The organism is Weissella sp. ESL1177, assembly GCF_058107185.1.
Genome location: NZ_CM176591.1, coordinates 1,152,560 through 1,209,505, shown reverse-complemented (window position 1 = coordinate 1,209,505; position 56,946 = coordinate 1,152,560). Strand labels below are relative to the sequence as shown.

Below are 56,946 nucleotides of genomic sequence, written 5' to 3'. Positions count from 1 at the left end.
AGATTGGATAAACGATTGGAGGACGCATGTTACAAGAACTATCTATTCAAAATTTTGCGATTATTCCAAAATTAAATATTAGTTTTGAGCCAGGAATGACAGTACTGACAGGTGAAACTGGTGCTGGAAAATCTATCATTATCGATGCGGTAGGCTTGCTAACAGGTGGCCGTGGTTCACAAGATTATATTCGTGAAGGTGCCGATACGGCAATTTTACAAGGGCTGATTGATATCGAACCAAATGCAGCGCTTCGTGAAGTTTTACAAGATTTAGGTATTGCTTTGGAAGATAATCAACTACTTATTCATCGTGAACTACACCGTAATGGCCGAAATGTCATTCGAGTCAATAATACCTTGGTGAATGCGACTGCTTTAAAAGCATTAGGACGCCATTTAGTGGATATTCATGGGCAAAATGAACATCAAGCACTGATGCAACCAGAACAGCATTTGGGACTGTTAGATGAGTTTGCAAGTCAACAATTACAACCGATTCTAAAAGAATATCAGAAAACTTATCACAAATATCGACAATTAGAAGCGGCATATCACAAACGACAAGATGATGAGCAAGCTTGGGCGCAACGTTTAGATATGTTAAGTTTTCAAAGTAAAGAACTTAACGAGGCAAATTTGGTTGTTGGTGAAGAAGAACGCCTTGAAACGGAATATCAGGAATTAACGAACTTTCAAGATGTTCTTTCGGCATTGTCAAAAGCATACGAAGCATTGGATGGCGAATGGGAACACAGTGGTTTAGAAACAGTTGCAACAGCTATGAGCGAACTTGAAGATATTGAAGAACTATCACCAAGATATACAAAGTTAACGGAAGCTGTTCGAGGCGCTTATTATGAATTGCAAGAAGCAACTTCAGATATCTTAAATGTTCGAGACAGTTTATCATTTGATGAAGAGCGCTTACAATATGTAGACGAACGATTAAATCTTATTCGTTCATTAGAGAAAAAATATGGTGCTAGTGTAACAGATGTTCTTGCACATCAACAAGAAGTTGATGAAGAATTAGCCCAAATGGGTGGCCATGAACAAAGCGCAGCGACATTAGCTAATGAAGTACAAATAGCCAAAAAAGCAGCCCAAAAATTGGCTGATAAGTTGCATCATATCCGCCTGCAATCAGCAAAGTTATTAACTAGTCAAATTCATGAGCAATTAAAAGATTTGTATATGGATAAAGCGGTTTTTTCAGTAAAATTTACAAATCAAAAAATGAATTTAACAGGTTCAGATGGTGTTGAATTTTATATACAAACTAATTTGGGAGAAGGTGCGAAACCGCTCGCAAAAATTGCTTCGGGTGGTGAACTATCTCGTATGATGTTAGCTATGAAAACAATTTTTTCCCGGGAACAAGGAGTCACATCCATTATATTTGATGAGGTAGATACGGGTGTTTCTGGTCGAGTGGCGCAAGCAATTGCCGAAAAAATTGCTTTTATTGGTCAATACTCACAAGTCTTAACAATTACGCATTTACCACAAGTGGCAGCAGTCGCAGATCACCACTTCTTTATTGAAAAGAAAATTGTTGGTAAACGAACGGAAACAATGGTGCGACCATTAACAGAGGACCAACGAATTGATGAGTTAGCACGTATGTTATCAGGAAATGAACTCACCAGTGCTGCTAAAGAAAATGCGCGAGATTTATTGAAAAGGGCGCATGTTCATAAGAAATCCAGCGAATAAAGTGAATATAGTTGTCTCAAATGGGAAAAACGAGTAAAATATCTACTTAAATAGCGAAACAAAAAGTTAGGAGCATGTGTACCATGAAACGTGGCGTATTAATCGTACTTTCTGGACCATCTGGTGTTGGTAAAGGGACAGTGCGAAAAGCCTTATTTGAGGAACCAGATATTGATTTTCAATATTCTATTTCAATGACCACTAGACAGCCTAGAAATGGTGAAGTAAACGGAGAAGATTATTTTTTTGTGACTCGTGATGAATTTGAAACAGAAATTGCAAATGGTGATATGTTGGAATATGCTGAATATGTAGGCAATTATTATGGTACGCCGAAAAAATTTATCGACCAAACACTTGCTGCAGGCCGCGATGTGCTGTTAGAAATTGATGTCCAAGGTGCTTTACAAGTGAAGGGAAAGATGCCAGAAGGCGCCTATATTTTCCTAACACCACCTGATTTAGCAGCTTTAAAAGAACGGTTAATTGGGCGTGGTACTGAAGCCATGGATGTTATTGATCGTCGTGTCTCGGCAGCAACTGCTGAGATTCGAATGATGGCCAATTATGACTATGCTGTTGTTAATGATGAAGTATCATTGGCAGTTAACCGTATAAAGGACATTATTAAAGTGGAACGATTACGTGTTAATCGTGTATTGCCCGAATATATTAAAATGATTGAGGAGTTAGAAGCATGATTTTATATCCATCTGTTGATAAGTTACTAGAAAAAGTTGATTCACGTTATAAGTTAATTGCTTTGGGAGCAAAACGTGCTCATGAATTAGAAGAAGGTGAATTACCAACTTTAGCAAAGTTTGATTCAGTAAAGCCAATCGGACAAGCTTTTGAAGAGATTGAAGCGGGTAATGTTGTTATTGATGATTCGACAAAATAACAAAATAAATAGAAAAGGGACGATAGCTTAATGGCTATCGTCCCTTTTCTATTTATTTATTCATTTGATTTTGTTTTTTTGATACAATCATTTGACGCAAGGCACTGATAATTGCGGGTAATGCAGAAACAAGCAGAATACCAATCAAAACGATTGAAAAGTGTTCGCTGACAAATTGATTACCGCCAAAATAAAAACCAGCTTCGACTGCTATAAATACCCAAAGCGTTACGGCTAACATTTCTAACATAATAAAGTTTCGGTAACGGAACCCTGATACTGCAGCTGTAAAAGGTACTAATGTTCGAATAATTGGTAAAAAACGACCTAAGATGATAGCCATTTTGCCATGCTTAACAAAAAAATCATTTGCTTCCTGTAAATGTTTTTCCTTGATAAAGCGACCAAGTATCGGATGATGAACTAATTTCAATCCAACAGTTCGACCAAGGTAAAAATTAAGGGAATCACCACTTGTTGCAGCAATCCAGAACAATAAAATTAGTACCCAATGGTTGAGTGAATTACCTGATAAGGCAGCAATTGAACCTGCTGCAAATAACAATGAATCACCAGGTAAAAATGGTAACACAACAGCACCTGTTTCAATAAAAATAACAGCAAATAGCGCGGCGTAAGACCAACCACCCCAAGCATTTACAAGATTATTTAAATGAACATCAAGATGGAGGAATATGTCAATAATTTGAACCATTTTGTGTTTAAACTCCTATATTTTGTCAATTGACTTAAAATTACTTAGCTATTAGTTTATCACTTTTTTAAGCCCCTGTAAGTTATATGTTATAATAACGTCAATGTATTTAACATAACTTAAGAGGTGAATAACAATGGCATTGCCACAATTAGATATGGATGAAGTTACTGGACCAGTTGCAACGTTAGCAACAACGTTAGGTGATATTAAAGTGCAACTATTTCCTGAACAAGCGCCAAAGACGGTTGAAAATTTTGTTGGCTTAATTAAGAAAGGCTATTATGATGGTATTATTTTTCATCGTGTGATTAATGAATTTATGATCCAAGGTGGCGATCCAACTGGTACCGGTATGGGTGGTGAGTCGATTTGGGGAAAGCCATTTTCAGATGAGTTTTCAGATGAAGTCTTTAATCTTCGTGGTGCGCTGTCAATGGCTAATGCTGGTCCTAATACGAATGGTTCACAATTCTTTATTGTACAAGCTCATAAAGTGCCTGAACGGATGTTACAATCACTTGCTGGTACAGTACCAAATGAGATTTTAGAAGCGTATACTAATCATGGTGGGACGCCATGGTTAGACAAGCATCATACTGTGTTTGGCCAAGTTGTTGACGGGATGGATGTCATTGATAACATGGCAACACAAAAGGTTGATTTTGCAGATAAGCCCAAAACTGATATTCAAATTTTAAAAGCAACGGTTACAGATTAACGGCTGCACCGAGAGTTATTCTCGGATACATATGACAAAATTTATAAGGAGGGATAGTAATGACATTTCATATTGGGGATGTTGTTGAAGGAACAGTAACTGGTTTGCAACCTTATGGTGCGTTTGTTCAATTGGATGAACAGCATCAAGGTTTGATTCATATATCAGAATGTCGATCAGCTTACATACGAGAAATTGAAGATGAAATTAAAGTTGGTCAATCAATTCGGGTGATGATTTTAGATATTGACATTTATAGTCAAAAGATATCACTGTCACGACGTACAGTATTAGATGGTTATGATAAGTTGCCTCTTAGCAAGGATAAAGCAATGCATGACCATAAATATGCACAACATCACTATTGGACAAATCAGCATCTACAGATTGGTTTTGAAACAATTTCTGAATCTGGATCAGCAATGATTCATGAAGCCTTAGACAGATTACATCAGTAAAGAACATAGGGAGATTAAGATGTCACTTATTGCAGGTACCATTATTTTTACTCGAAATGAACAATCATATTTTTTAGTAACAGATGAAGTACCATTGCCGAAATTTTACACTGTCAAAATGCACAAGCATGCGGGTGATACAGCTTTAGGATCAATTGTGAGTGGTATGCAGGATGAATTAGGTATTGATATAAACAATTTACGTTTTGGTGAGCTTGCAGCGTGGCATACACAAGGTCTAGATTCTACAGAAGATCTAGTATCGTTATATACATTTGAGCCAGTTGATGCTAATGCTTTGAATCTAGAGAGATTAAATCTTTTAGGATTACAATTTGTGAATGCAAAAGATGTTGTTGATTTTCTGAAGAATGTTGATATGACTGGAGTGGCACAATTAGACTAATCTTTTAAAAAAACACTTGCAATTCAATTCTAAATTAGGTATTATTAAAAAGTTGAGTTTTGAAGAAAGATTACATTCTTTATTTAAACGCAATAATAATTAATTGAAATTAAATGTTGACAATCATCATTTAATCAGATATGATTATTAAGTCTTGTTGGAAAAGCAACATTTTTAATAAACTTGATAGGTAATTATTCTTCTTGACATTATTTATTAAAGTTGCTATTCTAATATAGCTGGCGTTGAGGAAACGCTTTCTTGAGATAGTTCTTTGAAAACTGAATATCGTTTCGATGAAACAAATGTGTAGGGTCATCAAGCAATTTGCTTGATACAAAAACATTTGCGAAGTCAATTCGCTAATAAATTCGTTTAACTTCTGTTAAACAAATAACAACAATTGAGTGATACTCAAACTTTTAAAATGAGAGTTTGATCCTGGCTCAGGATGAACGCTGGCGGCGTGCCTAATACATGCAAGTCGAACGCTTTGTCTTTAAATGAAATGACGAGCTTGCTCAGATTTGATTTTATCTGACAAAGAGTGGCGAACGGGTGAGTAACACGTGGGTAACCTACCTCTTAGCAGGGAATAACATTTGGAAACAAGTACTAATACCGTATAATACCAACAACCGCATGGTTGTTGGTTGAAAGATGGTTCTGCTATCACTAAGAGATGGACCCGCGGTGCATTAGCTAGTTGGTAAGGTAAAGGCTTACCAAGGCCATGATGCATAGCCGAGTTGAGAGACTGATCGGCCACAATGGGACTGAGACACGGCCCATACTCCTACGGGAGGCAGCAGTAGGGAATCTTCCACAATGGGCGCAAGCCTGATGGAGCAACGCCGCGTGTGTGATGAAGGGTTTCGGCTCGTAAAACACTGTTATAAGAGAAGAACGGCACTGAGAGTAACTGTTCAGTGTGTGACGGTATCTTACCAGAAAGGAACGGCTAAATACGTGCCAGCAGCCGCGGTAATACGTATGTTCCAAGCGTTATCCGGATTTATTGGGCGTAAAGCGAGCGCAGACGGTTATTTAAGTCTGAAGTGAAAGCCCTCAGCTCAACTGAGGAATGGCTTTGGAAACTGGATGACTTGAGTGCAGTAGAGGAAAGTGGAACTCCATGTGTAGCGGTGAAATGCGTAGATATATGGAAGAACACCAGTGGCGAAGGCGGCTTTCTGGACTGTAACTGACGTTGAGGCTCGAAAGTGTGGGTAGCAAACAGGATTAGATACCCTGGTAGTCCACACCGTAAACGATGAGTGCTAGATGTTCGAGGGTTTCCGCCCTTGAGTGTCGCAGCTAACGCATTAAGCACTCCGCCTGGGGAGTACGACCGCAAGGTTGAAACTCAAAGGAATTGACGGGGACCCGCACAAGCGGTGGAGCATGTGGTTTAATTCGAAGCAACGCGAAGAACCTTACCAGGTCTTGACATCCCTTGCTAATCCTAGAAATAGGACGTTCCCTTCGGGGACAAGGTGACAGGTGGTGCATGGTTGTCGTCAGCTCGTGTCGTGAGATGTTGGGTTAAGTCCCGCAACGAGCGCAACCCTTATTATTAGTTGCCAGCATTCAGTTGGGCACTCTAGTGAGACTGCCGGTGACAAACCGGAGGAAGGTGGGGATGACGTCAAATCATCATGCCCCTTATGACCTGGGCTACACACGTGCTACAATGGCATATACAACGAGTCGCCAACCCGCGAGGGTGCGCTAATCTCTTAAAGTATGTCTCAGTTCGGATTGTAGGCTGCAACTCGCCTACATGAAGTCGGAATCGCTAGTAATCGCGGATCAGCACGCCGCGGTGAATACGTTCCCGGGTCTTGTACACACCGCCCGTCACACCATGAGAGTTTGTAACACCCAAAGCCGGTGGGGTAACCTTTTAGGAGCCAGCCGTCTAAGGTGGGACAGATGATTAGGGTGAAGTCGTAACAAGGTAGCCGTAGGAGAACCTGCGGCTGGATCACCTCCTTTCTAAGGAAAATCGGAAACCTACACAGTCAACGAAACGGTATTTAGTTTTGAGAGATTTATCTCTCTGATTTATTAGTTCTTTGAAAACTGAATCATAATTGTAAATTTTTAAATTCATTTCAATTGATATTAATCAATTAAATTGAGCCGAAAAAATACACCGCGTAATTTTTTGAGTTTTTTAAATTAGTTTAAAATCGCTTGTGACCATTGAGTCACAATACTCAAACGAAATCATCAACGAGAGTTGATCGGTTAAGTTATTAAGGGCGCATGGTGAATGCCTTGACACTAGGAGCCGATGAAGGACGGGACTAACACCGATATGCCTCGGGGAGCTGTAAGTAAGCTATGATCCGGGGATTTCCGAATGGGGGAACCCAACTTGTGATGCAAGTTATCGTTCAATGAATTACATAGTTGAACGAAGGTAGACGTTGTGAACTGAAACATCTCATTAGCAACAGGAGAAGAAAGAAAAATCGATTCCGTCAGTAGCGGCGAGCGAACGCGGAGGAGCCCAAACCAGTGTGCTTGCACACTGGGGTTGTAGGACTACCGTTGTGGAGTTACAAATTTGTTTATTAGCAGAAGCAGCTGGGAAGCTGAGCGAAACAGGGTGATAGCCCCGTATGCGAAAGTAAGCAAACTCCCGTGTAGGATCCTGAGTACGGCCGGACACGTGAAATCCGGTCGGAAACTGCGAGGACCATCTCGTAAGGCTAAATACTCCCTAGTGACCGATAGTGAACCAGTACCGTGAGGGAAAGGTGAAAAGCACCCCGGAAGGGGAGTGAAAAAGTTCCTGAAACCATGTGCCTACAACAAGTTAGAGCCCGTTAATGGGTGATAGCGTGCCTTTTGTAGAATGAACCGGCGAGTTACGATAACATGCAAGGTTAAGGTGGAAAGACCGGAGCCGTAGCGAAAGCGAGTCTGAAATGGGCGTTCGAGTATGTTGTTGTAGACCCGAAACCAGGTGACCTACCCATGTCCAGGGTGAAGGTGCGGTAAAACGCACTGGAGGCCCGAACCCGTACATGTTGAAAAATGTTGGGATGAGGTGTGGGTAGCGGTGAAATTCCAATCGAACTTGGAGATAGCTGGTTCTCTCCGAAATAGCTTTAGGGCTAGCCTCGGAAGATAGCGTGTTGGAGGTAGAGCACTGTTTTGGTGCGGGGCCCATCTCGGGTTACTAAATTAAGATAAACTCCGAATGCCAATCACGTATGTCCGGGAGTCAGACAGTGAGTGATAAGATCCATTGTCGAAAGGGGAACAGCCCAGATCGTCAGTTAAGGTCCCTAAGTGTGTGTTAAGTGGAAAAGGATGTGAAGTTGCATAGACAACTAGGATGTTGGCTCAGAAGCAGCCACCATTTAAAGAGTGCGTAATAGCTCACTAGTCGAGTGATTCTGCGCCGAAAATGTACCGGGGCTAAACACACCACCGAAACTACGGGTGCCACATTAGTGGCGCGATAGGAGAGCGTTCTAAGGGCGATGAAGTCAGACCGTGAGGACTGGTGGAGCGCTTAGAAGTGAGAATGCCGGTATGAGTAGCGAAAGACAGGTGAGAATCCTGTCCACCGTATGACTAAGGTTTCCTGGGGAAGGCTCGTCCTCCCAGGGTTAGTCGGGACCTAAGGCGAGGCCGAAAGGCGTAGTCGATGGCTAACAGGTTGAGATTCCTGTACCAGGTGAACATGTTTGAACAATGGAGGGACGCAGAAGGCTAACAGAACCCAGCAGTTGGAAAAGCTGGGTCAAGCAATGAGTCTGAGAGTGAGTCAAATGCTTGCTGTCATAAGGACAAGTTGTGATGAGGTCCGAAATCAAGTAGGGAAGTCTGTGATGTCACGCTGCCGAGAAAAGCTTCTAGTTAGTGTTTACCTGCCCGTACCGCAAACCGACACAGGTAGTCGAGGAGAGCATCCTAAGGTGAGCGAGTGAACTCTCGTTAAGGAACTCGGCAAAATGACCCCGTAACTTCGGGAGAAGGGGTGCTCAGCGCAAGCTGAGCCGCAGTGAATAGGCCCAGGCGACTGTTTATCAAAAACACAGGTTTCTGCAAAATCGTAAGATGACGTATAGGGGCTGACGCCTGCCCGGTGCTGGAAGGTTAAAAGGAGTGCTTAGCTTCGGCGAAGGTACGAATTGAAGCCCCAGTAAACGGCGGCCGTAACTATAACGGTCCTAAGGTAGCGAAATTCCTTGTCGGGTAAGTTCCGACCCGCACGAAAGGCGTAACGATCTGGGCGCTGTCTCAACGAGAGACTCGGTGAAATTTAAAGACCCGTGAAGATGCGGGTTACCCGCGACAGGACGGAAAGACCCCATGGAGCTTTACTGTAGCTTGATATTGAGTGTTTGTGCAGCTTGTACAGCATAGGTAGGAGCCGTAGAAATCGGGACGCTAGTTTCGATGGAGGCAAACGTGGGATACTACCCTCGTTGTATGAACACTCTAACTCACACCACTAAGCGTGGTGGAAGACAGTGTCTGGCAGGCAGTTTGACTGGGGCGGTCGCCTCCTAAAAGGTAACGGAGGCGCCCAAAGGTTCCCTCAGAATGGTTGGAAATCATTCGTAGAGTGTAAAGGCACAAGGGAGCTTGACTGTGAGACTTACCAGTCGAGCAGGTACGAAAGTAGGGCTTAGTGATCCGGTGGTTCCGCATGGAAGGGCCATCGCTCAACGGACAAAAGCTACCCTGGGGATAACAGGCTTATCTCCCCCAAGAGTCCACATCGACGGGGAGGTTTGGCACCTCGATGTCGGCTCATCGCATCCTGGGGCTGTAGTCGGTCCCAAGGGTTGGGCTGTTCGCCCATTAAAGCGGTACGCGAGCTGGGTTCAGAACGTCGTGAGACAGTTCGGTCCCTATCCGTCGCGGGCGTAGGAAATTTGAGAGGAGCTGCCCTTAGTACGAGAGGACCGGGGTGGACGTACCACTGGTGTATCAGTTGTTCCGCCAGGAGCATCGCTGAGTAGCTATGTACGGATGAGATAAACGCTGAAAGCATCTAAGTGTGAAACTCGCCTCGAGATGAGATTTCCCATTCAGTAATGAAGTAAGACCCCTCAAAGATGATGAGGTAGATAGGCTAGAAGTGGACGTGCGGTGACGCATGGAGCGGACTAGTACTAATGGTTCGAGGACTTAACCAAGTAGCGAGTGGTGTAAGGCAAAAAAAGTATTGACATTATGATTCAGTTTTGAGATAATTAATCTCGTGGTTGCTTTTAATAGTAATCGTGTCGTGACGATAGCACTGAGGTCACACCTGTTCCCATACCGAACACAGCAGTTAAGCTCAGTTACGCCGAAAGTAGTTGGAGGATCGCCTCCTGCGAGGATAGGAAGTTGCGATGCATCAATGGACGTTTAGCTCAGCTGGGAGAGCACCTGCCTTACAAGCAGGGGGTCACAGGTTCGAACCCTGTAACGTCCATTGGGTCGTTAGCTCAGTTGGCAGAGCAGTGGACTTTTAATCCATGGGTCCTGGGTTCGAGCCCCAGACGACCCACTTTAATAATATGTATCTATTTCGTCAAACTGGCAACTGTATGATTGTTGCCGACTTAGCTCAGTTGGTAGAGCATCGCTCTTGTAAAGCGGAGGTCGAAGGTTCGAACCCTTTAGTCGGCATCATGCGAATATAGTTCAGTTGGTAGAACGCTACCTTGCCATGGTAGAGGTCGCGGGTTCGAATCCCGTTGTTCGCTTTGCCGGCTTGGCGGAATAGGCAGACGCACAGGACTTAAAATCCTGCGATGGAGACATCGTACCGGTTCGATCCCGGTAGCCGGCATATTATTTGCACCTATAGCGCAACTGGATAGAGTGTCTGACTACGAATCAGAAGGTTGAAGGTTCGAATCCTTCTAGGTGCATTACAAACGTAAGTTTGTTTTTTTTGTTGCTAGTTGTTAGCATGTTCGGGACGTAGCTCAGTTTGGTAGAGCACCTGGTTTGGGACCAGGGGGTCGCAGGTTCGAATCCTGTCGTCCCGATTATGACACTAAGTGTTATGATTCGCGGTGTAGCTCAGCTGGCTAGAGCGTCCGGTTCATACCCGGGAGGTCGAGGGTTCGATTCCCCCCGCCGCGATTGGCTAAAATAACTTGGACCTTTAGCTCAGTTGGTTAGAGCAGACGGCTCATAACCGTCCGGTCGTTGGTTCGAGTCCAACAAGGTCCATTTAGGCCTTAGGTATTTATGGAGAATTACCCAAGTCTGGCTGAAGGGAACGGTCTTGAAAACCGTCAGGTCGGGAAACCGGCGCGTGGGTTCGAATCCCACATTCTCCTTCGTTATTATTATTGATAACCATTATTTATTATCGCGGGTTGGAGCAGTCTGGTAGCTCGTCGGGCCCATAACCCGAAGGTCGTAGGTTCAAATCCTACACCCGCAATTAAATCAGATTAAGTATATTTTGTCTGTTGGTCGCATGGTCTAGTTGGTTATGACGTTCGCCTGTCACGCGAAAGATCACGGGTTCGAATCCCGTTGTGACCGTTTTATTTTTTGGCGCGGTAGCTCAGTTGGTAGAGCATACGATTGAAGCTCGTAGTGTCGACGGTTCGATTCCGCCCCGCGCCATTGCATCATGAATAAATGTTGTTATGCGGATGTAGTACAATGGCTAGTGCTCCAGCCTTCCAAGCTGGGAATGCGGGTTCGATTCCCGTCGTCCGCTTTTGTTGTATGGGACTGTAGCTCAGCTGGTTAGAGCGCACCCCTGATAAGGGTGAGGTCGGAGGTTCGAGTCCTCTCAGTCCCATTTTGTTAAAAGTTCGCTTTTGACATGGGGACATACTCAAGAGGCTGAAGAGGCGCCCCTGCTAAGGGTGTAGGTCGGGAAACCGGCGCGAGGGTTCGAATCCCTCTGTCTCCGTACTTAATACATTTAATTAGTAATTAAAGCAATTCTTCTTTGGAGGGTTGCTTTTTTGTTATAGAATAAATTTTTAAATTAATAATGCATTATTAGTTGTTATAGTCACAATTAATTATACCTAGTATTTATTATGATAATTTTTGTAAATTTTAAATACTTTCAGTGTGTAACTATGCCATTGATAGACACTTTGGACTATCTTTCATTATCTGGTAAGAGAATTTATATAGAAAGACAAAAATGATTTCGACGGGATGTGTATTCTGTGATGACTATGTATTATGTCCCCCTGTTCTCTACCATATATTTAAGATATATAAAATGATTAGCTGTATTTCATAAACTTTTTTATTTTTAAAACAATAAAAATAAGCGATTCATTAATAGTTATTGTTACTACGACATTTGTCGTTGGCATACTTTTTTACAATGCTAATCATGAATAAAGCACTGTAATTAATAAGGGGAAATCGATCACGAGATAAATGGCATATTTTGTTTGTGTTATAACCATTAAGTCAATGCTGTCATGTGCCAAGTGAATTTAATCCTAGATTGTTAACTATTAAATTTAGTCACCATGCACATCAGAAAAAAGATTGCAAAATCTGCATAATGAAAAATGTAAAAATTAATTATTTTGGGGAACTACGTGAAACTTGATAAAATAAAAAGTTATACGAATGCTGGTATTGTATTGATTGCTTTATGAAAAATATCATAAAACATGTATTTAAACTATAATTGACAACAAAATAACATATAAAATAGCTTGTTTATTATTTAATTTACATTTATGCTATTATTATATTTTTTGTTCTGGAGATCACATAAATGAAATTATTAAAAGGTAGTTTAAAACGACGTCGTGAACAATTGGGAATTTCTCAGGCTGATGTAGCAGAAGGCATATGCCATCAATCACTACTATCTCGAATAGAGCGTACTGACGAAATTTCAAATATCACTGTTTTACAGCAACTTTGTGCTCGGTTACAATTACGGGTATCAAACGTGGCTAAAATAAACGAATTAACAGTCACACCGTTGACTGTTATTCGTTATTTTATTGATATTGGTCAGATTGAGCAAGCAGCAAATCGTTTGGATAGTTCAACATTATTACGACGCTTGCCTATATTTGCATTGCCGGAATATAATCTGTTACGGGCAAAAATTGCGTTATCGCATAATCAAGTCACCGTTGCGATGCAATTATTGCAGATTGCTTTGGGTGATGATGAAAAACATCAAATGGAGCTAATGATTGAGATATATACAGAAATGGGAGCAGCTTGGGCTAAACAAGGGGAATATGTTTATGCCTCTGAATATTATGAGCGAGCCTGTGGACTTATCAAAGGTTATCGACCGTCAATGCAAGCCGAGTTAGGTAAAGTTATTGCCCACACGTATTACCATCAAAGTGAGTTATATCTTGCGGTTAATAATCCAGAAAAGGCAAAAGAACGGATTACAAAAGCGCTAGACATGTTACCAATAAATGAACATTTCCATCAAATTATCAAATTCCAAAAATTACGTGTCCAGTGTTGTGAAAAATTATCATTGTTAAAAGAAAAGCAAGAAGCTCAAATGCTAATTTATGCCGCGGCTGAATTTTCCAAGGATATTCATTTACAAGATGATGTGAAACAATATTTGGAAAAGCATTAAGAAAGCACCTAGCGATATCGCTAGGTGCTTTTATATAGGTTAATAGCCACGTGTATAGTCAACAAGGTTATTAGTTAATGATTTATGATTAATAAAATCAGGTAGATTTTTCATAAATACCTCAAACAAATCAACTGATTTACCAGCCCAAGAAGTATGTTGTGTTAACAACAAATTGTCTTGATGCCATAAATTAGAATCTTCCGGAATTGGCTCCGGTGTGGTAACGTCTAACGCAGCGTGTAAGATGTGACCATCATTTAACTTACTTAGTAGTGATGATTGATCAACCGTTGTGCCACGACCAATATTGACAAACAAAAATAAATGTTCAAATAGTGATAAATGTTCATCATTAAAGAAAAAATTCGTTTCTGGTGTACCTGGTAAAGCATCTATAACAATTTCAATGTCTGTGGGCAGTTTTTCCAAATGATTCAGTGCAAAAGTTTTATCAAAATTTGGCACTGACCGACCACTTGTATTGACACCGTAAACTGTTGTACCAAAAGCATGTAAATATGTCGCAATTTGTTGACCAATATGACCAGTACCAAAGATGACAACAGGTAATTCTTTCAGAGTAAACTGATTTTCAAATGGTTGCCAAGTATGTCTTGTTTGATAGACATTAAGACCACGTGCAAAGTGGAAGATATAGCTCAAAACAGTTTCAGCAATAGGAGTAGCCCTTTGTCCACTAGCATTTGTTAAAATGATACTATTTTTGGATAATTTTTCTAAAGGCATGTAATCAACACCGGCAGAATAGGCTTGAACCCATTTTAGTTGATGATTAGGAGTATCCATAATTTGATTAACGATATCTTCTTTCCAACCGTAAACAATTTGTATTTTTGCATAATCTGAATCAAGCAGCTCTTCTCGTTTGATGACAGCGACATCATATTGTTTTAGTATGTCAATTTGGTCGTTACTTAACGGAAATAAGGCTAGTAATTTTGTTGACATGATAATTCCTCCAAATAAGTTGATTTAACCTAATTCTAAGCGAAATAAAAGCAAACGTCTATATAAATGTAAGCGATTTCATCACGACTTATGTTAAAGGCAAATGACGTTTGTAATAATAATGAAAATATTCACAAATAATCAATAATTTTGCAAAAAAATATACAAAAAAACGACGAATTAAGTGGTAAATCACAAAAAAAATATGTACAATAAAGTTTATATGGGCACTTAGAGCGCTTAGAAAATTATTTGTTGAGTAGGAGGTTAGTTTTATGAACTTGGTAGCAGGTCTTTCTATTTTGAACCTTGCAAGATTCCAATTCGCTATGACAACGATTTTTCATTTTTTCTTCGTACCGTTATCAATTGGATTAGGTATTATTGTTGCATTAATGGAAACGATGTACGTTATTAAGAAAGATGACCAATATAAACGAATGGCAAAATTCTGGGGTAAGATATTTATGCTCAGCTTTGCCGTTGGTGTTGTTACAGGAATTATTCAAGAATTCCAATTCGGTATGAATTGGTCAAGATATTCACGATATGTTGGTGATATCTTTGGACCGGCTTTAGCGGTTGAAGCTTTAGTTGCATTCTTTTTAGAGTCAACTTTCTTAGGTCTATGGTCTTTTGGATGGGATCGATTTAATAAGAAATTACATTTGTTGTTTATTTGGTTAACAACTCTAGGTTCTGCTTTTTCAGCTCTTTGGATTCTAGCTGCTAACTCATTTATGCAAAATCCAGTTGGATTTCAGGTTGATCATAAATTCAACCGTGCAGTGTTAGTTGATTTTCCAGCTTTGTTGAAAAATCATCAATTATGGTTGGAATTCCCACACGTTCTTTTCGCAACGTTCCTAGCAGGGTCGTTTGCGGTCATTGGCGTTTCTGCTTGGTCATTGTTACGTCGACCTCATCATGAGCTAGATTTCTTTAAAAAATCTGTCAAGATTGCGGCTATTGTTGCACTGATTGGAACTGCTGGTATGGCATATACTGGTGATCGTCACTCGTTGTACTTACAAGATGATCAACCAATGAAATTCGCAGCGTCAGAAGGTATTGCTGAGAATGTTGGTAGTGATACAAAGCAGGCACCTTGGTCTGTGATTGCTTACACTGATCCAAAGACTCACGATGTCAAGTGGTCATTGGATGTGCCTTACATGTTATCGATTTTGGCTCATCACTCATTAACTGGTGGTAGCAAAGGTTGGAATGAACTAAATAAAGAAATGCATGAGAAGTATGATCTGAAATTTGGGCATGATATGAATTATTACTTGCCAAATAATACGATTTACTATAGTTTCCGTATTATGGCAGTTTCAGCAGGTGCATTTGGTTTGCTAGCATTGATTGTTTTGTGGGCCGTGCGTAAGAAGTCAAAGATTGATATATCAAAGTACAAGTGGGTTCTTTGGATATTTGGACTTTCAACATACTTGCCATATGTTGCCATCACTTCAGGTTGGTTAGTAACTGAACTAGGTCGTGCGCCGTGGGTTGTTTATGGTGTCTTGACTATGGCTGATGCCGTATCACCTAATGTTTCGGTTGCATCATTATTGACGTCTAATATTCTGTACTTCTTAACATTTGCAATATTAGGCTTGATTATGATTATGTTGTCTCGTCGTGTCATGATTGCAGGACCAGAATCAGTTGATGAGGTGGCTACTGAAGAAAATGTTGACCCATTCTCAGCAGAAGCGTTTGAAGCTGGAAAGGAGGCCTAAACAATGACGGGATATCAAATTTTATGGTTTGTTCTGATTGCGATTTTGTTTGCTGGTTTCTTCTTTTTAGAAGGATTTGACTTTGGTATTGGTATGTCATTAAAGACATTGGCTAAAAATGAAGCAGAAGAAGATGCACTCATTCAATCAATCGGTCCTCATTGGGATGGTAACGAAGTATGGCTGATTACGGCTGGTGGTGCGATGTTTGCAGCCATGCCGTTCTGGTATGCCTCACTATTTTCTGGTTTCTACCTGATCTTGTTTGCAATCTTAATTGGTTTAATTTACCGTGGTGTGTCATTCGAGTTCCGTGGCCAGATGCAAACTGCTAAGTATCGTAATTTATGGACGACGATTTCAGCAATTACATCAATGGTAGTGCCTTTCTTGTTTGGTTTATTATTTACAGATGTTGTACAAGGCATGCCATTAAATGCCCATGGAGACATGTCAGCAAATTTCTGGGATTATTTCAATATTTTCTCAATTGTTGGTGGTGTTGCAATGGCGTTGTTGTCTTATGTTCATGGTTTGAATTATGCTCGTCTAAAGATTACGGATGGTTCACTACATGTGCGTATACAAAACCAACTAAAGGTACTATATCCAGTATTATTAGTTGGTGAGGTGGCCTTTGCGATTACATTATTTATCTTCACTGATTTCTTTACTAATAAGCCAATCATAACAGTTGCTATGTTAGCTGCAATCGTGGTTTTAACGTTGATTGCATGGGCAGTCACTTTAAAACAACAGAATACCTTGGCATTTATTGCTTTAGGACTTGTTATCGTACTTGTTGTCGTACTATTATTCACAGGATTATTCCCACGTGTGATAGTTGGTAATGAAGCTGGCATGTCACTTCTATTGAAGAACGCAACTTCAACGCCATATACGTTGAAGTGGATGACGATTATTTCATTTACAGCATTACCAATTGTATTGGCTTATCAAATTTGGAGCTTTTACGTTTTCCGCGACCGCATTCATGTTAAGAAGATTTCATATTAATCATAAATTAACTGTAAGAGGTTAACGGGTTCGAAAAGGTTGGAACAATATTTGTCCCAACCTTTTTATACATATCAATTTATTTTTAAGGTGAAGGGAATATTTTATGTTAGATAAACGATTATTTAAATTTGCCGGAGCAAGGACGGCGTTAGGATTACTTTGTGTTTTAACATTTATTCAATCATTGGCAATTATTGGTCAAGGACGGGCGCTTAGTGTTGCCTTAACAAAGTTATGGCAACATCAGCCATTACAATCTGTTTTTTGGATTGTTTGCATTTTTATTGGTGCGTACGTCTTGCGTCAATTAATGGGTGTTTTTAAGGAGTACGTCTTAGCACCGTTTGCTGATAAGACAACGGCGATGTTACAAAGAAAATTAACGCAACAATATGCGAAATTAGGGCCCAAGACAATTACACAACTTGGAACCGGAAAGTCAGTTACTTTAGCAGTTGAAGGAATTGATCAGGTACATGATTATTTCACATTAGTATTAGTCAAATTATTTGACATGATGATCATTCCTTGGGTTATTTTGGCATATATATTGACAATAGATTGGAAGCAAGCCATCTTTCTTTTTATGATTTATCCAGTGATTGTCTTGTTTATGATAATTTTAGGATATGCTGCACAAGCAAAGGCTGATCGAGAGTACGATACATTCAATCGGTTATCTAACCATTTTGTAGATTCTTTAAGAGGATTGACCACTTTGAAACAACTTGGTTTAGCAAAACAATATGCAAATAATATTTATGAAGTATCAGAAGAACATCGTAAAGCAACTATGAGTACTTTGAAAATTGCGATTTTATCAACTTTTGCATTAGATTTTTTTACAACATTATCAATTGCGATTGTTGCGCTCTTTTTAGGATTAGGATTATTAAATGGGACAATGCCATTACTACCAGCTTTGACAATCTTGGTATTGGCGCCAGAATATTTCTTACCAATTCGTAATTTTGCTAATGATTATCATGCAACGTTAAATGGTAAAAATGCTTTTGCTGATATTATGGAAATGTTAGATAAGCAACCAGCTGGTGATACAAATGATTATCATAGTAAGCAACAACAATGGCAACCTTCTGATACGTTAAAATTAAAGCATGTTGACTATCAATATCCTGAAGCAAAAACAAAGGCTTTGAAGGATATCAACTTAACATTTAAAGGGCATCAAAGAATTGCCATCGTTGGGACTTCTGGTTCAGGTAAATCTACACTTTTGAATTTATTAGGTGGTTTTTTGGTCGGTAATGGTGATATTGAAATAAATAACCAGTCAGTAGCTCACTTGCAACAAAATGATTGGCAAAATCAATTACAAGTCTTACCACAACGTCCTTATATTTTTCATGATACTTTACGTAATAACTTGGCTTTCTATGCACCAAATAAAACAGATGCTGTATTAATTCAGGCATTACAAACAGTCGGCCTCAATGATTGGTACGCTAATCTGCCAAAGGGCTTAGATACTTTAATTGGTGAAGGTGCTATGCAAACATCGGGTGGGCAGGCACAAAGAATTGGTATTGCGAGAGTCTTACTGGATCAAAATCGTCGGGTGCTATTGTTAGATGAACCAACAGCACATTTAGATATTGAAACTGAAGTTCGCTTAAAAGAAACGATGATTCCGTTATTTAAAGATCGTTTAGTGATTTTTGCAACACATCGTTTACATTGGTTAACTGAAATGGATTGGATTTTAGTCATGCGTGAAGGTGAAATCGTTGAACAAGGAACGCTATCGGATTTGATGGCTAATAATGGCTACTTTGTAGCTTTGCAGGCAGCAATGCGAGGTGACAAAAATGCATAAATTATTTGAGTTAATAAAAAAAGATACATGGGTATTTCCATATTTAAAATCATATAAAAAATTATTAGTATTAATTATATTTTTAGGATTTATGACAAATTTTTCTGGGGCAGCGTTGATGTTTACTTCGGGATTTTTAATTTCTAGATCTGCACAGTTACCTGAGAATATTTTAATGGTGTATGTTCCGATTGTTTTAACAAGAGCTTTCGGAATTGGACGACCAACATTTCGTTATGCTGAACGCTTGGTGTCGCATAATTGGGTGTTGAAAATTGTTTCAACATTTCGCAAGCGCTTATATGAATTAGTTGAAGTTGGTACGAAATCTGTTTATGCGAAATCACAAACAGGTGAAGTATTAGGTGTGTTAGACAATGATTTATTTAAGATAGAAAATTTTTATTTACGTACATTATTTCCAACTGTTATCGGTTTGGTTATCTATGTTTTGATTGCAATTGGTGTTGGTGTGTTTGATTGGGGTTTTGCTTTAGCTATCTTAATTGTCTTGGGGATGACGACAATTTTGGCACCGATGATTACTTTGGCGGTGAATGGTGCACGTGATTTTAAGCAACAACAATTAGAAGGAAAGTTATACACGGACTTAACTGATTCTGTAATGGGATTGCAAGATTGGATTTTAGCAGGACGGACAAATGAGTTATTTGAACGTCAACAAAATGATTTTGATGCGATTAATCAGATAAAATCGAAGCAATCACATTTTAATTGGTGGCGCGATATGTTTGGGGCTGTCATTATTGGACTGACGGCTATTCTCTTATTGATATTTGCAACTAAACAATTTGGACATGATAGTTTTGGTGTTAATTGGATTGCAGCCTTTGTGTTAGCTATTTTTCCAGCAGAAGATGCACTAACTTCTATTAGTACAGGTATTGGTGAGTGGCCACGTTATCAAGATTCAATTCAGCGCTTAAATCGAATGGATATAGAATCTAAACATGAGAAACAACAGGTTATCGAACAAAATGATCAACGAATTGAACAACCAGAAATTAAGTTTAATCAAGTAAACTTTGGGTATAATGATACTGTTGTGTTGGCAAATTTGAATTTAACAATCGGTTATGGTAAAAAGTTGGCCATTTTAGGACAATCTGGTGCTGGCAAAACCACTTTTTTAAAGTTACTATTAGGTGATGAACAACCAAATAGTGGATCGATTACAATTAATGATATCTCAATCGATCAATTGCAGCAGCAACGTTCGTCTATCATTGCTGTGTTAGATCAACAACCTTATATCTTTGCAAGTTCTGTTGCTAATAATTTGAGATTGGGTAATTTACATGCGACAGACGAAGCATTGTGGCAAGTTTTGAAACAAGTTGACTTAGCAGATTTAGTGGGAAGTTTACCTGAAGGATTAGATACGCCTATGACTGAAATGGGTAGTCGTTTTTCTGGTGGTGAACAACAACGTTTTGCTTTAGCCCGTGTGTTACTGCAAGATACACCAATTGTTATTCTTGATGAACCAACAGTTGCATTGGATCCAATTACTGAATTGCATGTCTTGCAAATGATTTTTGATACATTAGCAGATCGAACGATTATATGGGTGACTCATCATTTAACGGGTATTGAATTTGTTGATGAAGTTATTTTTATTGAAGATAAAGAAATTACAATGCAGGGCATGCCGCAATATTTGATGGCAACAGAACCAAGGTTTAGAAAGTTATTGCTAATGGATCATGGTCAACTAACAGATATTTAAGAAGGTGATTTTCTGGCTAGACCAAAGAAACGACGGACAAAAAAGAAGAGAAAAAATATTATACAATCTTTTTTTGTTGAAAAGGGGCAACTAAACAGAGGCCGTTTGTTAGTTTGTGTGATCATTGTGTTGGGATTTGGCTTTTGGCAAACAGATTTACATTTTCAACAAGAAAAAAAGGAAAAACCAACTAGTGAGGTGTCGAAAGTGCCGGTATCACATGAATTATTTATAAAAAAAATTGCTCCTGAAGCGCAACAACTTCAAAAGCAATACGGTGTTTTACCATCCATTAGTATTGCTCAAGCTGCTTTAGAATCTAATTGGGGTCAATCAGAATTATCTGCTAAATATAATAATTTTTTTGGAGTCAAAGCCACAGCTGATCAACCAAGTGTCACATTAGCTACAAAAGAATTTGAAAATAATCAATGGGTAACTGTTAATACGTCATTTCGAGTATATGATAGTTGGCAAGAATCAATGGCGGCACATGCAAAATTATTAGCAAGTGGAACGAGTGATAATCCACAACGGTATGCAGCAGTTATTCAAGCAACCGATTATAAAACCGCGGCTAATGCGTTAGTAACGGGTGGTTATGCAACGGATCCAGTTTATGCTGAAAAAATAATTCAGATGATTGAAACTTATCATTTGAATCAGTATGATAATAAATAGAGACGGATTAAAAAGGGTGAGATAAAATGAATAATGAAATTTTACCAGGTGCAACAATTGGTATTATTGGTGAAGGTATTACCAGTCGCTATTTAGCACAAGCGGCACATAATATGGGGTATCAGGTTGCTGCCTTTAGCAGCCATGCTGACGCAGTTGTTTTTAAGGATGCGGATTATCGCTTTATTGGTAAAGCAGATAATAATGATGAAATAGAAAGCTTTGCGGCATTGTCGGATATGATTACCTATACTTCGGCTTGGTTGCCAACGCAGATTACAGATGAACTGGCTAATCAAATTATTCCGCAAGGCACGTCGATATTAGATATAACAGACGATCATGCTGTTGCAAAGGCATTTTATGAAAATGAATCTTTGAATATTTTGCCATATGTGACTGGCAGTTCGTTAGATGAAATTGCTCAAGCAGGGACAGAATTAGGTTACCCCATCATTGTTAAACCAGTTTTTAAACACAAACATATCGATGATCAAGTCATTTTGCGAGGTGACTGGGACTTAGGCTTAGTCGCACCTTTGATTGATGGCAGTACGTTATTAGTTGAACCTTGGCTTGAAAATACGCAATCATTTGTGATGACTGCTGTAAGAGGGATGCATGATGAAACGATGCTATATCCTTTAAGAAAAGTGGCACCGTTAAAAACAGGACTAACAAGTGCTTGGATTACTGGTAATGTGTCAGATGAGATCGTCCAAGAAATTACTAAGGTTACAAGGAAGTTAGGAGAAGCCTTAAATTATGTTGGTGCTTATGACGTTACCTTTCTATTGACTGGGAATGGCACGTTGTACCTAAGAAACGTTATCCCTGGTTTATCTAAGACAACGGTATTATATGACGCTGTGGCCAATATTAGTGTCACAGGACAACATTTACGGGCAATTACTGGTCAAAAGTTACCTGAAGTTGTTTTTGAACAGTCAGCTGTTTACTTACCTGTTACGAAACAAGAGGAGGCTCGGTTATACAGGCACTGGCAAATTCAACCTTATTGGCAAATTGCAGCATATCAAGCACCAACGCTGCTACCACAGACAGGGCATGTATTGGCTGTTGGTGCAAGTTCTGAGCAGTTATTAAATCAATTACATGTTGCTGGTGTTTGGCAGCTTAACGAATAGTAACATTGATTGTATAATCTTTTGCATATTAAAAAGGACATTAGTCATGAGACGTTCTCCGAAAGTTAAATTTTCACTTTAACTTTTAGGGAACACCTCGCATGACACTGATGTCCTTTTTATGGTTCTTGGCGATTAAAAAGAGATTTGCAATAAAGTAATAAAAACACTGGCAAATGATAGAATGAGCATAAAGATCACAAATCCTTGAATTACTTTTTGCATGGTTGACTTTTTTTTATTTTTTTGCATTCTAATACCTCTGATTTTCCATTTAGTCTATTGTATCAAAAAAATTGGATAACGTACCACAGAGTGATTAAATAAAGGTATAATAAATAGATTGATGAATTAAAGGAGGCAGGCATGCTGACATTATTTAATTGGCCAGTAACCGTGTTTATCGCGTTGATTGTACTTATTATACTCTGGATCATTAAACAAGTTTTCTTAAAAGATCGTTGGCCTAAAAGCTTAAAAGTAACGGACATTGCAGTTTTTGTTGCTTGGTGGAGTATTGCTGCAACAACATTTGAAATATGGCATGTCACCATGCTAACACCATTATTATTAATGTTTGTTGTTTGGGGTATTGCCCTAGCCTTGTATCAAGGGTTTGTGCGAGAAAACTTTGTGACTCGCCGTTTTTGGTTAATTTGGTGGCGAATTAGTACACTCGCTAGTTATGTGTTTTTAGTTGGCATTGTCATCTATGCCTATTTTATGACTCGTGCTTGATAATAAGGAGTAAATTCATGGAAAAAATTAGTGGTTATGTTAAAACTTGGCAAGCTGATAAGGGATTTGGTTTTATTGAATTAAAAGATGAAGACGATGTTTTTGTTCATTTTTCGGCTATTCAAACACCACGTGTTCGCGATTTAATTGTTGGTCAAGAAGTAAAACTGGTGGTCGTACAGGGTGTTCGCGGACCACAGGCTGCAGCAGTTGAGGTATTAGATTAAAAATTGGAGGGACGTCATGATAGATTTATCAACAGATACCGAAAAATTTAAAGAAACAGTTTTAAGTGAGACCGAACAATATCATGGGCATATTATTCGAGCAACTGAGCAAATTGTTGCACTACCAGATGGTCGGCAATCAAAACGAGATATTGTCTATCATGCAGATGCGATTGCAATTCTTGCATTGACGACTGATCATAAAATGATTTTAGAACAGCAATGGCGTGCCCCTGTTAAAAAAATAACTTTGGAGGTGCCAGCTGGTAAAATAGATGATCGTGATCAACAACCAATAGATGCAGTTAATCGTGAATTAAATGAAGAAACAAGATTGCAAGCTGGCACAGTTAGTAAGATTACGAGTTTTTACTCATCTGTGGGCTTTTCAAATGAATATATGACTTTGTATTTAGCAACTGATTTAGCGCCAGTTGATAACAAATTACCACAAGATGATGACGAACAAATTCGGCTAATATATGTTAGTTATCAAGAAGCAACGGCACTATTTGAGAGTGGTCAATTAGAAGATGCTAAAACAAATATGGCATATCTTTACTGGCGTACTCTACAGTGATAGGTAAAAAAATGGTATTTAAAAGAAAATCACGGCAAAGCAATCGACAACGGCGATCAAAACAAGTTATTGATCCAACTGAGGAGCAGAGTAGCCAAGTAGTTACGCCAACCAATAGTGAACCAGAATTGCTCACACGTGAAGAACATCGGCTAACACGACATGGTCGATATGAATTAGATCCTCAAACACGGAAATTAACTCAGAATGGTAAGACAACGCGACTAGAACATCGGTTAAATTTATTCATTTTTGGGTTAGTTATGCTAATCGTGTTGACTTATCTCGTGCTATTCTTTTTATAGTAAATTTTTAATTAAGGAGTATATATAAAATGAGATATGGCGTTATAAATGCAATGGCAGAAGAAAAAGCAGCTTTAGTAGCTGCAATGGTCGATGAAAAGAAAACAACGATTGCGGGTAAGTTATTTCATCATGGCAAAATTGGACAGGTAGATGTTGTCGTTGTTGAGTCGGGAATCGGCAAAGTTGCCTCAGCTTTAACAACGACCTTATTGATTACAAATTTTGGTGTTGATGCGGTTATTAATTCAGGCTCTGCTGGTGCATTAGGCAAAGATTTACGAATCGGTGATGTTGTCATCGCAAATGAACTAGCTTATGCAGATGCAGATGCACGTGCGTTTGGTTACGAATATGGTCAGGTACCACAACAACCAGCTCGTTTTAAAACGAGTGTTGAACTATCCAGAGAACTAGCAAAAGCTTATGAAACAGTGACAGCGGCGCATTTGGTAACTGGCCTAATCGTCACGAGTGACTCATTTATTGCTAGTGATGAGCAAAAGCAAGTTATTTTGAGCCACTTTAAAGAGGCTCAGTCTGCTGAAATGGAAGGTGCTGCCATTGCGCAAGTTGCAAGTTATTTTGATATTCCTTTTGCAGTTGTTAGAGCAATATCGGATAACGCCAATGGTGAAGCGGGTGTGACTTTTGATGAATTTATTATTGAAGCAGGTAAACAATCTGCGCAAGTGCTAATTAATTTCTTTAATGCACAAGTTTAATGGTTAGGTAGAAAGGAGAAAAATAGTGGCATTTGAAACGACTGTAAAAGTAGTTGGCGATAATGTTGTTTATCAGTTTAATTCAGAATTAAAACAATATGCTTTAGGTGATACCGGTTTTGTTAAAAATAATGCTGGGGCATATGTCATGAAACGTTCATTGGAACCAGACAAAGGACTTGATGACGCTATTAAACTGAAAGTTGTTGTTAATAAGCAATTGTCAGGTATCAAGATAAAGACTATTAATCCGAGTGGCAATGCGACGATTAATATTTTTAAGCATGATAACAATGACGAACTTGTGACCTTATATCGTTTTTATTTAGACGAATTAGTCAATCGAGAAATCATTAGTAAATTGAAATAAATTAAATAGAAACAGGTTGATACAGATGAAAATACCCCATAATTGTTAGATTGTTTGACTAACAACTATGGGGTACTTCAGTGTAACAAGCTGTTTTTTATTGTTAAAAGTAAAAATGTTTAAATAAAGTTAACTTTACTACTGTCATATTATCGTAAATAATAAAGAAATTTTTAATAAAAAAGGCGAATTTTAAAAAAAAGTTGCCTTTTAAAGAAAAAGTTATTATTCATTAACCAGTTAATTATTATTTTAAGAAAGGTAACAGAACAGGCATCAATCAGGGGAAATAAGAAGATGTTACAATTAAATTTCTGATAAAAAGTGAGTTTGTGATACAGATGTAACGCAGTGTCGCAGCATTGTAACGAATTAAATGCTGAACTTGGTAAACTAATATTTGTCGTTAAGAGTTCGATTCCCAACACAGAGATATGCCTGTGTTGCAGAGGATTGAATGAGAGTATATGCCAATAAGGCAAACATCAAGGAGATTTATTTACATGAATAAGAAAGTACTTACTGCATTAACTGTTGCTGGTATTGCAACTGCTGCAATGGCCACTGATGTATCAGCTGATACATACACTGTTAAATCAGGAGACACTCTATCATCAATCGCCGCAGATCATAACACCACAGTTGATCGCATTTTAAATGCTAACAAAATTTCAAATGCTAATTTGATTTTTGTCGGCGAACAATTTGAATTGGATGATCAAGCAACTTCAGCCCAAAACACACCAGCATCAAGTGCTGCAACAACACAAACAACAACGGCCTATGTTGCACCAGTTGCAAGTCAAGCAACGACGGTAACACCAGTGTCAAGTGCTGCAACAACGCAAACTACTGCAGCTGTATCAAGCGCTGCAACAACACAAACAACAACGACGTCAACTAGTTCAGCTTCTGGTTCGACATATGACCAATTTATTGCTGCTGGTGGTACTGCTGCCTTGTGGAACTCAGTGGTTATGCCTGAGTCAGGTGGAAATGCTAATGCTTCAAACGGTCAATATCATGGATTAGGCCAAACTAATCAATCATGGGGTTACGGATCAGTGGCAACACAAACACAAGGTATGTTAAGTTATGCAGTTTCACGTTATGGTTCTGTTGAAAATGCCATTTCTTTCCGTGCTGCTAACGGTTGGTGGTAAAATACGTTGTCGTAGATAATTTTTACGTGACGCATTATTAAAAGCTATACTAACAAACGTTGATATCAGCGTTAGGTCAGTATAGCTTTTTTGTATGCTGTATTAAATTTTCTGGTGCTGCTTTGCCATTGGTGGAAATTGATTTGTATTTTCATCAATGGGCCATAACCAGTAATTTTCGTTTGCGAGCAGTTGTGTTTGTTTTGTATGCAAATCAAGCATATTTGAAAATTTTATTTGTGATATTTCAGTAGATAAAATGGGCGCTTGTATAAGATATACTTGAGAAACAAGGCCACGCTCATCATCAATTAATAAGGCATATTTCGGTTTGCTTGTTGGTGCAGTATAGATTTTAATCATTGGGCTCTCCTTAACTAACGATTGTTTTTAAATATCTCGAAAAATTTCCTGCCAGGCTTGTTTATTAAGTTTGGGCTTTTTTCGCTGGATACGAGGTTGTTTGACGTAAGTGGCTTTTTTGTATGCACGAATGATTGTTTGTTGGATATCTTTTTCTGGTGGTAAATGATGAGTAATAAATGCCACAGTTTGTGGTGGCAAATCCTGAAATTCGTTTTGGTGATCAATGAACCATCGACGCATATCATCATTTAAGCCAGCATGACGACGAATTCTTTGTAGCAATTCATCTAAGCCAAAGTCTAATTGATGGATTGCTGATTGTAGTTGACGAGCAACACTTTCCGAAATACCAAGGTGATCGGCAAAGTGAGTAATGCCCAACTTAATTGTTTCACCTAAATCATTCATTAAAATATATTGATATTTTAAGCGACGACCACAATCACAGTATAATTGAGGTGCATTTTTCATATGATAATTTAGATTTTCCTGGTAACCAGATAATGACCAGTGACGCCCGTGTCCAATTAATTCATAATTCATAAATAATGACGTTTGTTGGTAACGGATATGTTGTTTGATAACCGCCTGTTGTGCGGGTGTTAATTGTTGCCAAGTTTCTTGACGTCGTTCTTTAGTCAGTGAAGTTTTATGTGATTTTGGATGAGCTATTACCATGATATGTTATCTCTTGACTATATTGTTTTTGCTTTCTGAAATTCTGTTAGACGTTGTTGCAAGGTGTTATAAATGCGTTTTATATCAGATGCTGTGCCACGTAGTTCATAATTGGCAATCAATGGGGCATGAAATTGGATAGCATAACGACGAGCAGTTAAAATATATTGTGCATTAAAATTTTTATTACCTGAACCAATAATACCTAATAAATGGTGCTGATTTTCTGGTAATTCAAGTTGTTCACGTAAAGCATCAGTTAAAATTTCAAAAACGCCATTATCAATACCATTGCCACCATCTAAATAAGTTGGCACAAATGCAAAGAAGGGTTCTGTTGCAATAATATCAGGTGTCGCATCAGAGACTTCAACTGGGACAAAGGACGAATTACCTTGTTTTTCAGCATATGTGACTAATTTTTCTATGAATGAACGTGTATTTCCTGAAATTGAAATGTATAACAGATGAATCGGCATAGGGTTTTCCTCCAAACTTTTTATCATAATACTAAGTCTAAAAAACATTTCAATAATTAGCAATGAACGATGTAACGGAAAGTTATTATTTAATCTTTTTGTAATAATTCCGTCAAAGGCTTATGTGGAGCTACAAACCCCGTGTCAAGCCTTTTTTTTAGTAATTTAATGACTTGCAAATTGTTAGTTGAGTAGTTTATACTCAGTTCATATTAACAAAGCGTTAGGTTTTAAAAAAGAAAGTTTAGGTGAGATTATGCAGAACGTTACAGTATATACGAAAAATAATTGTATCCAATGTTTGATGACTAAGAAAACATTGACACAATATGGTATTAGTTATTCAGAAAAAAATGTTGAAAACGATGAGGAAGCATTGCACTTTTTGAAAGAAAGGGGTTATCAATCGGTACCCGTTGTCTTTTCAGAAGATATGGAGCCGGTTAAGGGATTCCGACCAGATTTACTTGCTAAGCTAAGCAAGGCAATGTAAATTTTACACTTAAAATATTAAGATACCTATGTGTCGGTGCAACCAAAGGGATTCCGCTTTACACTAGGTACATGGGGGAGTTATATGTCATTAGCAACGCTGGACTTGGATAAGGTTACTTATTTTGATTTAAATAACCAATTAAACATTCCAAAAGATAACAGTATTCAATTACAAAAAGACGCAGAAGCATTGCAAGCATTTATTAAAGAAAATGTTGAACCGAATACATTAAAATTTGATAGTCTTGAAGATCGTTTTGATTATTTAATCAAGCATGATTACGTTGATCAAAAAATGATCAATAAATATTCGATGTCCTTTATTAAAAAATTGTATGATTATTTGGCATCTCAGCACTTTCATTTTAAATCATTTATGGCTGCTTATAAATTTTATGCACAATATGCATTAAAAACAAACGAAGGTGATTATTATATTGAAAATTATAATGATCGTATTGTGATGAATGTTTTGTTTTATGCTAATGGCAATCAAACGTTAGCTATGGATTTAGCGGACGAAATGATTCATCAACGCTATCAACCAGCAACACCTTCATTTCTAAATGCTGGCCGTGCTCGTCGTGGAGAACTTGTGTCATGTTTTATTTTACAAGCCACGGATGATATGAATGCCATTGGTCGTGTGATTAATTCAGCACTGCAATTGTCAAAAATTGGTGGTGGTGTCGGCATTGTTTTATCAAATCTACGTGAAGCAGGAGCGCCAATCAAAGGTATTGCTAACGCTGCTTCCGGTGTTGTGCCAGTTATGAAATTATTGGAAGATTCATTTTCATATTCAAATCAGATGGGACAACGAAATGGTGCGGGTGTTGCTTACTTGTCCGTTTTCCATCCAGATGTTATGAACTTTTTGGCAACAAAGAAAGAAAACGCTGATGAGAAGATTCGTGTTAAAACGTTATCACTTGGATTGACAGTACCTGATAAGTTTTATGAGTTAATCAGAAATAATTCAGATATGTTCTTATTTTCGCCATATGATGTTGAACGCGTATATGGTAAACCTTTTAATTATGTTGACATAACTGCCGAATATGATGCGATGGTTGCAAATAAGCAGATTAGAAAAAAGAAAATCCGTGCACGTGAATTAGAAACTGAAATTTCTAAACTACAACAAGAGTCTGGTTATCCTTATATTATTAATATTGATACGGTTAATGCAGCGAATCCGGTAGCCGGTAAGATTATTTCATCTAATTTGTGTTCTGAAATTCTACAGGTGCAAAAGGCATCTGTTATCAACAATGAACAAACATACGATCAACTAGGAACAGATGTTTCTTGTAATTTGGGGTCAACGAACATTGTTAATATGATGGCAACCAAAGATTTTGGTAAATCCATTGAGGCAATGGTTCGTGCCTTAACGTTTGTTTCTGATCAAACGGATTTGGACATTGTTCCTTCTGTTCGCCAGGGTAATCGTCAAACCCATGCAATTGGTTTAGGAGCGATGGGGTTACACGCTTTTTTTGCTAAAAATCATATGTATTATGGAGATGAAGAAGCACTTGATTTTACAAATGCCTATTTCTTGATGTTGAATTATTACAGTTTAGTAGCTTCTAATAAAATTGCGAAAGAACGACAGACACCATTTTATGAATTTGAAAAATCTGATTATGCAAATGGTTCTTATTTTGAGAAATATATTCAATCAGATTGGTCACCAAAAACAGAAAAAGTCCAAGAGATTTTCTCACAACATCATTTTCCATCACAGGCAGATTGGCGAGCTTTGGCAGCATCTGTTAAGAAATACGGTTTGTACAACGCTTATCGCTTAGCAATTGCACCTACTGGATCAATTTCTTACGTTAATGATGCAACAGCCTCACTGCACCCAATTATTAATCGCGTTGAAGAACGACAAGAGAAGAAGATTGGTAAAATTTATTACCCAGCACCATACTTAGGAACGGATACGTTACCGTATTATGAATCTGCTTATAATATGGATATGCGGCGAGTAATTGATGTGTATGCAACCGCACAACAGCATATTGACCAGGGAATGGCGCTGACTTTGTTCATGCGTTCAACGATTCCAGCAGGATTATATGATTGGAAAGACAATCATACTGAAAAAATGACGACTCGTGATTTAAATATTCTGAGATTATATGCGCATCGTAAAGGCATCAAATCAATCTATTACATACGTACATATACGGATGATATGGAAGAATTTGGTGTCAACGAATGTGAGAGTTGTTCAATTTAAATAATTGCATACATGAGGAATAGGTGAATAAATGAATACATCATACGAAGCAATTAATTGGAATGCAATTGAAGATAATGTTGATAAAGCAACTTGGGAAAAGTTGACTGAACAATTCTGGCTAGATACGAGAATTCCGTTGTCAAATGATTTGGATGATTGGCGTAAAATGTCAGAACAGGAACATTATTTAGTTGGGCACGTTTTTGGCGGACTAACGTTGTTAGATACTTTACAGTCACAGGATGGTATGGCATCGTTGAAACAATCAACGAGGACGCAACACGAATTGGCAGTATTGAATAATATTGAATTCATGGAATCTGTGCATGCCAAATCTTATTCATCTATTTTTGAAACGTTACATACACCAGCAGAAATAGATGAGATCTTTGATTGGACGAATAGCAACGAATTCTTACAATATAAAGCAAACAGGATTAATCAAATTTATCAAACAGGTAGTCAGTTACAACGTAAAGTCGCTTCAGTATTTTTAGAGACGTTTTTGTTTTATTCTGGCTTTTACACACCATTGTGGTATTTAGGACATAACAAACTTAATAATGTCGCTGAAATTATTAAACTCATTTTACGTGATGAATCTGTTCATGGTACTTATATTGGTTATAAATTTCAATTAGGTTTCAATGAATTAAGTGAAGACGAACAGAATGAATTAAAAACATGGTTATACGATTTGTTATTAGATTTATATAGTAATGAAGAAAATTATACGAAGTTATTGTATGACGAAATCGGTTGGACTGAATCTGTTCTAACATTTTTACGTTACAATGCAAATAAAGCGTTAATGAACTTAGGTCAAGACCCATTATTCCCTGATGGTGCTGAAGATGTTAATCCAATTGTTATGAATGGTATTTCGACAACAACTTCAAATCATGACTTCTTTTCACAAGTTGGTAATGGTTATCGACTGGGGCAGGTTGAAGCAATGGCAGATACTGATTATTATATTGACTAAGTATATTGCATAATGAATTTTAAAGTGCTATCATTATGCTATTAATAAACAAGGTGGAAGTTAGTTATGATAAATTTTGATTCAAAATTTAATGGTTGGTGGCGCAGATAACGCGTACGACTATGATTTTTCATAGATTCGGTACGTGGTTCCTTAGGGAGCAGATGTATTGAGTCTGTGCTGACTAAATTTCCAGAAAATGGAGAGGGTTACACGGCTTATCGTGCAGGCCTTTTCATGAGAAACACGAGAAGGTACTGTCGTATCTGCTCGTGTTTTTTATTAGCGTTATGTCTTATTCAAATTGGGAGAACAAATGAACAAAAAAATATTAAGTACCATTGGTGTCTTAGCCGCATTTACATTGTTTGCAGGAATCTATGACTCTATTCAAACGAATAATAAAAAAGCGATACCGACAGTAGCTGTTTTGCAATTTATGAAACATCCTGCATTAGATGCAATTAATAAAGGTATTTATGAAGGATTAGCGAGTGAGGGTTTTCATAAAGGTAAAAATGTCAAAATTTTATTCGAAAATGCACAAGGAGATCAGTCCAATTTAAAGACGATGGCTTCAAAATTTCAGAATGCACATGCAGACGTCTCAGTTGGCATTGCCACACCAGCGGCTGTATCATTAGCAAATACGATTACTGATAAGCCTGTTGTATTTGCTGCGTCAACAACGCCAATTCAATCAAAATTAGTAAAAAGCTATCAACATCCCGGCAGTAATGTGACAGGTGTATCAGATCAAGCACCTTTAAAATCACAATTAAAGATGATGCAAACTTTTGTACCATCTTTGAAAAATTTAGGTGTTATTTATACGTCGTCTGATGATTCTGCGTCTATTCAAGCAAAGCAAATGATGGTACTAGCACAAAAAGCCGGGTTAACGGTTAAAGCATATACGATTTCATCGTCAAATGATTTAAATCAAACAGCAAAGCAAATGGTTGCCAACCATCAAGTTGATGCAGTGTTTGTACCAACGGATAATACGATTGCTGGGGCGATGCCAACTTTGATAGATAGTACCAACGCTGCCCATGTACCAGTATTTCCAACGGTCGATACCATGGTTCAAGACGGTGGCTTGGCTGCAGAATCGATTAATCAAAAAAAGTTGGGTATTCAAACGGGAAAGCAAGTTGCTCAAATCTTAAAGGGAAAATCACCGAAAGATATACCCGTTGGATTTATCAAAAAAGGTGATTTAGTGATTAATCGTACGCAATTGCAGAAATTGGGGATAGCCTTACCTAAGGTCTATCAACATGCAAAATTTGTAAAGTGAGGCAATTATGGATATTTTTGTATCAGCCATTGGTCAAGGCTTAATTTGGGCAACGCTAGGATTTGGGCTATTTTTATCATTTCGAATTTTAGACTTTCCTGACATGACCGTTGAAGGAACCTTCCCATTAGGCGCTGCAACAGCAGTAACCTTAATTTCAAATGGTCTATCACCAATTCTTGCAACACTAGTAGCGACATTGGTCGGTAGTCTGGCGGGCTTGGTAACAGGTTTGTTATATACAAAGGGTAAAATTCCCATTCTATTAGCTGGTATTTTGACAATGACGGCAGCCTATTCGATTAATTTACGTATTATGGGACAAGCTAATCGTTCATTATTAGGCAAGCATAATTTATTTTCATATGATTTCTTAAATGGTTTGCCTCGTAATTTCCCCGTTATTATTGTTGGATTGATTGTCATCATTCTTTTAACGATTTGTTTAGCAATTTTTCTGAAAACCGAACTTGGTCAAGCGTTTATTGTGACAGGAGACAATCCAATGATGGCCCGTTCATTAGGCATTAATACGGACAACATGACTATTTTAGGATTAATGATTGCTAACGGTTTGATTGGATTGGGCGGCGCATTAGTGGCACAAAACAACGGATTTGCCGATGTGAACATGGGTGTTGGAACGATTGTTGTTGCATTGGCCTCAATTATTATTGGTGAAGTTGTATTTACTGATAACTTAACGCTGACCGAACGTTTAATCACAATTATTATTGGTTCAATCTTTTATCGGTTCGTATTAGTCATTGTACTTTATGTTGGTTTCAATGCTGATGACTTGAAGTTAGTTAGTGCTGTTATTCTTGGCCTTGCATTGATGTTACCAGGTATGAGATCGAAATTACATTTGCATACATTTTTTAAAAGAGGATAATATATGACAGTGGCAAAAAAATTACGATTAGACCATGCGACAGTAATTGTTAATCAAGGTCAACCAGATGAAAAGCAAATATTAAATGATGTATCATTAACACTGAATGATGGTGATTTTGTGACAGTCCTTGGGTCAAATGGTGCTGGTAAATCAACATTATTTAATGTTATCGCCGGTTCTTTAAAGCTAACAAGTGGTCATGTTTACTTAGGAGAACATGATGTGACGAAGTTGAATGAAGCACAACGGACACATTTTTTAGCACGTGTGTTTCAAGATCCAAAACTTGGGACAGCACCACGAATGACTGTAGCAGAAAATCTTTTATTGGCAGAAAGGCGGGGATTACGGCGGCGCTTACGTCATCGTGGTTTGACTGAGGCCAAAAAAGCGACTTATGAAACCATTACGGCAACGATGGGCAATGGACTGTCTGATAGATTAGACATGGCCGCTGGTGATTTATCTGGAGGTCAACGACAAGCATTATCTTTTTTGATGGCGACGCAACTTCGACCAGATGTTTTACTACTTGATGAGCATACGGCGGCTTTGGACCCTAAAACGAGTGCACAATTGATGCGAGTGACTAATCAAAGAATCCATGATGAAAAATTAACGGCATTGATGATAACACACCATCTTGAAGATGCATTAGAATATGGTAATCGATTAATCATTATGTCAGAAGGTAAAATTTCATTGGATGTTTGTGATGAAGAGAAGGAGAGGTTGACAGTAACAGATTTATTAGATTATTTTAATCGTTACTAGATAAACAAAGTAAAATGAGTAAAAGTGTGTTGAAAGAATGTTTAGCGGTTGCTAGTGGTGGATTTATTGGTGGTATATTACGAGCTATGATGATGATAATATGTCATACAAATCATTTCCCATGGGCAACAATTATCGTGAATATAAGTGGTACGTTTATATCGGCCTTTTTGGTAATTATATTTAGTCAGATGGTTCGTTTGAGCCAAACAACGTCAAGTTTTATTATGATCGGCATATTAGGAGCTTATACAACATATTCCACAGCTTTAGTAGATATGATTGATCAAACTTTTTGGTCTGCATTTTTGTATTTAGTGATTAGTATTGTTGGCGGTGTTATTGCAGTTATTATTAGTCGATATTTGGGTCATAAGGTGGTGCTCATATGGCAGAAATAATACTAACTGGCTTAGGTGCGATGTTGGGTTCATTGATTCGCTTTGGCTTACTTTCAGTGGCACCACGTTTATTCAGTCAATTAGCTGACTTAATGGTGGTTTGTATTAATTTACTAGCAGCGTTCTTTATGGGTATTGTTTTGACATTGCTTGTGCCAGAATGGCTGCATACGTTTCTAGCACCTGGTATTTTAGGTGGATTATCTACATTTTCGGCACCAATCGTTGATATTGCAGATGCTTTACAGAAACATTCTGGACAGCATCGATTGTTGATCCTTAAAACATTGCTGACTTTTGGTGGTGGCTTAATTGTGCTATTCTTGGGAATGAAATGTGGTCAATTATTCTAAATGGTAATCATTTCATTAAAAATCAACAATTATTTCTCATCTGTGATTAATCTTTGTTGAATGGATGTTGCACAGGTGGTACACTCAATAGTATGAGATATGTTAGATAGTATAATAGGGGATAGCCACATGAGTTTAATTGATCGCAATCGAATTAATGCCATTCGTCAAGCTAATGATATTCCTGTTCGTGAGTTAGCAAATATTGGAATCAGTCGTAATCGGTATTACCGGTATTTAAATAATGAGAATGATTTACCAGCTGAAGGGTTTATTTCATTGATGAGTCACTTGTTATTAACTGGAACAGAAGTCAATACGGAGTTGGTCAATGGGTTTGATACTGTTGAGGGATTAATACTTGCCCTACAAAAAGCTGATCAAAAACATGACGTTGATGAAATTAAAGCGATCAGTCGTCGCGGGTACCACCTTTTTCGAAATACAATGGCGCGAGGTTATTTACGCGTTGCTAGTTTAGCTGACGTTTTGCATTCGCAAATTATCCCAGACGAACATGCACAAATTGCTAAGAAAATTTTGATTGACTCGTTTGAAGCAGTGACGATATGGCGAGAAATGGATATTGCTTTATTGGCACCAGTTATCACAGATATACCAGTTGAAAAAATTGCTGATTATTTAACCATTATCTGGTCCAAATCGTGGTCACATCATACAATGGAAATTCTAAATACAATGACTGCAAAATTTTTGGTCATGTTATTAGGCGCTGAAACTTTGCATGATGAAATTTTTCATGAAGTGGCAGCATGGATGGTTGAACAAACACGTGATGCGATGAGTTTTGCTTGGTGGTCAGATTTAATGGATCAAATGGTGAAACATCATTGGCATGAAGCAGAGATGATCATTCATATGTCTGAACAATTACAAATGCATGAAATGTCTGAAAATGGTCGAGCACTGTTAAATGCTTGGCAAAGACATCTTGAACAACACTAATTAAATGATATGTTGGTGCGTTAGATAACTCATATAAATAAAATAACGGCGAATAATTGCGCGTATTGAGGTGTCCCAAAAAGTTAATTTTGGGGTACATCTGATATGTGACAATTGTTCGCCGTTATTTTTTATGGTAAATTGTAAATCTATTTGTTAGCAATCACTTCAATATGGTTACCGTCAATATCATCTAAATAAAAGATGATATGGCGACCATCTTCACTTTCGAAGGGAGGCCTAGTTTCTTTTACTTCATAATTAATAAAATGATTTTCGACTGCTTCCCGATGATCACGAACAACAACTTGAACAGTGATTGGTTCGGCTTCTGGTTCTTCATTAAAGATAATGGCATGCTGATCAAAATATAGATGACGTGATTCGTTGATACCGAATTCAGTTGGTAAGTCAAACACTTCACGGTAAAAGCGAACAGTGTTAGGAACATTATTTGCTGGAATTTCTAAAGGGCGAAATTTTCTAACTCGCATTTTTTAACCTCATTAATTTCATAAATTTTCTCAACTATTTATTATACGCTAATAAATAAAACAATGACGACAAAAAGTGATTGTTCTTTGTCTTTATTGTGGGAGGAAGATTATGACTGTTAAAATTACATCTGTACGGCAATTAGGTGATTTATTGATACAACGTTATTCACATTTGCCTCAGGAAGGTTGTTGGGTGATAGCAGTAACAACGCAAATGACGATTATAGAAATTTGGCAGGTTGCGTTAGGAACGCTGGATAGTGTAACGGTACATCCACGAGATGTTTTTCGGCATCTAGTTGCGACCAATGCTTATGGCTTTATTTTATGTCATAATCATCCAAGTGGTAATTTGAGAGCATCGTCAGCTGATCAAGCAGTAATGACACAAATGTCTATTTGTAGTCGTGTGATGCAGTTTCATTTTTTGGATTTTATGATTATTTCTAAGAGGGGTTATTTGAGTCACAGAATTGAAGATTTATTACCAAAAGTTGAACTAGAAACACTAATTGATTTATGGACTAAGGTCGACAACATGTGATAAACTTAGTAAGAAATTGTATGGTACTTTTTGATAAAAAAGTACATGGTTAGAATTATCAAAAATAAAAAAAGAAAAGGGAAAGTGCTGTGTTTTCATTTGGAACTCGAAATGTCGGAATAGACTTAGGAACAGCTAATACACTAGTGTATATTGAAGGTAAGGGAATCGTCCTACGCGAACCTTCAGTTGTTGCACGTAATACAAAAACCAATGAGGTCGTTGCAGTTGGTTCTGCTGCTAAAGAGATGTTGGGACGTACACCGGGATCTATCACAGCTATTCGTCCAATGCGTGATGGCGTGATTGCGGATTACGAAACAACCGTGGCCATGTTGAAATATTATTTAGGCAAAGCCTTAGGAACGCGTGGGGCAAAACCATATGTTACCATTGGTGTTCCTTCAGGTGTTACAGCTGTTGAAAGACGAGCAGTGATTGATGCTGCTCGTGTTGCTGGTGCACGCGATGCCTATGTGATTGAAGAACCTTTTGCGGCCGCAGTTGGTGCAGGTTTACCAGTGATGGAACCTACTGGATCGATGGTTGTTGATTTAGGTGGTGGTACAACTGATGTGGCCACTATTTCATTAGGCGGGATTGTTTCATCACGTTCAATTCGAATGGCAGGCGATAAAATTGATGAAGCAATTATGGCCTATGTTCGTCAAAAATATTCAGTTTTAATTGGTGAACAAACTGCTGAACGTTTAAAGATGGCTATTGGTTCAGCAGATATTGCAGCTGCTGAAAATATGGCTGGAACATCTGCACGTGGTCGCGATTTGGTAACAGGACTACCGAAGACGATTGAAATTAAAGCCAGTGATGTTGCTGATGCAATTAAAGATGTGATTGCAGAAGTGATTGTTGCAATCAAAGAAACACTAGAAGAAACATCGCCAGAGATTGCAGCAGATGTTATTGATCGTGGTATTGTTCTGACTGGTGGAGGTGCTCAATTAGCCCATCTAGACGAAGTAATTGCTGAAGAAACAAAAGTGCCAGTCTTTGTAGCGCCAGAACCATTAGATGCTGTTGTTATTGGTACAGGTGAAGCTCTAAAGTCTATAGATGTTTTGAAAAATAATTAGACTTAAACTGATCATATGAGGACTACCCCGTTATTTTCAGGGTAGTCTCTTCATATCCATGGTAGTAAAAAGCAATAAATCTTATTTAATACAATAAGGTAAGATAAACGAGAGGCAGTTTAAGATGAAGAATATCTTTACATCACGTCGATTAGTCATTGGTGTAATTATTGTCATTGTGGCAATTGGTACGATTACTTTAGGTGCTCGTGCGCATAATTCACAAAAAGAACCATCTTTGCCAGTTCGGGTTATTTCGGATGTATCAGGTTGGACTGCAAATATTGTGAATGCACCAATACGAGCCGTACAAGGTGGTTACAATTCAGTTGAAAAGTTGATGAATACGTATCAAGAAAATGAACGGTTAACTGACAAGGTTGATGATTTAGCACAAACTAAAGTGCAGTTACAAGTGTTACAACAAGAAAATAGAGCATTGAAAAATCAATTGAAGATTAGCAATACATTGACAGATTATAAAGTTGTTAATGCAGTAGTTACTTCGAGATCACCAAGTAATTGGCAAACACAATTGATTATCGATAAAGGAACCAATGCTGGTTTGAAAAAGGGACTATCAGTCATGGGATCTGGTGGACTGATTGGACGTATTACACAAGTAAATACAACTAATGCCAAGGTTGAATTATTATCAGATAATGATCAAGTTGCTGATCGTTTTGCTATTCGAGTTCAAAATAGTGCAGATGAAACGGTAGACGGCATTATTACGAGTTTTAACCAAGCAAAAAACTTGATTGTGATGGGACAAATTACATCTGATGTAACAGTAAAGAAGGGTGATTTAGTTACAACAAGTGGCTTAGGTGGTGTGACACCATCCGGCTTGTACGTTGGTAAGGTCGAAAAGGTCGGTAGTGATAATTACGGACTGTCAAAGAAGATTTATATTAAACCAGCAACGGACTTCAATAATATTCCAGTTGTTAGTGTCGCTATTCCATAATGTAGATGACAATTAAAAAGGGCCAACAATTTAACCATTTTATATGGTGAATTGTTGGCCTTTAATATTAGAGTCTTAGCTTAGTGAATAATATCATGTTAAGTTAATTAGAAGTGATGATTGTACGATCATTTCTATCTTGCAAATCACGATTATTTTTTTTGTAGAAAACTTTCAGCTGTGATAGTTGTTCTTCAGATAGAGTGACAGCATTCTTGAGAACATACCATTCAACGTTTTCTGTTAATGGCGGCGTAGTTAGCGAACCAATATAATGATAATAAGCAGTATCTTTAGGCATAATATCATCAAGCGGCAATTGACAAGCAATTGATTCATTCATATGTTGTAAGACAATTTGATATGAGTCAGAGGCTTGCCCAATTATCACTGGAACAGCAACAACTGCTAATCGTCCATCAAGCGCTTCGTGCACAAAATGGATTTCTGCACTGAATGATTGCGCATTGATCGTATGTTCACTGGGGGTGTGAATGTGAAACTGTTTTAATGTAAATGGTCGATTGCCTAAGAGGGCATGTCCTGTTAAACCGACTTCAATGCCAGCACCTGTATCACGTACATAACTTGCTGTATGATCATAATCGAATGATAATTCAGTTTGAAAATCATTTACTACAGCGAGATCATCTGATAATGCAATTGGTGACTGCATATTACCTGATGTGCGTGGCCACTTATCTTGTGATGTGTAATCTAACTTTTTCATGATACTTCTCCTTTTAAACCTTACTAGGTTAAGTGTAGCAGTCTATAAACAATTATGATAGAGATTTTTATGGTAAATTAGTTGACGAGTTGACTAAAATCAGGCTACTATAATGTAGTTACCAAATTTGTAACACCTTATGGAGAAAATAATTATGTTGAAATATATTAGTACGACATGGATTCATTTTATTTTAGTGATCATTGCCGTTATGCTTGATGGTGGCATTTCATTGTATTTTGCACCAGTATTATTTAAACAACCAATGTCAGCAAGTCCAATGCTAGCACTCATTGCTGTGATGATGCCAGTAATGACTGGACATGCACAACAAATTAAGCGTAAGTGGCTTTATAGTATTGCTTTTTTTGCCGGTTTATTAGTGGATATTTTTTATACAGGTATTATCGGACCAGCTACGATTGGATTTGCTTTGATTTTGAAATTGGCTGAAGTTATTCAGGAATATTTGTCATACAGTTTTTCATCATCATTGGCAGTATGGTTTGTTTCGTTAACTGCCTACATGGTTTATGATTATGCTGCTTTTGGCATTATTGGTCTTGTTAACTTGAATATTCCCAATTTTATTATGTTTCATTTATTTCCAACAATTATTATTAATCTAATTTTATTAATTTTAGTATACGGAATTATGTCATTTTTATATAATGCGACTAAAAAACCGGATATTTCATCTTATGATGTGACCCAAAGAGATTTAAATGGTCGTTTGACATTAACATCTCGGTCACAAAAAAATATGCAAAAATAAGATTGACTTATGATTGTTTTTAATCTATATTATGGTAAACAGTAATTAAAGATTTGATTGGAAGAGTAGTTTAGTTGTTTTGTTAAGAGAGTTACGCTGAAGCTGGAAAGTAACCAAAACGCTAGGTGAACCACACCCAAGATTATCGGATCCTAATCGGTCCCGTGTCATGACGTTATCCATGCGTACCATTATTTTTTAATGGTATTAGAGTATTAGTCAGTAATGGCTAATTAAACTGAGGTGGAACCACGAGTCATCGTCCTCAAGCAGTCTATTTGGCTGCTTGAGGGCTTTTTTATTTTTAAGGAGATTGTGTTTATGGACTATATTTTGCAGATTTTACCCAGTTTGTTAAGTGGTTTAAAAATGACGATTGGTGTTTTTGCACTAACTTTAGTCGGTTCGGTGCCATTAGGAATTTTAGTTTCACTCGCATTACGTTCTGATATTTATTTACTGAAATGGGTAATGAACGCCTATGTCTGGATAATGCGTGGGACACCATTGTTACTACAAATTGTGTTTGTTTACTACGGTTTAAGTCTTGCAAACATTATGACATTACCAAGATTTGAAGCAGCTGTCGTGACGTTCATTTTAAATTATGCCGCTTATTTTGCTGAAATTTTTCGTGGTGGTATTCAAAGTATACCTGAAGGCCAATATGACGGCGCACAAGTCCTTGGATTAACAAAGTTTCAAACCATGCGTAAGATTGTTTTACCACAAGTATTTAAGATTGTTATGCCATCAGTTGGTAATGAAGTTGTGAATTTGGTAAAGGATTCATCGTTGGTTTATGTTATTGGGTTAGGAGATCTTATGCGTGCTGGAAATATTGCAGCATCACGTGATGTCACATTAGTACCTTATCTAATAGTTGGTCTAGTTTATTTAATTTTGATTGCTTTAGCAACCATTATTCAACGTCGTATGGAAAATAAAATGAACTTTTATCGTTAAGGGGTAGGCATATGCTAGAAATTAAAAATTTGGCAAAAACGTTTGATAATCGTGTGATTTTTAAGGGAATGGATCTAACAATCAAAGATGGTGAAGTCTTAACGATCGTTGGACCATCTGGAATTGGGAAAACAACATTATTACGTATTTTAGCAGGCTTATTACCTGCAGATCGTGGCGAACTCGTTTTAAATGATGAGTTGTTGGATATTTCTGGAAACCGTCAAGGCGCTCAAGTCGGTGTTATTTTTCAAGATTTTAATTTATTTCCTCAGTATACGGTCAAGCAAAATGTGACATTAGCACCACAATTAGTTAAGAAAATGTCTAAGCAAGATGCTGAATTAGCCGCAGAAGAGTTATTACAAAATCTTGGTTTAGAGGAACAAATGAATCAGTATCCATTTCAACTATCGGGTGGTCAAAAACAACGTGTTGCGATTGCCAGAGCATTGGCAATGAAACCAGGTATTTTAGCTTATGATGAGCCAACATCTGGACTAGATGCTGAATCAACAGCACGGGTTATTAAAGTGATTCAACAGTTAAAAACACAGGGGGTCACACAGTTAATTGTGACGCACGACTTGCCGTTCGCACAAGCCGTAGCAGATCAAACATTTGATTTTGGAACAGACGTTGCTAGAGGGGGGAGTTTATGATTAAATCAAAAATTAATTGGCGCCGACAGATTATCGGTAATGGGCTTGTTCTTCTTATTTTACTTTTAATTGGTGGCTTTTTTTGGTATCGAACAACTCATAGCCAAGATACCTGGCGTCAAGTAACAGCTGATAAAACGGTTGTTATTGGTGTTGATGATACCTTTGTTCCAATGGGTTTTCGTAATAAGTCTGGTAAATTAGTGGGTTTTGATGTTGATTTGGCTCGCGCGAGTTTGAAAAAAATTGGCTTGAAAGCTAAATTTCAAACGATTGATTGGTCAATGAAAGAAACAGAATTGAAAACAGGACATATTGATATGATTTGGAACGGATATACAATCAATCCAGATCGTCAGAAAAAAGTTGCCTTTTCAAACCCCTATCATCATGATCAACAAGTTATTGTCACGACGAAAAATCAACAAATAAACAAGCTCGCTGACTTAAAAGGTAAGCGTTTGGGTGCACAAACAGGTTCGTCAGGTCTGTTGACTTATAATCAGAAAAATAATACCTTACATAAAATTGTTGGTGCTGATGCACAACAGTATGATACTTTTGATAAAGCCTTAAACGATCTCCAAGTTGGTCGCCTGAATGCCGTGTTGATTGATGCTGACTATGCAGGCTATTATATTGCTCATGAAAAAGATCCTGATGCATTTAAAGTTATTCCGACGAAATTTGGTATTGATTCTTACGGTGTTGGTATGCGTAAAGGTGATGTGACATTACGGCACAAAATTAACCAAGCACTGGCAGAAATGAAAAAAGATGGGACAATTGATAAAATTTCACAACGCTATTTTGGTACTAATAACAAATAATGAAATATAGGTACGTCCTCATTTAAATAATTTATAAAATCGAAGTTTTACCAAATTGTTGGCACTTCGGTTTTTTTTAAACAATTTCATACGATGTTTTTTTAATCTTGGATAAACTTATTGAGATTATTGACTTTTAAAGTTAGACTAAGTTGTATAAATAGTTGCGTAGGCAGGATAGAGGGAGCTAGGGATGAAAACAGATATTGAAATTGCACAGTCGGCAAATATTTGGCCAATTGAAAAAATTGCTGATCAAATAGGACTATCGTTAGATGAATGGGAACCTTATGGACGAGACAAGGCAAAAGTTACCCTGAATCAAACACATCAGCAAAACAAGTTGGGTAAATTGATCCTAGTAACAGCAATCAATCCCACACCAGCTGGTGAAGGGAAATCAACAGTTACCGTTGGATTAGCAGATGCATTAATGCAACAACATCATCGCACTATTGTGGCATTACGTGAACCATCTTTAGGTCCGGTTATGGGGATGAAAGGTGGCGCCACAGGAGGCGGTTATTCGCAGGTTGTTCCAATGGCTGATATTAATATGCATTTTACTGGTGATTTTCATGCGTTAACCAGTGCGCATAACACATTGGCAGCATTGATCGACAATAGTCTCTATCAAGGAAATCCATTGCATTTAGACCCACGTCGTATTTTGTGGAAACGTGCCCTGGACGTCAACGATCGTGCATTGCGTCATATCACCATCGGTTTAGGGGGAGCAACATCAGGGATACCAAGAGAAGATGGCTTTGATATCACGGTGGCCTCGGAATTAATGGCTATTTTAACTCTGTCACATGATTTAAAAGATATGAAACAGCGTATTGCGAAAATTGTGATTGGCTATACTTATGATAAAGAGCCTGTAACTGTTGCTGATTTAGGTGTTGCTGGAGCAATCACAACATTATTAAAAGATGCAATCAAGCCAAATCTGGTACAAACACTAGCACATACACCAGCTTTTATCCATGGTGGTCCCTTTGCGAACATTGCTCAAGGGACAAATTCAATCTTAGCAACGAAATCTGCTTTAAAGTTAGCCGATTATGTTGTGACCGAAGCTGGATTTGGTGCAGATTTAGGTGGCGAAAAATTTCTTGACTTTAAGGTTCCTTTACTTGGGAAAACACCAGATACAATTGTTATTGTGGCAACTGTTAGAGCATTAAAAATGCATGGTGGTGAAGATAAGAAATCATTGACTGTTCCTAACTTAGCAGCACTGAAAGCGGGATTAGCGAACTTAGGACAGCATCTAAAAAGTATGGGTCGTTATGGTGTTCCTGTTGTCGTCGCAATTAATCAATTTACTGATGATACAGCAGAAGAGTTGTCATTGATTAAGGATTATGTCGCTAGTTTTGATGTACCAGCATATGTTGCGGATGTTTGGTCTCAAGGTGGAACAGGGGCACAAGATTTAGCTGCTGGGGTAGTTCAGGCAACAGAACAAGTTAAAAATTTCAAACCATTGTATAGTGCAACTGATGATGCAATGGTAAAAATAAATCATATCGTGACAGAAATTTATGGTGGTCAAAAGGTAATTCTTTCTAATAAAGCAACGAAACAATTAGCAACATTTAAAAAATATGGTTGGGATAAGCTACCGATAATAATGGCTAAAACACAATATTCATTATCGGATGATGCTAAGCAAATCGGCGTAGCTAAGAATTTTGATATCCATATTCGAGAATTTATTCCGAAATTAGGTGCGGGATTTTTGGTGGCATTAACGGGTTCTATTTTAACAATGCCAGGATTGCCAAAACATCCGGCAGCATTTGATATTGATATAGACGAAAATGGTGAAATTGTCGGCCTTAATTAAGGATAAAAAATAGCATGTAGCAGGCTGCAATGTTTTGTTACATTTTAAAGGGACGTGGATCAATTGTGAGATTCACGTCCCTGATTGTATATAACAGGACTAATGCATTAATGATATAGTTTGTTAGTACCATGAATTGCGGAAAACGCGCTGATGATAAAGTGGTACAGCATACATACGATAAACATTTTCAGAAAATTGTAGCCAAGCCAGTGCTAATAGCCAACCTGCAATGGCTGCCGCAAGATTATAATGAGGTGATAGCAGGGTCATTATAAATGTTGCAAGCCAAATTAACAATAAGCCTGTTTGACAGACAAACTGTAAGGTATTACTAGCAATCTCAGGCACAATTATTGTTAATATAAAAGATATTAGTAGCGTCATAAAAAAAGTTGTGTGGGCAGGGTAAACGATTTTCGTACCATTAGTCGCTGAATTAAAAAACAATGATAGGATGTTAATGATTAGCCAACCACTTAAACTAGTCAGTAAAATCCACATAGCGGGTATTTTAAATTTAAACCCCCATAAAAGAAAGGCCATTAAAAAAATAATGACGCCTACAGGTATGCCATGGCTAAAAAAATAAGCAGGTTTAATTATGTATTCAAGCCATTCAGGAATAATGCCTCTTGCAATGGCATGATTTATCTGCATGAACGTATTTAAGAATCCTTGATGTCCAAAAGTTAGCACTGAAATGACAATAAACAATAATAAGCTAATAATTAACGTTATGAAACGTCGGTGGGATTTTGCGATTATCATATGCCCATACTCCTTTACCCAGTTAAATTTCATGAAATACTTCCTCAACTAAGTTTAACATGTGTGTAACAAATAACACGTAAACGACTTAAAGCTTTAAATAGTTTTTACTTTGCTTAAAATACAGCTTGACAAAGCAAAATAAATTAATGTATATTTGAAGTACAAATTTAATAATATAGAGGTTGCAATCAACAAGAGTAATTTAGCTGAGTCGACGGACAGTAAGGTTAAATAAAAGGGGCGGTTGCCGAAATGATGAATATGGTGGTATTCATTGTTGGTGTGTACATTAATAGTGGGCAGACTGTCGCGGCAAAATAGTCGGCTGCGGAGAGCTATCGACAATACTAAAAACTAATCAGTTCCTAGTTTATACGATAGAAGTATAAACTAGGATTTTTTTGTTTTTTAAATGCGTTAGGCCTTTGTTTAGGAGGAATTATGGCTGATAGTCAACAACAGACGGGATACCTGAAAAGGACTATGAAAACCCGTCATCTTTCAATGATTGCACTTGGTGGAACAATCGGAACTGGTTTGTTCGTTGCCTCAGGTGCAACAGTTTCACAGGCTGGACCAATGGGTGCCTTGACGGCATATGCTGTGATTGGTGTGATGGTTTATTTCTTAATGACCAGTTTGGGTGAAATGGCGACATATATGCCAATTTCTGGATCGTTTTCAGTTTATGCAGATCGCTTTGTTGATCCAGCATTTGGTTTTGCGATGGGATGGAATTATTGGTTTAACTGGGCAATCACAGTTGCCTTAGAATCAGCTACGGTTGGTGTTGTGATGGGCTTTTGGTTGCCAAATGTACCAAGTTGGATTTGGTCAACGGCAGTTTTGGTACTAATTACGGTGATTAATTTGTTATCAGCTAAGGCCTATGCAGAAACAGAATTTTGGATGGCAATGATTAAAGTTATCGCAGTTTTGGCATTTTTAGTCGTTGGTTTGTTAATGATCTTAGGGATTATGTTTAAACAACCAGATGTTGCTCGTAATCTTTCGGCTGGTGGTCATCATGGTTTTGTTGGTGGTTTTGGTGGTATCTTATCTGTCTTCATGGTTGCAGGTTTTTCTTTCCAAGGAACAGAAATGGTTGGTATCACTGCTGGTGAGTCAGCAACTCCAGAAAAATCAGTACCAGCAGCAATAAAGCAAATTTTCTGGCGAATTTTGTTATTCTATATTCTTGCCATTTTTGTGATTGGGGCAGTTATTTACTATAAGGATCCTAACCTACTACGTTCAAGTGAATCGAATATTGCAGTGTCGCCATTTACGCTGGTGTTTAAGTCAGCAGGATTAGCCGCTGCAGCATCAATTATGAATGCCGTTATTTTAACGGCCGTTGTTTCATCAGCAAATTCAGGTCTATACGCATCTACTCGTATGCTTTATTCTATGGCTTTGGATGGTATGGCACCAAAAATATTTAAGCGTGTTAATGTTCGAACAGGTATTCCAGTGCCAGCTGTTATTGCCACAGTAGCTGTAGGGCTATTAACGTTCTTAACATCAATTTTCGGTCGCGAGATCTACTATTATCTAGTCGCTGCATCTGGTTTAACTGGTTTTATAGCATGGATTGGTATTGCCATTTCCCATTACCGTTTTCGACGTGCCTTTGTTGCACAAGGTCGTGATGTCAATAAGTTGCGTTATAAAGCAAAGTGGTTCCCTGTTGGACCAATTATTGCTTTAGTATTATCAATTATTGTTGTTGTTGGTCAAGATATGACGGCATTTAAGGGTGGCATTGCAAATTGGAATTGGCCCGGGATTATTACAACATACATGTCAGTACCGCTATTTATTGTATTGTACTTTGGTTATAAGTTTAAGAATCATACCAAGGTACGTAAATTAACAGAAGTTGATTTAGATACTGATGCCCGTCCATTAGATTAATTTAGAAGTTTGTTAGAATTAGAGCATTTTGTTCTAATTCTTTTTTTATAGCAATTATTTACGATTTATAGCTAAATTAATGGTAGCGCTTTATTCCTTAATATAAATAGGTTTTTATTTTAACAAGAAAAAAATTGTTCTAACAGTGCAACAAATGACGAGTTGAATTTGTATACAAAGAAAGTGATAAATAGTACAATGAATTTCAGATAGATAGAAATACCAATTATCTTTTACTAAGGAGAAGTTTTAAATCATGAAAAAAACCAAGATTGTTTCAACGCTTGGACCAGCCAGCTCTGATGTGGAGACGATTACAAAGATAATCGAATCTGGCGCAAATGTTGTCCGTTTTAATTTTTCACATGGGGATCATGAGGAACATTTAGGACGAATGAATGCAGTTCATGAGGCTGAAAAAGCTGCAGGCAAGAAGGTTGGTTTCTTGTTGGACACGAAGGGTGCAGAAATCCGTACAACTGTTCAAGAGCCGGGTAAGATCGAATTTAATATTGGTGATGTTGTCCGTATATCAATGGATGCTTCTATTGAAGGAACAAAAGAAAAGATTGCTGTTACATATCCTGGACTATTTGATGATGTTCATGTTGGCGGACATGTTTTGTTTGATGATGGTAAGCTTGACATGGTTATCACTGAAAAAGATGCTGCAAACCGCGAATTAGTAACTGAAGTACAAAACCATGGTATTTTGGGATCACGTAAAGGTGTTAATGCACCAGGTGTTTCAATTAACTTACCTGGTATTACTGAAAAAGATGCTGATGATATTCGTTTTGGATTAAAGAATGGTATTCAATATATCGCTGCTTCATTTGTTCGTAAAGCTGCTGATGTTCTTGAAATCCGTGAATTACTAACTGAAGCACATCATGAAGAAGTCATGATTTTCCCAAAGATTGAATCACAAGAAGGAATCGATAATTTTGATGAAATTTTGGAAGTTTCTGATGGATTGATGATTGCTCGTGGTGATATGGGTGTTGAAATTCCAGCAGAGAATGTGCCATTGGTACAAAAGAATTTGATTCGTCAATTGAATGCTGCTGGTAAGCCAGTCATTACGGCAACTGATATGCTAGATTCAATGCAAGAAAATCCACGTCCAACGCGTGCCGAGGCATCTGACGTTGCTAACGCTGTGTTTGATGGTACTGATGCTACGATGTTGTCAGGTGAATCAGCAAATGGTGCCTATCCAGTTGAAGCAGTTGCAACGATGGCACGTATTGATGAAAAGGCAGAAACATCATTGGTTATGAATGGCCGTCATGATGATCACTTTGATGCAACTGACGTCACTGAATCAGTTGCGGCAGCAGTCGCAACAGCCGCTGGTAATTTGAACGTTAAGGCCATTGTTGCAGCAACGACTTCGGGATACACTGCAAAGATGATTTCAAAGTACCGTCCAAATGCTGATATTTTGGCATTGACATTTACTGAAGATGTTCAACGTATGTTGAGTATTTACTGGGGTGTGCAACCAATCGTTTCTGAACCAGTTGAAAATACTGATGCGATGATTGATTTGGCAAAGACAGAAGCGGTTAAGGCCGGTCTTGCAAGTAAAGGTGATACAATTATTGTGACAGCAGGTATTCCTGTAACCACTTCAGGTACAACTAACTTGATGACAATTGTGACGATTGACTAAGACGTTGTTTTTAGTCATTAAAAATTTTGAAGCGCCTTGTGACTAGATGCTAGCACAAAGCGCTTTTTACATATTTAGATAATGCGCGATGACGCTATTTTGTGGTATTCTTAATTCAGTTAGAACAAAGTAAATGAGGGCTAGTCATGAGTTGGCAAAAAATTATTGTAGAGACACAGACTGAATCGATTGAAGCAATTAGTAATATTTTGGTTACCTCTGGTGCAGAAGGTGTTGAAATTGATGATGCTGCCGAATTAGATCATTATCAACCATCAGATGAAACAGTTATGGTTAAGAAGGAAGATATCATTCATCGTGCGAGTGGTGCTGCGGTTAGCGGCTATTTTGCAAATACATCAAATAGCCAATCATTAATTGAAAAAATAACGACAGCGGTTGCGCAACTTGCTGAATTTGGATTGGACGCACATCCTGGAACTGTGACTGTTCAACCGGTGACTGATACAGATTGGGCAACTGAATGGGAGAAATATTATCATCCTGTACGTGTCACACGACATTTGACGATTGTACCGAAATGGGAAAATTATGCATTGGCGCAGTCTGATGAGCAAGTGATTGTCTTAGATCCTGGGATGGCATTTGGCACAGGTACTCATCCAACAACACAATTAATGATGCAAGCACTAGAAGTGGTTGTTCGTGGTGGTGAAACAGTGCTTGATATTGGGACTGGGTCAGGTGTCTTAAGCATCGCTGCACAATTGTTAGGGACACAAGAAGTACTGGGAACAGATATTGATGAGGTTGCCGTCCAATCTGCTCAGGGAAATTTGGACCTGAATCCACAAGTAGGCCATATTACACTCATTGTTAGTGATTTGCTCCAAGCAGTGCCAGAAAAAAAATATGATATTGTCATTGCAAATATGTTAGCAGAAGTTTTGGCATTACTAATTCCGAAAGTGGGGCATGTACTACAACCTAAAGGACATCTTTTATTGTCTGGGATTTACTATGATAAACGTGACAAAATGATTTCAGATTTGGAAAACAATGGTTTTGTTGTTGAACAATCAATGAAATTAGGTGATTGGTATGGTATCATTGCTAAGTTTAAAAATGAGGATAATTAATGCAAAGATATTTTTTAACCAAGACACCACAAACAGCAGAGTTTGAACTGCCTGAAGCAGTGGTACATCATTTTTTAACTGTCTTACGAGCTCGTGAGGGCTTACAAGCGGAATTTGTGTTACCAAATCACCAAGAAATTATTATTGCGAAGGTTAGTCGAATTGAGGGCAAACACGTGGTCATGACGACTATTTCTCGCCAAGCAATAACGGTTGAGTTACCAGTTGATACAACAATTATCATTGGCTTATCTAAAGGTGATAAGCCAGAAACAGTTGTACAAAAAGCGACTGAATTAGGCGTACATCATATTATTGTTGTTGAAACAGCCTGGTCAGTTGTTCATTGGGGTGAAAGGGCTATTAAGAAAATTGCTCGTCTTAATAAAATAGCCACAGCTGCTGCGGAACAATCCCACCGTTTGCAAGTACCCGATGTATCATATGTGGCAGACATAGATAGTATTATTTTACCTGAGCGTAGTTTAAAATTAGTCGCATGGGAAGAAAGTGCCAAACAAGGTGAAACAAGTCAATTAGTGCAACAATTACAGACATTATGCCCCAATGATGCAGTATGTTTTTTGTTTGGACCTGAAGGTGGATTGGCCCCACAAGAAATTGATCAATTAAAAGCACAGGGATTTATCCCTGTTGGGTTAGGGCCACGTATTTTGAGAGCTGAAACAGCACCAATGTATGCGCTAAGCGTGCTTAGTTACGTTGTAGAATTAGATAAATAATCATTGAGCATAGGAGATTTGATATGAATAAGTTCAGTAAAACTTTTGATTGGCGTTTTTGGATTTTAATGCCAATCTTCGGTATATTGGTACCCTATTTAATTAATTTAACAGCTTTAACAGTAAATTTTAAAATTATCGTGTCGCTGTTTATCATTAATATGTTGTTTAGTGTTGTTATTGGCCGTTTTTTACGTCATACTGGTGCATTTTGGGTACTGTTGTTTGTGTGGCCAATCATTTTCCTAATATCTGTTTGGCTACAAATTAATTCATCATTTTATGGGTATTACCTTGCTGCATTATATTTGATTATTGAAATATTTGCCTTTACCAGTGGCCAAGAAGAGGAAATTGACATTGATAAGCAAATTCCAGTTGATGGTGGATTTAGTAAAATTTAATCGTGAAAATATGTCGTTAACGTGTCATCGAAGCAATTCGATGACGCGTTTTTTTTTGACAATAAATCAAAGATAGAAACTGACATGGTAAAACGGTTATGCCGTGAGATATGAGCACATTTTTGGCGCGTCACTTTTGTTTTTTAAAATACGCATAATTGTAAACTTTATGTTAAAAAAGTCCCTACAAGCCGTTAGGTCAAGCATTATGAAAATAAAAGTTGAAAAAAACAGGTGGGAAGTGGTGGGGAAAGGTGGTTGAAAGTGGGATATTGTGGTAAATTAAATGTATTGAATAGTTGAATAAATTGGCGAATTATATTTATCGCTACTTTAAATTTAGTTAGGAGGAATTAGCCGATGTTTATGGGCACTTATCAACACTCATTAGATACAAAAAATCGGTTAATTATTCCGGCTAAATTCCGAAATCAATTGGGTGAGTCATTCGTGATTACACGGTGGATGGATCATTCATTGCGTGCATACACAATCGGTGGCTGGGAAGACTTTTCAAAAAAGATTAATGCGTTACCAGAAACAAATGCAAAAGCTCGTCAATTCAAGCGTTTTGTATTTGGTGGTGCGATTGAAGTTGAATTTGATAAACAGGGGCGTATTAATCTTTCACAAACATTACGTACATATGCAAAGATTGAAAAAAATGTCACAGTGTTCGGTCTCGGAGAAAATACCTTTGAGTTATGGAGCACTGAAAAGTGGCAAGCTTATGAAGATGAAACTGCCGAAAACTTCGATGATATTGCCGATGGTTTGGAAGAACTAGGCTTTTAAAGGCTTTAGGGTCAATTTGAAAGGAATTTGAAAGCTAATGACAGAATTTAAACATGTGACGGTCTTATTGAATGAGGCGATTGCAGCATTAAATGTTAAACCTGACGGGATATATGTTGATGCAACACTTGGAGGTGGTGGTCATTCTCAATTATTAGCTAGTCATTTAATTACTGGTAAATTATGGTCTTTTGATCAGGATGTGACAGCCATTAATTATAATCAGAAACATCTTGCAAATGAATTAGCAGCAGGAAAGGTTTCTTTTATTCAAACCAACTTTCGCAATTTACAAGAGGCCTTGGTTGCAGAGGGTGTGTCATCATTTGATGGCATTGTCTATGATTTAGGCGTTTCATCACCACAATTTGATGATGGTCAGCGTGGCTTCTCATATAACTACGACGCACCATTAGATATGCGTATGGATCAATCGCAACGATTGAATGCGCGTACAGTCGTTAATGAGTGGTCATTTCACGAATTATTACGTATTTTTTCACGGTATGGTGAAGAAAAGTTTGCCAAACAAATTGCAAGAAAAATTGAACAGCAACGTGAAATCAAACCAATTGAAACAACATTTGAATTAGTAGACATTATTAAAGCTGCCATTCCGGCAGCTGCTAGACGAAAAGGTGGCCATCCAGCAAAGCGAACCTTCCAAGCTATTCGAATCGCTGTTAATGATGAGTTAGGTGCAGTTGAGGAATCATTAGCTCAGGCATTGGACATGTTAAATGTTCATGGTCGCATTGCTGTCATTACTTTTCATTCGTTAGAGGATCGTTTAGTCAAAACAATGTTTAAAGAAAAAGTGTCAATACCCGACTTACCAGCTGGATTGCCAGTTATTCCGGAAGAAATGCAACCAGATTTTAAATTAGTCGTACGCAAACCTATTTTGCCATCTGCTGAGGAATTAGAAACTAATCGTCGAGCTCATTCCGCAAAGTTACGCGTTATTGAACGTATCAAATAAAAAATAAGGAGGCTGCATTATGGATGGATTGCCCAAGTACAACAATAGCAATGTCGTGACGGAACAAATTGATCAACCAAAAATGACCAGTAAAACGAAGATGGTCAAAATGAGAATGGTTAAGCCAAAATGGGACACAATGGATTTTATGATGGTGGGTGCAGCTATCATCACGGTTGTTGTGATGTCTTTTTTGGTTATCTATATGGCTAATAAAAGTGCGGCAGCGAACACACAATTATCCGCAACCTCAGCACAATTAGAAAAAGTACGTGATAAAAATAATGACCTAAAGCAAGAAGTCAGCAACTTGTCTAGCCCAGATCGATTGAATAAAGTTGCCGAGAAAAAGGGATTAACACTAAAAAATCAAAATATAAGGAACGTAAAGTAGCATGGTAAAAAAACAACGGATGCCAAAACGTGACCAATCGGATAAAAATAGTCGCAATACAGGTAGAATTTTGCTTATATTGATGATGCTAGTACTGGTTGTGTTGGGGGTCCGTTTTTCTTATGTCGCTATCACAAAAGATGTGAGAGGTCATAAGTTAGACAAGGCAGCCCAGCTAATCTATCGTAGTCAAAATGAAATTCCGGCAAAACGTGGTGAAATATTTGATTCGGTTGGTAATCCGCTAGCTGAATCTTCAACGACTTATACATTGGCAGCCGTATTAGACAAAAGTCAAAAATCGGCAAAAGGAAAGCCGATGTATGTTAAAAAGAGCCAAGATGCAACTGTTGCGAAAGCCATTGCAAAAGTCATTGGTGGACAACCAAAAACCTATGAAGCTTCAATTAAAAATGGTCGTAAAAATGATTTACAACAAGTACAATTTGGTGAAGCAGGGACTAATTTAACAATTAAAAAGTATAAACAATTAAAAGCCTTAGCAATTCCTGGATTAGCTTTTACAACGAGCGAGTCACGTCTCTATCCCAATGGTACTTTTGCGTCAGATTTAATTGGACTGACGAAAAAGGAAACAAGTAGCGGATCACAGTCTATTGTTGGAATAACAGGTTTAGAGCAAGCTTGGAACAAACAGTTAACAGGGCGCAATGGTGTTAAAACAACTTCTTCTGATACAACAGACCGTTCGGTATCCAAAAAAAATTTAGCCGTGAAGAATGGTTATGATGTCTACACGACAATTAACATGAAATTACAGACAACACTTGAAAAAAGTATGCAAAAATTATTTGATGATATGAAACCTAAAGCAGCAATTGCTGTTGTGATGGATACGAAAACAGGTAAAATAGTGGCGACAACCCAACGTCCAACTTATAATGCGACTACAGGTGAAGGGATTGGTGATTTATGGACCAATCAATTATATGGTAGCGCATTTGAACCTGGTTCTGTCTTAAAAGGGATTACGTTAGCGGCAGCTATTGATTCTAATAATTGGCACGCTAATGATACTTATCAATCTGGTACGTTGAAAATAGGTGATAAGAAAGTTACTGATTGGAATAATGGTGAAGGTTGGGGAACAATCACTTATGCGCGAGGTATTGCTGAATCTTCAAACGTCGCAATGGCATTAACTGAACAGAAGATGGGCGCGCAAACTTGGCATAGTTATTTAGAAAAGTTTAAATTCTTAAAATCAACTCATTCTGGCTTCAATGGTGAGGCAAAAGGGAGTATTCAATTCCAATATCCAATAGAGCAAGCCAACACCGCTTTTGGACAAGCTATTTCAGTGACACCGTTACAAATGATGCAAGCATACTCTGCGATTGCTAACAATGGTAAGGAATTAAAACCGCAAATTATTGAAAAAATTGTCGATCCAAATACGAAAAAAGTGATCTCGCAACCTAAAACGAAAGTTGTTGCGCAACCAATTAGTAAGGCAACCGCAAAGGCGACTCGTAAACAATTGGAAGATGTTATTTATTCAAAATATGGATTAGGTCAAAAATATGCTATTCCAGATGTAAAAACAACTGGTAAATCTGGTACAGCTCAGATGGCAACATCAACAGGGTATTCAACACCTGGTGATAATACAAATGAAATTCATTCTTGGATGGGCATGGCCCCATCAAATAATCCACGATATTTAATGTATATTGTTACGAAACAACCGCAGCAAAATACTGATAATATTACAACAGACATGTCAGACGTATTTAAAACGGTCATGAAACAGGCTTTGGATATGTCAGCAAGTGATAATAAAGTCGTCATTAGTGCTAATCAGGAAGTTAAAGTACCAACGGTTGTCGGTGGCTTGACACAAGATGCAAAACAAGAAATGAAGTCAAATCGCTTAACGCCTGTTATTATGGGAAATGGTCAGACAATTAAGGCACAATCCCTAACTGGAGGTCAGAAGTCATTAGTTGGTCAACGAATTTTCTTAAATACAGGAGAGAACATCGCTGTGCCAAATATGAGTGGTTGGGCAAAGAGTGATGTATTAGCTTGGTCTGAGTTAGCGGATATTAAAGTCAATATTAAAGGTAACGGTTTTGCTGTTGCACAATCAGTCAAGGCGCATACAAAGTTATCTGATGGTTATCATGAAATAACGATTACATTTAAAGAGCCAAATACATCGAATTAATTTAGGTGAGTGAGAGGAGTAGTTAGATGTCGACTTTTTTACTAGGACTATTATTTGGTCTGATTGCTACTGTATTGGTAGTACCTCGTTTACGAGATTGGTTTAAAAAAATAAAGGTTGCACAATTGGTTATGCGCACAGGTGAACATGAGCCTGATCATGCTGCCAAGGCAGGGACACCAACCATGGGTGGGGCAGGTTTTATACCGGTTGTTGTCATTGGTTTTATTATATTATCATTTATGACAAGACATGTTGGCTCAACAGGTTGGGCAACCATTATTGCTATTGTTGTTTTTGCCATCGTTGGTGCATTTGATGATAGC

Annotated in this window: 56 protein-coding genes, 16 tRNA genes, 3 rRNA genes and 1 riboswitch (2 of these 76 only partly in view); of the genes, 67 read left to right on the top strand and 8 right to left on the bottom strand. The window is 37.8% G+C overall.

Translation table 11 applies throughout. The features are described from left to right. The 4 genes from AC3B5D_RS05885 to rpoZ all read left to right on the top strand — a co-directional run. Window positions 1-2, top strand: partial view of an arginine repressor gene (locus AC3B5D_RS05885; RefSeq protein ID WP_489840949.1) — a 2-nt sliver only. Its footprint begins 442 nt before the window's first position; just 2 of its 444 coding nucleotides fall inside the window; its start codon lies beyond the left edge, outside the window; the stop codon is cut by the window's left edge — 2 of its three bases fall inside, at window positions 1-2. Between the two features lie 24 nt (window positions 3-26). Continuing rightward, the gene (gene recN, locus AC3B5D_RS05880) at window positions 27-1,718 is read left to right on the top strand and encodes a DNA repair protein RecN (protein WP_489840950.1); all 1,692 of its coding nucleotides are present in this window, start codon (window positions 27-29) and stop codon (window positions 1,716-1,718) included. 83 nt (window positions 1,719-1,801) lie between these two features. Further along, window positions 1,802-2,419, top strand: coding sequence for a guanylate kinase (gene gmk / locus AC3B5D_RS05875; RefSeq protein WP_489840951.1), 618 nt, complete (start codon window positions 1,802-1,804; stop codon window positions 2,417-2,419). After that, window positions 2,416-2,619 (top strand): DNA-directed RNA polymerase subunit omega, encoded by a 204-nt coding sequence (gene rpoZ / locus AC3B5D_RS05870; protein ID WP_489840952.1) that lies wholly within the window; start codon window positions 2,416-2,418, stop codon window positions 2,617-2,619. Before gmk ends, rpoZ begins: the two co-directional genes overlap by 4 nt. Window positions 2,620-2,671: 52 nt before the next feature. Here the strand turns inward: rpoZ and AC3B5D_RS05865 are convergent, their stop codons facing one another. Further along, a complete protein-coding gene (locus AC3B5D_RS05865) occupies window positions 2,672-3,334 on the bottom strand; it encodes a VTT domain-containing protein (RefSeq protein ID WP_489840953.1) in 663 nt (220 codons plus the stop codon). Window positions 3,335-3,470: 136 nt separating this feature from the next. On the opposite strand from AC3B5D_RS05865, the gene AC3B5D_RS05860 reads away from it, so the two are divergent. The 23 genes from AC3B5D_RS05860 to AC3B5D_RS05750 all read left to right on the top strand — a co-directional run bounded on the left by AC3B5D_RS05860 (window position 3,471) and on the right by AC3B5D_RS05750 (window position 13,500). After that, on the top strand, window positions 3,471-4,055 hold the full coding sequence (locus tag AC3B5D_RS05860; RefSeq protein ID WP_489840954.1) for a peptidylprolyl isomerase: 585 nt from the start codon (window positions 3,471-3,473) through the stop codon (window positions 4,053-4,055). 59 nt (window positions 4,056-4,114) lie between these two features. Beyond that, window positions 4,115-4,513, top strand: coding sequence for a CvfD/Ygs/GSP13 family RNA-binding post-transcriptional regulator (locus AC3B5D_RS05855; RefSeq protein WP_489840955.1), 399 nt, complete (start codon window positions 4,115-4,117; stop codon window positions 4,511-4,513). A 19-nt stretch (window positions 4,514-4,532) separates the two neighbouring features. Then, entirely contained in the window at window positions 4,533-4,919 is a 387-nt protein-coding gene (locus tag AC3B5D_RS05850) for a hypothetical protein (RefSeq protein ID WP_489840956.1), read from the top strand. Window positions 4,920-5,342: 423 nt separating this feature from the next. Next, a 16S ribosomal RNA gene (locus AC3B5D_RS05845) occupies window positions 5,343-6,917 on the top strand. Between the two features lie 253 nt (window positions 6,918-7,170). Next, window positions 7,171-10,087 (top strand): 23S ribosomal RNA (locus AC3B5D_RS05840). Window positions 10,088-10,175: 88 nt separating this feature from the next. Next, window positions 10,176-10,292 (top strand): 5S ribosomal RNA (gene rrf, locus AC3B5D_RS05835). The 16S, 23S and 5S rRNA genes sit together here with 16 tRNA genes alongside, the layout of an rRNA operon. A 6-nt stretch (window positions 10,293-10,298) precedes the next feature. Next, a tRNA-Val gene (locus AC3B5D_RS05830) sits at window positions 10,299-10,371 on the top strand. 2 nt (window positions 10,372-10,373) lie between these two features. Beyond that, a tRNA-Lys gene (locus tag AC3B5D_RS05825) sits at window positions 10,374-10,446 on the top strand. A gap of 49 nt (window positions 10,447-10,495) precedes the next feature. After that, window positions 10,496-10,568, top strand: a tRNA-Thr gene (locus AC3B5D_RS05820). A gap of 4 nt (window positions 10,569-10,572) precedes the next feature. Further along, a tRNA-Gly gene (locus tag AC3B5D_RS05815) sits at window positions 10,573-10,645 on the top strand. 2 nt (window positions 10,646-10,647) lie between these two features. Beyond that, window positions 10,648-10,731: transfer RNA gene (locus AC3B5D_RS05810), tRNA-Leu, on the top strand. Window positions 10,732-10,739: 8 nt separating this feature from the next. Beyond that, window positions 10,740-10,813 (top strand) — tRNA-Arg (locus tag AC3B5D_RS05805). 46 nt (window positions 10,814-10,859) lie between these two features. Further along, window positions 10,860-10,933, top strand: a tRNA-Pro gene (locus tag AC3B5D_RS05800). Window positions 10,934-10,956: 23 nt separating this feature from the next. Beyond that, window positions 10,957-11,030, top strand: a tRNA-Met gene (locus AC3B5D_RS05795). Window positions 11,031-11,046: 16 nt separating this feature from the next. Beyond that, window positions 11,047-11,120: transfer RNA gene (locus tag AC3B5D_RS05790), tRNA-Ile, on the top strand. A gap of 20 nt (window positions 11,121-11,140) precedes the next feature. Then, window positions 11,141-11,230: transfer RNA gene (locus AC3B5D_RS05785), tRNA-Ser, on the top strand. 33 nt (window positions 11,231-11,263) lie between these two features. Continuing rightward, window positions 11,264-11,337 (top strand) — tRNA-Met (locus AC3B5D_RS05780). 30 nt (window positions 11,338-11,367) lie between these two features. Next, window positions 11,368-11,441: transfer RNA gene (locus AC3B5D_RS05775), tRNA-Asp, on the top strand. 11 nt (window positions 11,442-11,452) lie between these two features. Continuing rightward, window positions 11,453-11,525 (top strand) — tRNA-Phe (locus tag AC3B5D_RS05770). Between the two features lie 25 nt (window positions 11,526-11,550). After that, a tRNA-Gly gene (locus AC3B5D_RS05765) sits at window positions 11,551-11,622 on the top strand. A gap of 10 nt (window positions 11,623-11,632) precedes the next feature. Beyond that, window positions 11,633-11,706: transfer RNA gene (locus AC3B5D_RS05760), tRNA-Ile, on the top strand. Window positions 11,707-11,732: 26 nt separating this feature from the next. Next, window positions 11,733-11,820, top strand: a tRNA-Ser gene (locus AC3B5D_RS05755). Window positions 11,821-12,657: 837 nt separating this feature from the next. Beyond that, the gene (locus AC3B5D_RS05750) at window positions 12,658-13,500 is read left to right on the top strand and encodes a helix-turn-helix domain-containing protein (RefSeq protein ID WP_489840957.1); all 843 of its coding nucleotides are present in this window, start codon (window positions 12,658-12,660) and stop codon (window positions 13,498-13,500) included. A 39-nt stretch (window positions 13,501-13,539) separates the two neighbouring features. Here AC3B5D_RS05750 and AC3B5D_RS05745 read toward each other — a convergent pair whose 3' ends face one another. After that, on the bottom strand, window positions 13,540-14,472 hold the full coding sequence (locus AC3B5D_RS05745; protein WP_489840958.1) for an NAD(P)-dependent oxidoreductase: 933 nt from the start codon (window positions 14,470-14,472) through the stop codon (window positions 13,540-13,542). A 275-nt stretch (window positions 14,473-14,747) separates the two neighbouring features. Here AC3B5D_RS05745 and AC3B5D_RS05740 point away from each other — a divergent pair, with 275 nt between their 5' ends. From AC3B5D_RS05740 to AC3B5D_RS05680, 13 genes are all read left to right on the top strand, one after another. After that, the gene (locus AC3B5D_RS05740; protein ID WP_489840959.1) at window positions 14,748-16,220 is read left to right on the top strand and encodes a cytochrome ubiquinol oxidase subunit I; all 1,473 of its coding nucleotides are present in this window, start codon (window positions 14,748-14,750) and stop codon (window positions 16,218-16,220) included. 3 nt (window positions 16,221-16,223) lie between these two features. Then, complete coding sequence (gene cydB, locus AC3B5D_RS05735) at window positions 16,224-17,237, top strand: cytochrome d ubiquinol oxidase subunit II (RefSeq protein WP_489840960.1); 1,014 nt, start codon at window positions 16,224-16,226, stop codon at window positions 17,235-17,237. Window positions 17,238-17,343: 106 nt separating this feature from the next. Then, complete coding sequence (gene cydD / locus AC3B5D_RS05730) at window positions 17,344-19,077, top strand: thiol reductant ABC exporter subunit CydD (protein WP_489840961.1); 1,734 nt, start codon at window positions 17,344-17,346, stop codon at window positions 19,075-19,077. Continuing rightward, a complete protein-coding gene (cydC, locus tag AC3B5D_RS05725; RefSeq protein ID WP_489840962.1) occupies window positions 19,070-20,827 on the top strand; it encodes a thiol reductant ABC exporter subunit CydC in 1,758 nt (585 codons plus the stop codon). Before cydD ends, cydC begins: the two co-directional genes overlap by 8 nt. 12 nt (window positions 20,828-20,839) lie before the next feature. After that, window positions 20,840-21,508: a glycoside hydrolase family 73 protein gene (locus AC3B5D_RS05720; RefSeq protein ID WP_489841189.1), complete on the top strand. Its 669-nt coding sequence runs from the start codon at window positions 20,840-20,842 to the stop codon at window positions 21,506-21,508. A gap of 26 nt (window positions 21,509-21,534) precedes the next feature. Further along, window positions 21,535-22,656 (top strand): ATP-grasp domain-containing protein, encoded by a 1,122-nt coding sequence (locus AC3B5D_RS05715; RefSeq protein WP_489840963.1) that lies wholly within the window; start codon window positions 21,535-21,537, stop codon window positions 22,654-22,656. A gap of 366 nt (window positions 22,657-23,022) precedes the next feature. Next, window positions 23,023-23,394, top strand: a complete 372-nt coding sequence (locus tag AC3B5D_RS05710; RefSeq protein ID WP_489840964.1) for a DUF3397 family protein — start codon at window positions 23,023-23,025, stop codon at window positions 23,392-23,394. Window positions 23,395-23,411: 17 nt separating this feature from the next. Continuing rightward, a complete protein-coding gene (locus tag AC3B5D_RS05705; RefSeq protein ID WP_489840965.1) occupies window positions 23,412-23,621 on the top strand; it encodes a cold-shock protein in 210 nt (69 codons plus the stop codon). Between the two features lie 16 nt (window positions 23,622-23,637). After that, complete coding sequence (locus AC3B5D_RS05700) at window positions 23,638-24,201, top strand: NUDIX hydrolase (RefSeq protein ID WP_489840966.1); 564 nt, start codon at window positions 23,638-23,640, stop codon at window positions 24,199-24,201. A gap of 11 nt (window positions 24,202-24,212) precedes the next feature. Next, window positions 24,213-24,506, top strand: coding sequence for a hypothetical protein (locus tag AC3B5D_RS05695; RefSeq protein ID WP_489840967.1), 294 nt, complete (start codon window positions 24,213-24,215; stop codon window positions 24,504-24,506). Between the two features lie 29 nt (window positions 24,507-24,535). Next, window positions 24,536-25,231: a 5'-methylthioadenosine/adenosylhomocysteine nucleosidase gene (locus tag AC3B5D_RS05690; protein ID WP_489840968.1), complete on the top strand. Its 696-nt coding sequence runs from the start codon at window positions 24,536-24,538 to the stop codon at window positions 25,229-25,231. A gap of 25 nt (window positions 25,232-25,256) precedes the next feature. Further along, window positions 25,257-25,601 (top strand): cysteine desulfurase, encoded by a 345-nt coding sequence (locus AC3B5D_RS05685; RefSeq protein WP_489840969.1) that lies wholly within the window; start codon window positions 25,257-25,259, stop codon window positions 25,599-25,601. 503 nt (window positions 25,602-26,104) lie between these two features. Next, window positions 26,105-26,764, top strand: coding sequence for a LysM peptidoglycan-binding domain-containing protein (locus AC3B5D_RS05680; protein WP_489840970.1), 660 nt, complete (start codon window positions 26,105-26,107; stop codon window positions 26,762-26,764). A gap of 102 nt (window positions 26,765-26,866) precedes the next feature. Here the strand turns inward: AC3B5D_RS05680 and AC3B5D_RS05675 are convergent, their stop codons facing one another. Genes AC3B5D_RS05675 through AC3B5D_RS05665 form a run of 3 tightly spaced genes read right to left on the bottom strand, consistent with a single transcriptional unit; the run spans window position 26,867 to window position 28,287 of the window. Then, window positions 26,867-27,127, bottom strand: coding sequence for a hypothetical protein (locus AC3B5D_RS05675; RefSeq protein WP_489840971.1), 261 nt, complete (start codon window positions 27,125-27,127; stop codon window positions 26,867-26,869). A 27-nt stretch (window positions 27,128-27,154) separates the two neighbouring features. Further along, window positions 27,155-27,808, bottom strand: coding sequence for a hypothetical protein (locus AC3B5D_RS05670; RefSeq protein WP_489840972.1), 654 nt, complete (start codon window positions 27,806-27,808; stop codon window positions 27,155-27,157). Between the two features lie 17 nt (window positions 27,809-27,825). Next, the gene (locus AC3B5D_RS05665) at window positions 27,826-28,287 is read right to left on the bottom strand and encodes a class Ib ribonucleoside-diphosphate reductase assembly flavoprotein NrdI (RefSeq protein WP_489840973.1); all 462 of its coding nucleotides are present in this window, start codon (window positions 28,285-28,287) and stop codon (window positions 27,826-27,828) included. A 256-nt stretch (window positions 28,288-28,543) separates the two neighbouring features. Between AC3B5D_RS05665 and nrdH the strand changes: the two genes are divergently transcribed. From nrdH to AC3B5D_RS05620, 9 genes are all read left to right on the top strand, one after another. Beyond that, window positions 28,544-28,780, top strand: coding sequence for a glutaredoxin-like protein NrdH (gene nrdH, locus AC3B5D_RS05660; protein WP_489840974.1), 237 nt, complete (start codon window positions 28,544-28,546; stop codon window positions 28,778-28,780). Between the two features lie 84 nt (window positions 28,781-28,864). Beyond that, window positions 28,865-31,036, top strand: a complete 2,172-nt coding sequence (gene nrdE / locus AC3B5D_RS05655) for a class 1b ribonucleoside-diphosphate reductase subunit alpha (protein WP_489840975.1) — start codon at window positions 28,865-28,867, stop codon at window positions 31,034-31,036. Window positions 31,037-31,067: 31 nt separating this feature from the next. Further along, complete coding sequence (nrdF, locus tag AC3B5D_RS05650) at window positions 31,068-32,024, top strand: class 1b ribonucleoside-diphosphate reductase subunit beta (RefSeq protein WP_489840976.1); 957 nt, start codon at window positions 31,068-31,070, stop codon at window positions 32,022-32,024. A gap of 316 nt (window positions 32,025-32,340) precedes the next feature. Continuing rightward, the gene (gene trpX / locus AC3B5D_RS05645; RefSeq protein WP_489840977.1) at window positions 32,341-33,327 is read left to right on the top strand and encodes a tryptophan ABC transporter substrate-binding protein; all 987 of its coding nucleotides are present in this window, start codon (window positions 32,341-32,343) and stop codon (window positions 33,325-33,327) included. Window positions 33,328-33,334: 7 nt separating this feature from the next. Then, window positions 33,335-34,222, top strand: coding sequence for an ABC transporter permease (locus AC3B5D_RS05640; protein ID WP_489840978.1), 888 nt, complete (start codon window positions 33,335-33,337; stop codon window positions 34,220-34,222). A gap of 3 nt (window positions 34,223-34,225) precedes the next feature. Beyond that, window positions 34,226-34,999, top strand: coding sequence for an ABC transporter ATP-binding protein (locus tag AC3B5D_RS05635; protein ID WP_489840979.1), 774 nt, complete (start codon window positions 34,226-34,228; stop codon window positions 34,997-34,999). Window positions 35,000-35,025: 26 nt separating this feature from the next. After that, window positions 35,026-35,400 carry a fluoride efflux transporter FluC gene (locus tag AC3B5D_RS05630; protein ID WP_489840980.1) on the top strand — a complete coding sequence of 125 codons (375 nt, stop codon included), beginning with the start codon at window positions 35,026-35,028 and terminating at the stop codon, window positions 35,398-35,400. Then, window positions 35,388-35,753, top strand: a complete 366-nt coding sequence (locus AC3B5D_RS05625) for a CrcB family protein (protein ID WP_489840981.1) — start codon at window positions 35,388-35,390, stop codon at window positions 35,751-35,753. Before AC3B5D_RS05630 ends, AC3B5D_RS05625 begins: the two co-directional genes overlap by 13 nt. Before the next feature lie 129 nt (window positions 35,754-35,882). Then, window positions 35,883-36,719 carry a hypothetical protein gene (locus AC3B5D_RS05620; RefSeq protein ID WP_489840982.1) on the top strand — a complete coding sequence of 279 codons (837 nt, stop codon included), beginning with the start codon at window positions 35,883-35,885 and terminating at the stop codon, window positions 36,717-36,719. A gap of 149 nt (window positions 36,720-36,868) precedes the next feature. Here the strand turns inward: AC3B5D_RS05620 and AC3B5D_RS05615 are convergent, their stop codons facing one another. Next, entirely contained in the window at window positions 36,869-37,213 is a 345-nt protein-coding gene (locus AC3B5D_RS05615) for a VOC family protein (RefSeq protein ID WP_489840983.1), read from the bottom strand. 112 nt (window positions 37,214-37,325) lie between these two features. Between AC3B5D_RS05615 and AC3B5D_RS05610 the strand changes: the two genes are divergently transcribed. From AC3B5D_RS05610 to mreC, 3 genes are all read left to right on the top strand, one after another. Continuing rightward, window positions 37,326-37,760, top strand: a complete 435-nt coding sequence (locus AC3B5D_RS05610; RefSeq protein ID WP_489840984.1) for a JAB domain-containing protein — start codon at window positions 37,326-37,328, stop codon at window positions 37,758-37,760. 89 nt (window positions 37,761-37,849) lie between these two features. Then, on the top strand, window positions 37,850-38,854 hold the full coding sequence (locus AC3B5D_RS05605) for a rod shape-determining protein (protein WP_489840985.1): 1,005 nt from the start codon (window positions 37,850-37,852) through the stop codon (window positions 38,852-38,854). Window positions 38,855-38,978: 124 nt separating this feature from the next. Beyond that, a complete protein-coding gene (gene mreC / locus AC3B5D_RS05600) occupies window positions 38,979-39,824 on the top strand; it encodes a rod shape-determining protein MreC (protein WP_489840986.1) in 846 nt (281 codons plus the stop codon). 103 nt (window positions 39,825-39,927) lie between these two features. Here the strand turns inward: mreC and AC3B5D_RS05595 are convergent, their stop codons facing one another. Continuing rightward, on the bottom strand, window positions 39,928-40,554 hold the full coding sequence (locus tag AC3B5D_RS05595) for a carbonic anhydrase family protein (protein WP_489840987.1): 627 nt from the start codon (window positions 40,552-40,554) through the stop codon (window positions 39,928-39,930). Window positions 40,555-40,708: 154 nt separating this feature from the next. On the opposite strand from AC3B5D_RS05595, the gene mreD reads away from it, so the two are divergent. From mreD to AC3B5D_RS05570, 5 genes are all read left to right on the top strand, one after another. Beyond that, window positions 40,709-41,329 (top strand): rod shape-determining protein MreD, encoded by a 621-nt coding sequence (gene mreD, locus AC3B5D_RS05590; protein WP_489840988.1) that lies wholly within the window; start codon window positions 40,709-40,711, stop codon window positions 41,327-41,329. A gap of 321 nt (window positions 41,330-41,650) precedes the next feature. Further along, a complete protein-coding gene (locus tag AC3B5D_RS05585; protein WP_489840989.1) occupies window positions 41,651-42,295 on the top strand; it encodes an amino acid ABC transporter permease in 645 nt (214 codons plus the stop codon). An 11-nt stretch (window positions 42,296-42,306) separates the two neighbouring features. Further along, a complete protein-coding gene (locus AC3B5D_RS05580) occupies window positions 42,307-42,957 on the top strand; it encodes an amino acid ABC transporter ATP-binding protein (RefSeq protein ID WP_489840990.1) in 651 nt (216 codons plus the stop codon). Next, window positions 42,954-43,787, top strand: coding sequence for an amino acid ABC transporter substrate-binding protein (locus AC3B5D_RS05575; RefSeq protein ID WP_489840991.1), 834 nt, complete (start codon window positions 42,954-42,956; stop codon window positions 43,785-43,787). The genes AC3B5D_RS05580 and AC3B5D_RS05575 overlap by 4 nt, the downstream gene beginning before the upstream one ends. Before the next feature lie 193 nt (window positions 43,788-43,980). Further along, complete coding sequence (locus AC3B5D_RS05570; protein WP_489840992.1) at window positions 43,981-45,642, top strand: formate--tetrahydrofolate ligase; 1,662 nt, start codon at window positions 43,981-43,983, stop codon at window positions 45,640-45,642. Between the two features lie 123 nt (window positions 45,643-45,765). Here AC3B5D_RS05570 and AC3B5D_RS05565 read toward each other — a convergent pair whose 3' ends face one another. Next, window positions 45,766-46,413: a phosphatase PAP2 family protein gene (locus AC3B5D_RS05565; RefSeq protein ID WP_489840993.1), complete on the bottom strand. Its 648-nt coding sequence runs from the start codon at window positions 46,411-46,413 to the stop codon at window positions 45,766-45,768. A 171-nt stretch (window positions 46,414-46,584) separates the two neighbouring features. After that, window positions 46,585-46,762: riboswitch (Lysine riboswitch) on the top strand. Between the two features lie 95 nt (window positions 46,763-46,857). On the opposite strand from AC3B5D_RS05565, the gene AC3B5D_RS05560 reads away from it, so the two are divergent. From AC3B5D_RS05560 to mraY, 10 genes are all read left to right on the top strand, one after another. Continuing rightward, on the top strand, window positions 46,858-48,333 hold the full coding sequence (locus AC3B5D_RS05560; protein WP_489840994.1) for an amino acid permease: 1,476 nt from the start codon (window positions 46,858-46,860) through the stop codon (window positions 48,331-48,333). 256 nt (window positions 48,334-48,589) lie between these two features. Next, on the top strand, window positions 48,590-50,011 hold the full coding sequence (pyk, locus tag AC3B5D_RS05555; protein ID WP_489840995.1) for a pyruvate kinase: 1,422 nt from the start codon (window positions 48,590-48,592) through the stop codon (window positions 50,009-50,011). A 146-nt stretch (window positions 50,012-50,157) separates the two neighbouring features. Then, entirely contained in the window at window positions 50,158-51,111 is a 954-nt protein-coding gene (gene prmA / locus AC3B5D_RS05550; protein WP_489840996.1) for a 50S ribosomal protein L11 methyltransferase, read from the top strand. Beyond that, a complete protein-coding gene (locus AC3B5D_RS05545) occupies window positions 51,111-51,854 on the top strand; it encodes an RsmE family RNA methyltransferase (protein WP_489840997.1) in 744 nt (247 codons plus the stop codon). The genes prmA and AC3B5D_RS05545 overlap by 1 nt, the downstream gene beginning before the upstream one ends. Window positions 51,855-51,877: 23 nt before the next feature. Next, on the top strand, window positions 51,878-52,258 hold the full coding sequence (locus tag AC3B5D_RS05540) for a hypothetical protein (RefSeq protein ID WP_489840998.1): 381 nt from the start codon (window positions 51,878-51,880) through the stop codon (window positions 52,256-52,258). Between the two features lie 360 nt (window positions 52,259-52,618). Beyond that, entirely contained in the window at window positions 52,619-53,053 is a 435-nt protein-coding gene (gene mraZ / locus AC3B5D_RS05535) for a division/cell wall cluster transcriptional repressor MraZ (protein WP_489840999.1), read from the top strand. Window positions 53,054-53,090: 37 nt separating this feature from the next. After that, the gene (gene rsmH / locus AC3B5D_RS05530; protein WP_489841000.1) at window positions 53,091-54,035 is read left to right on the top strand and encodes a 16S rRNA (cytosine(1402)-N(4))-methyltransferase RsmH; all 945 of its coding nucleotides are present in this window, start codon (window positions 53,091-53,093) and stop codon (window positions 54,033-54,035) included. A gap of 19 nt (window positions 54,036-54,054) precedes the next feature. Then, window positions 54,055-54,429, top strand: a complete 375-nt coding sequence (gene ftsL / locus AC3B5D_RS05525) for a cell division protein FtsL (RefSeq protein ID WP_489841001.1) — start codon at window positions 54,055-54,057, stop codon at window positions 54,427-54,429. Window position 54,430: 1 nt separating this feature from the next. Beyond that, window positions 54,431-56,620, top strand: a complete 2,190-nt coding sequence (locus AC3B5D_RS05520; protein ID WP_489841002.1) for a penicillin-binding protein — start codon at window positions 54,431-54,433, stop codon at window positions 56,618-56,620. Between the two features lie 26 nt (window positions 56,621-56,646). After that, window positions 56,647-56,946: the 5' portion of a phospho-N-acetylmuramoyl-pentapeptide-transferase gene (mraY, locus tag AC3B5D_RS05515; protein WP_489841003.1), read on the top strand. It continues 696 nt past the right edge of the window; only the first 300 of its 996 coding nucleotides appear in the window; the start codon lies at window positions 56,647-56,649; its stop codon lies beyond the right edge, outside the window.

Excerpts from the sequence above, each read along its gene's own strand:
- AC3B5D_RS05695 (WP_489840967.1), top strand. The coding sequence starts at position 24,213 with ATGGTATTTAAAAGAAAATCACGGCAAAGCAATCGACAACGGCGATCA.
- nrdH (WP_489840974.1), top strand. The coding sequence starts at position 28,544 with ATGCAGAACGTTACAGTATATACGAAAAATAATTGTATCCAATGTTTG.
- AC3B5D_RS05620 (WP_489840982.1), top strand. The coding sequence starts at position 35,883 with ATGAGTTTAATTGATCGCAATCGAATTAATGCCATTCGTCAAGCTAAT.
- AC3B5D_RS05675 (WP_489840971.1), bottom strand. The coding sequence starts at position 27,127 with ATGATTAAAATCTATACTGCACCAACAAGCAAACCGAAATATGCCTTA.
- cydC (WP_489840962.1), top strand. The coding sequence starts at position 19,070 with ATGCATAAATTATTTGAGTTAATAAAAAAAGATACATGGGTATTTCCA.
- ftsL (WP_489841001.1), top strand. The coding sequence starts at position 54,055 with ATGGATGGATTGCCCAAGTACAACAATAGCAATGTCGTGACGGAACAA.
- nrdF (WP_489840976.1), top strand. The coding sequence starts at position 31,068 with ATGAATACATCATACGAAGCAATTAATTGGAATGCAATTGAAGATAAT.
- mreC (WP_489840986.1), top strand. The coding sequence starts at position 38,979 with ATGAAGAATATCTTTACATCACGTCGATTAGTCATTGGTGTAATTATT.
- cydB (WP_489840960.1), top strand. The coding sequence starts at position 16,224 with ATGACGGGATATCAAATTTTATGGTTTGTTCTGATTGCGATTTTGTTT.
- AC3B5D_RS05745 (WP_489840958.1), bottom strand. The coding sequence starts at position 14,472 with ATGTCAACAAAATTACTAGCCTTATTTCCGTTAAGTAACGACCAAATT.
- AC3B5D_RS05625 (WP_489840981.1), top strand. The coding sequence starts at position 35,388 with ATGGCAGAAATAATACTAACTGGCTTAGGTGCGATGTTGGGTTCATTG.
- AC3B5D_RS05610 (WP_489840984.1), top strand. The coding sequence starts at position 37,326 with ATGACTGTTAAAATTACATCTGTACGGCAATTAGGTGATTTATTGATA.
- AC3B5D_RS05850 (WP_489840956.1), top strand. The coding sequence starts at position 4,533 with ATGTCACTTATTGCAGGTACCATTATTTTTACTCGAAATGAACAATCA.
- mraZ (WP_489840999.1), top strand. The coding sequence starts at position 52,619 with ATGTTTATGGGCACTTATCAACACTCATTAGATACAAAAAATCGGTTA.
- gmk (WP_489840951.1), top strand. The coding sequence starts at position 1,802 with ATGAAACGTGGCGTATTAATCGTACTTTCTGGACCATCTGGTGTTGGT.
- AC3B5D_RS05665 (WP_489840973.1), bottom strand. The coding sequence starts at position 28,287 with ATGCCGATTCATCTGTTATACATTTCAATTTCAGGAAATACACGTTCA.
- AC3B5D_RS05865 (WP_489840953.1), bottom strand. The coding sequence starts at position 3,334 with ATGGTTCAAATTATTGACATATTCCTCCATCTTGATGTTCATTTAAAT.
- AC3B5D_RS05640 (WP_489840978.1), top strand. The coding sequence starts at position 33,335 with ATGGATATTTTTGTATCAGCCATTGGTCAAGGCTTAATTTGGGCAACG.
- rpoZ (WP_489840952.1), top strand. The coding sequence starts at position 2,416 with ATGATTTTATATCCATCTGTTGATAAGTTACTAGAAAAAGTTGATTCA.
- nrdE (WP_489840975.1), top strand. The coding sequence starts at position 28,865 with ATGTCATTAGCAACGCTGGACTTGGATAAGGTTACTTATTTTGATTTA.
- AC3B5D_RS05615 (WP_489840983.1), bottom strand. The coding sequence starts at position 37,213 with ATGCGAGTTAGAAAATTTCGCCCTTTAGAAATTCCAGCAAATAATGTT.
- AC3B5D_RS05580 (WP_489840990.1), top strand. The coding sequence starts at position 42,307 with ATGCTAGAAATTAAAAATTTGGCAAAAACGTTTGATAATCGTGTGATT.
- recN (WP_489840950.1), top strand. The coding sequence starts at position 27 with ATGTTACAAGAACTATCTATTCAAAATTTTGCGATTATTCCAAAATTA.
- AC3B5D_RS05715 (WP_489840963.1), top strand. The coding sequence starts at position 21,535 with ATGAATAATGAAATTTTACCAGGTGCAACAATTGGTATTATTGGTGAA.
- AC3B5D_RS05520 (WP_489841002.1), top strand. The coding sequence starts at position 54,431 with ATGGTAAAAAAACAACGGATGCCAAAACGTGACCAATCGGATAAAAAT.
- rsmH (WP_489841000.1), top strand. The coding sequence starts at position 53,091 with ATGACAGAATTTAAACATGTGACGGTCTTATTGAATGAGGCGATTGCA.
- AC3B5D_RS05575 (WP_489840991.1), top strand. The coding sequence starts at position 42,954 with ATGATTAAATCAAAAATTAATTGGCGCCGACAGATTATCGGTAATGGG.
- AC3B5D_RS05690 (WP_489840968.1), top strand. The coding sequence starts at position 24,536 with ATGAGATATGGCGTTATAAATGCAATGGCAGAAGAAAAAGCAGCTTTA.
- AC3B5D_RS05595 (WP_489840987.1), bottom strand. The coding sequence starts at position 40,554 with ATGAAAAAGTTAGATTACACATCACAAGATAAGTGGCCACGCACATCA.
- AC3B5D_RS05860 (WP_489840954.1), top strand. The coding sequence starts at position 3,471 with ATGGCATTGCCACAATTAGATATGGATGAAGTTACTGGACCAGTTGCA.
- AC3B5D_RS05700 (WP_489840966.1), top strand. The coding sequence starts at position 23,638 with ATGATAGATTTATCAACAGATACCGAAAAATTTAAAGAAACAGTTTTA.
- AC3B5D_RS05740 (WP_489840959.1), top strand. The coding sequence starts at position 14,748 with ATGAACTTGGTAGCAGGTCTTTCTATTTTGAACCTTGCAAGATTCCAA.
- AC3B5D_RS05545 (WP_489840997.1), top strand. The coding sequence starts at position 51,111 with ATGCAAAGATATTTTTTAACCAAGACACCACAAACAGCAGAGTTTGAA.
- prmA (WP_489840996.1), top strand. The coding sequence starts at position 50,158 with ATGAGTTGGCAAAAAATTATTGTAGAGACACAGACTGAATCGATTGAA.
- AC3B5D_RS05750 (WP_489840957.1), top strand. The coding sequence starts at position 12,658 with ATGAAATTATTAAAAGGTAGTTTAAAACGACGTCGTGAACAATTGGGA.
- mreD (WP_489840988.1), top strand. The coding sequence starts at position 40,709 with ATGTTGAAATATATTAGTACGACATGGATTCATTTTATTTTAGTGATC.
- AC3B5D_RS05705 (WP_489840965.1), top strand. The coding sequence starts at position 23,412 with ATGGAAAAAATTAGTGGTTATGTTAAAACTTGGCAAGCTGATAAGGGA.
- AC3B5D_RS05680 (WP_489840970.1), top strand. The coding sequence starts at position 26,105 with ATGAATAAGAAAGTACTTACTGCATTAACTGTTGCTGGTATTGCAACT.
- trpX (WP_489840977.1), top strand. The coding sequence starts at position 32,341 with ATGAACAAAAAAATATTAAGTACCATTGGTGTCTTAGCCGCATTTACA.
- AC3B5D_RS05565 (WP_489840993.1), bottom strand. The coding sequence starts at position 46,413 with ATGATAATCGCAAAATCCCACCGACGTTTCATAACGTTAATTATTAGC.
- AC3B5D_RS05635 (WP_489840979.1), top strand. The coding sequence starts at position 34,226 with ATGACAGTGGCAAAAAAATTACGATTAGACCATGCGACAGTAATTGTT.
- AC3B5D_RS05585 (WP_489840989.1), top strand. The coding sequence starts at position 41,651 with ATGGACTATATTTTGCAGATTTTACCCAGTTTGTTAAGTGGTTTAAAA.
- AC3B5D_RS05560 (WP_489840994.1), top strand. The coding sequence starts at position 46,858 with ATGGCTGATAGTCAACAACAGACGGGATACCTGAAAAGGACTATGAAA.
- AC3B5D_RS05570 (WP_489840992.1), top strand. The coding sequence starts at position 43,981 with ATGAAAACAGATATTGAAATTGCACAGTCGGCAAATATTTGGCCAATT.
- pyk (WP_489840995.1), top strand. The coding sequence starts at position 48,590 with ATGAAAAAAACCAAGATTGTTTCAACGCTTGGACCAGCCAGCTCTGAT.
- AC3B5D_RS05670 (WP_489840972.1), bottom strand. The coding sequence starts at position 27,808 with ATGGTAATAGCTCATCCAAAATCACATAAAACTTCACTGACTAAAGAA.
- cydD (WP_489840961.1), top strand. The coding sequence starts at position 17,344 with ATGTTAGATAAACGATTATTTAAATTTGCCGGAGCAAGGACGGCGTTA.
- AC3B5D_RS05540 (WP_489840998.1), top strand. The coding sequence starts at position 51,878 with ATGAATAAGTTCAGTAAAACTTTTGATTGGCGTTTTTGGATTTTAATG.
- AC3B5D_RS05855 (WP_489840955.1), top strand. The coding sequence starts at position 4,115 with ATGACATTTCATATTGGGGATGTTGTTGAAGGAACAGTAACTGGTTTG.
- AC3B5D_RS05710 (WP_489840964.1), top strand. The coding sequence starts at position 23,023 with ATGCTGACATTATTTAATTGGCCAGTAACCGTGTTTATCGCGTTGATT.